51 protein-coding genes (1 of these 51 running past the window's edge) are annotated in these 56,855 nt (G+C 64.9%); 26 read left to right on the forward strand and 25 right to left on the reverse strand.

What is annotated here, in order from left to right; genetic code table 11:
• Positions 1-538: 538 nt before the first annotated feature.
• From ACRECS_RS00005 to ACRECS_RS00015, 3 genes are all read right to left on the reverse strand, one after another.
• Positions 539-3,394 (reverse strand): PAS domain-containing protein, encoded by a 2,856-nt coding sequence (locus tag ACRECS_RS00005; protein ID WP_431580896.1) that lies wholly within the window; start codon positions 3,392-3,394, stop codon positions 539-541.
• A gap of 7 nt (positions 3,395-3,401) precedes the next feature.
• Positions 3,402-4,880, reverse strand: a complete 1,479-nt coding sequence (locus ACRECS_RS00010; RefSeq protein WP_431580897.1) for an ATPase domain-containing protein — start codon at positions 4,878-4,880, stop codon at positions 3,402-3,404.
• A 95-nt stretch (positions 4,881-4,975) separates the two neighbouring features.
• A complete protein-coding gene (locus ACRECS_RS00015; protein ID WP_431581122.1) occupies positions 4,976-5,230 on the reverse strand; it encodes a hypothetical protein in 255 nt (84 codons plus the stop codon).
• Between ACRECS_RS00015 and ACRECS_RS00020 the strand changes: the two genes are divergently transcribed.
• From ACRECS_RS00020 to ACRECS_RS00030, 3 genes are read left to right on the forward strand one after another with little or no spacing between them, the layout of a single operon-like run.
• On the forward strand, positions 5,119-6,582 hold the full coding sequence (locus ACRECS_RS00020) for a carboxylesterase/lipase family protein (RefSeq protein WP_431580898.1): 1,464 nt from the start codon (positions 5,119-5,121) through the stop codon (positions 6,580-6,582). The two genes, ACRECS_RS00015 and ACRECS_RS00020, sit on opposite strands and share 112 nt — an antisense overlap.
• Positions 6,583-6,609: 27 nt before the next feature.
• Positions 6,610-7,692, forward strand: a complete 1,083-nt coding sequence (locus tag ACRECS_RS00025; RefSeq protein ID WP_431580899.1) for an alpha/beta hydrolase fold domain-containing protein — start codon at positions 6,610-6,612, stop codon at positions 7,690-7,692.
• A 58-nt stretch (positions 7,693-7,750) separates the two neighbouring features.
• Entirely contained in the window at positions 7,751-8,359 is a 609-nt protein-coding gene (locus ACRECS_RS00030; protein WP_431580900.1) for a TetR/AcrR family transcriptional regulator, read from the forward strand.
• Between the two features lie 59 nt (positions 8,360-8,418).
• Here ACRECS_RS00030 and ACRECS_RS00035 read toward each other — a convergent pair whose 3' ends face one another.
• On the reverse strand, positions 8,419-9,210 hold the full coding sequence (locus ACRECS_RS00035; protein ID WP_431580901.1) for an SDR family NAD(P)-dependent oxidoreductase: 792 nt from the start codon (positions 9,208-9,210) through the stop codon (positions 8,419-8,421).
• Positions 9,211-9,329: 119 nt separating this feature from the next.
• Between ACRECS_RS00035 and ACRECS_RS00040 the strand changes: the two genes are divergently transcribed.
• The gene (locus ACRECS_RS00040) at positions 9,330-10,280 is read left to right on the forward strand and encodes a GlxA family transcriptional regulator (RefSeq protein WP_431580902.1); all 951 of its coding nucleotides are present in this window, start codon (positions 9,330-9,332) and stop codon (positions 10,278-10,280) included.
• On the opposite strand, the gene ACRECS_RS00045 is transcribed toward ACRECS_RS00040, so the two are convergent.
• The 5 genes from ACRECS_RS00045 to ACRECS_RS00065 all read right to left on the reverse strand — a co-directional run bounded on the left by ACRECS_RS00045 (position 10,281) and on the right by ACRECS_RS00065 (position 15,162).
• Entirely contained in the window at positions 10,281-11,330 is a 1,050-nt protein-coding gene (locus ACRECS_RS00045; RefSeq protein WP_431580903.1) for an alpha/beta fold hydrolase, read from the reverse strand. It lies immediately after the preceding gene.
• A gap of 23 nt (positions 11,331-11,353) precedes the next feature.
• A complete protein-coding gene (locus ACRECS_RS00050; protein ID WP_431580904.1) occupies positions 11,354-12,370 on the reverse strand; it encodes an alpha/beta fold hydrolase in 1,017 nt (338 codons plus the stop codon).
• A gap of 28 nt (positions 12,371-12,398) precedes the next feature.
• Positions 12,399-14,129 carry a cytochrome c biogenesis protein DipZ gene (locus tag ACRECS_RS00055; RefSeq protein WP_431580905.1) on the reverse strand — a complete coding sequence of 577 codons (1,731 nt, stop codon included), beginning with the start codon at positions 14,127-14,129 and terminating at the stop codon, positions 12,399-12,401.
• 30 nt (positions 14,130-14,159) lie between these two features.
• Complete coding sequence (locus ACRECS_RS00060; RefSeq protein WP_431580906.1) at positions 14,160-14,666, reverse strand: DUF6130 family protein; 507 nt, start codon at positions 14,664-14,666, stop codon at positions 14,160-14,162.
• Positions 14,667-14,745: 79 nt separating this feature from the next.
• Entirely contained in the window at positions 14,746-15,162 is a 417-nt protein-coding gene (locus ACRECS_RS00065; protein ID WP_431580907.1) for an organic hydroperoxide resistance protein, read from the reverse strand.
• Between the two features lie 149 nt (positions 15,163-15,311).
• On the opposite strand from ACRECS_RS00065, the gene ACRECS_RS00070 reads away from it, so the two are divergent.
• Together ACRECS_RS00070 and ACRECS_RS00075 are read left to right on the forward strand one after the other, a co-directional pair.
• Complete coding sequence (locus tag ACRECS_RS00070; RefSeq protein WP_431580908.1) at positions 15,312-15,764, forward strand: MarR family winged helix-turn-helix transcriptional regulator; 453 nt, start codon at positions 15,312-15,314, stop codon at positions 15,762-15,764.
• Between the two features lie 75 nt (positions 15,765-15,839).
• Positions 15,840-16,367, forward strand: a complete 528-nt coding sequence (locus ACRECS_RS00075; RefSeq protein ID WP_431580909.1) for a methylated-DNA--[protein]-cysteine S-methyltransferase — start codon at positions 15,840-15,842, stop codon at positions 16,365-16,367.
• Positions 16,368-16,555: 188 nt separating this feature from the next.
• On the opposite strand, the gene ACRECS_RS00080 is transcribed toward ACRECS_RS00075, so the two are convergent.
• A complete protein-coding gene (locus ACRECS_RS00080) occupies positions 16,556-17,032 on the reverse strand; it encodes an Lrp/AsnC family transcriptional regulator (RefSeq protein ID WP_431580910.1) in 477 nt (158 codons plus the stop codon).
• Positions 17,033-17,186: 154 nt separating this feature from the next.
• Here ACRECS_RS00080 and kynA point away from each other — a divergent pair, with 154 nt between their 5' ends.
• The 7 genes from kynA to ACRECS_RS00115 are packed head-to-tail and all read left to right on the forward strand — an operon-like array spanning position 17,187 to position 24,962.
• Positions 17,187-17,978, forward strand: coding sequence for a tryptophan 2,3-dioxygenase (gene kynA / locus ACRECS_RS00085; RefSeq protein ID WP_431580911.1), 792 nt, complete (start codon positions 17,187-17,189; stop codon positions 17,976-17,978).
• A complete protein-coding gene (gene kynU / locus ACRECS_RS00090; RefSeq protein WP_431580912.1) occupies positions 17,975-19,210 on the forward strand; it encodes a kynureninase in 1,236 nt (411 codons plus the stop codon). The genes kynA and kynU overlap by 4 nt, the downstream gene beginning before the upstream one ends.
• Complete coding sequence (locus tag ACRECS_RS00095; RefSeq protein ID WP_431580913.1) at positions 19,207-20,691, forward strand: benzoate-CoA ligase family protein; 1,485 nt, start codon at positions 19,207-19,209, stop codon at positions 20,689-20,691. Before kynU ends, ACRECS_RS00095 begins: the two co-directional genes overlap by 4 nt.
• On the forward strand, positions 20,688-22,991 hold the full coding sequence (locus tag ACRECS_RS00100; protein ID WP_431580914.1) for a bifunctional salicylyl-CoA 5-hydroxylase/oxidoreductase: 2,304 nt from the start codon (positions 20,688-20,690) through the stop codon (positions 22,989-22,991). The genes ACRECS_RS00095 and ACRECS_RS00100 overlap by 4 nt, the downstream gene beginning before the upstream one ends.
• On the forward strand, positions 22,988-23,749 hold the full coding sequence (locus ACRECS_RS00105; RefSeq protein WP_431580915.1) for an SDR family NAD(P)-dependent oxidoreductase: 762 nt from the start codon (positions 22,988-22,990) through the stop codon (positions 23,747-23,749). Before ACRECS_RS00100 ends, ACRECS_RS00105 begins: the two co-directional genes overlap by 4 nt.
• On the forward strand, positions 23,746-24,555 hold the full coding sequence (locus ACRECS_RS00110; protein ID WP_431580916.1) for an enoyl-CoA hydratase family protein: 810 nt from the start codon (positions 23,746-23,748) through the stop codon (positions 24,553-24,555). The genes ACRECS_RS00105 and ACRECS_RS00110 overlap by 4 nt, the downstream gene beginning before the upstream one ends.
• A 2-nt stretch (positions 24,556-24,557) precedes the next feature.
• Positions 24,558-24,962 (forward strand): RidA family protein, encoded by a 405-nt coding sequence (locus ACRECS_RS00115; protein WP_431580917.1) that lies wholly within the window; start codon positions 24,558-24,560, stop codon positions 24,960-24,962.
• Here the strand turns inward: ACRECS_RS00115 and ACRECS_RS00120 are convergent, their stop codons facing one another.
• Complete coding sequence (locus tag ACRECS_RS00120; protein WP_431580918.1) at positions 24,963-25,631, reverse strand: Crp/Fnr family transcriptional regulator; 669 nt, start codon at positions 25,629-25,631, stop codon at positions 24,963-24,965.
• A 138-nt stretch (positions 25,632-25,769) separates the two neighbouring features.
• Between ACRECS_RS00120 and ACRECS_RS00125 the strand changes: the two genes are divergently transcribed.
• Positions 25,770-26,543: a class II aldolase/adducin family protein gene (locus ACRECS_RS00125; RefSeq protein ID WP_431580919.1), complete on the forward strand. Its 774-nt coding sequence runs from the start codon at positions 25,770-25,772 to the stop codon at positions 26,541-26,543.
• A 211-nt stretch (positions 26,544-26,754) separates the two neighbouring features.
• Here the strand turns inward: ACRECS_RS00125 and ACRECS_RS00130 are convergent, their stop codons facing one another.
• Positions 26,755-28,776 carry a hypothetical protein gene (locus ACRECS_RS00130; protein WP_431580920.1) on the reverse strand — a complete coding sequence of 674 codons (2,022 nt, stop codon included), beginning with the start codon at positions 28,774-28,776 and terminating at the stop codon, positions 26,755-26,757.
• A gap of 34 nt (positions 28,777-28,810) precedes the next feature.
• Positions 28,811-29,128 (reverse strand): hypothetical protein, encoded by a 318-nt coding sequence (locus ACRECS_RS00135; protein ID WP_431580921.1) that lies wholly within the window; start codon positions 29,126-29,128, stop codon positions 28,811-28,813.
• Positions 29,129-29,869: 741 nt separating this feature from the next.
• Between ACRECS_RS00135 and ACRECS_RS00140 the strand changes: the two genes are divergently transcribed.
• On the forward strand, positions 29,870-31,003 hold the full coding sequence (locus ACRECS_RS00140) for a hypothetical protein (RefSeq protein ID WP_431580922.1): 1,134 nt from the start codon (positions 29,870-29,872) through the stop codon (positions 31,001-31,003).
• 13 nt (positions 31,004-31,016) lie between these two features.
• Here the strand turns inward: ACRECS_RS00140 and ACRECS_RS00145 are convergent, their stop codons facing one another.
• Complete coding sequence (locus ACRECS_RS00145; protein WP_431580923.1) at positions 31,017-31,739, reverse strand: arylesterase; 723 nt, start codon at positions 31,737-31,739, stop codon at positions 31,017-31,019.
• A 41-nt stretch (positions 31,740-31,780) separates the two neighbouring features.
• Between ACRECS_RS00145 and ACRECS_RS00150 the strand changes: the two genes are divergently transcribed.
• Both ACRECS_RS00150 and ACRECS_RS00155 read left to right on the forward strand, forming a co-directional pair.
• Positions 31,781-32,479 (forward strand): ABC transporter ATP-binding protein, encoded by a 699-nt coding sequence (locus ACRECS_RS00150; RefSeq protein WP_431580924.1) that lies wholly within the window; start codon positions 31,781-31,783, stop codon positions 32,477-32,479.
• Complete coding sequence (locus ACRECS_RS00155) at positions 32,476-34,998, forward strand: ABC transporter permease (protein WP_431580925.1); 2,523 nt, start codon at positions 32,476-32,478, stop codon at positions 34,996-34,998. The genes ACRECS_RS00150 and ACRECS_RS00155 overlap by 4 nt, the downstream gene beginning before the upstream one ends.
• A 114-nt stretch (positions 34,999-35,112) precedes the next feature.
• Here ACRECS_RS00155 and ACRECS_RS00160 read toward each other — a convergent pair whose 3' ends face one another.
• The 7 genes from ACRECS_RS00160 to ACRECS_RS00190 are packed head-to-tail and all read right to left on the reverse strand — an operon-like array spanning position 35,113 to position 42,006.
• Positions 35,113-35,931: a nitroreductase family protein gene (locus ACRECS_RS00160; RefSeq protein WP_431580926.1), complete on the reverse strand. Its 819-nt coding sequence runs from the start codon at positions 35,929-35,931 to the stop codon at positions 35,113-35,115.
• Positions 35,928-37,298, reverse strand: a complete 1,371-nt coding sequence (locus ACRECS_RS00165) for an LLM class flavin-dependent oxidoreductase (protein ID WP_431580927.1) — start codon at positions 37,296-37,298, stop codon at positions 35,928-35,930. Before ACRECS_RS00165 ends, ACRECS_RS00160 begins: the two co-directional genes overlap by 4 nt.
• Positions 37,295-38,050 (reverse strand): ABC transporter ATP-binding protein, encoded by a 756-nt coding sequence (locus ACRECS_RS00170; RefSeq protein ID WP_431580928.1) that lies wholly within the window; start codon positions 38,048-38,050, stop codon positions 37,295-37,297. Before ACRECS_RS00170 ends, ACRECS_RS00165 begins: the two co-directional genes overlap by 4 nt.
• On the reverse strand, positions 38,047-38,916 hold the full coding sequence (locus ACRECS_RS00175; protein ID WP_431580929.1) for an ABC transporter permease: 870 nt from the start codon (positions 38,914-38,916) through the stop codon (positions 38,047-38,049). The genes ACRECS_RS00170 and ACRECS_RS00175 overlap by 4 nt, the downstream gene beginning before the upstream one ends.
• 11 nt (positions 38,917-38,927) lie before the next feature.
• Positions 38,928-40,031, reverse strand: coding sequence for an ABC transporter substrate-binding protein (locus ACRECS_RS00180; protein WP_431580930.1), 1,104 nt, complete (start codon positions 40,029-40,031; stop codon positions 38,928-38,930).
• Positions 40,031-41,005, reverse strand: a complete 975-nt coding sequence (locus ACRECS_RS00185; RefSeq protein ID WP_431580931.1) for a TauD/TfdA dioxygenase family protein — start codon at positions 41,003-41,005, stop codon at positions 40,031-40,033. The genes ACRECS_RS00180 and ACRECS_RS00185 overlap by 1 nt, the downstream gene beginning before the upstream one ends.
• 41 nt (positions 41,006-41,046) lie before the next feature.
• Positions 41,047-42,006, reverse strand: coding sequence for an aldo/keto reductase (locus tag ACRECS_RS00190; protein ID WP_431580932.1), 960 nt, complete (start codon positions 42,004-42,006; stop codon positions 41,047-41,049).
• Positions 42,007-42,416: 410 nt separating this feature from the next.
• On the opposite strand from ACRECS_RS00190, the gene ACRECS_RS00195 reads away from it, so the two are divergent.
• The gene (locus tag ACRECS_RS00195; RefSeq protein ID WP_431580933.1) at positions 42,417-44,732 is read left to right on the forward strand and encodes a TonB-dependent receptor; all 2,316 of its coding nucleotides are present in this window, start codon (positions 42,417-42,419) and stop codon (positions 44,730-44,732) included.
• Positions 44,733-44,753: 21 nt separating this feature from the next.
• Here the strand turns inward: ACRECS_RS00195 and ACRECS_RS00200 are convergent, their stop codons facing one another.
• On the reverse strand, positions 44,754-45,935 hold the full coding sequence (locus tag ACRECS_RS00200) for an alginate export family protein (RefSeq protein WP_431581117.1): 1,182 nt from the start codon (positions 45,933-45,935) through the stop codon (positions 44,754-44,756).
• A gap of 50 nt (positions 45,936-45,985) precedes the next feature.
• Positions 45,986-47,362, reverse strand: a complete 1,377-nt coding sequence (locus ACRECS_RS00205) for a cation:proton antiporter (RefSeq protein ID WP_431580934.1) — start codon at positions 47,360-47,362, stop codon at positions 45,986-45,988.
• Between the two features lie 202 nt (positions 47,363-47,564).
• Between ACRECS_RS00205 and ACRECS_RS00210 the strand changes: the two genes are divergently transcribed.
• The 3 genes from ACRECS_RS00210 to ACRECS_RS00220 are packed head-to-tail and all read left to right on the forward strand — an operon-like array spanning position 47,565 to position 49,849.
• Positions 47,565-47,801, forward strand: coding sequence for a type II toxin-antitoxin system prevent-host-death family antitoxin (locus tag ACRECS_RS00210; RefSeq protein WP_431580935.1), 237 nt, complete (start codon positions 47,565-47,567; stop codon positions 47,799-47,801).
• The gene (locus ACRECS_RS00215) at positions 47,801-48,295 is read left to right on the forward strand and encodes a PIN domain-containing protein (RefSeq protein ID WP_431580936.1); all 495 of its coding nucleotides are present in this window, start codon (positions 47,801-47,803) and stop codon (positions 48,293-48,295) included. The genes ACRECS_RS00210 and ACRECS_RS00215 overlap by 1 nt, the downstream gene beginning before the upstream one ends.
• An 18-nt stretch (positions 48,296-48,313) precedes the next feature.
• On the forward strand, positions 48,314-49,849 hold the full coding sequence (locus ACRECS_RS00220; protein ID WP_431580937.1) for a tryptophan halogenase family protein: 1,536 nt from the start codon (positions 48,314-48,316) through the stop codon (positions 49,847-49,849).
• A gap of 4 nt (positions 49,850-49,853) precedes the next feature.
• On the opposite strand, the gene ACRECS_RS00225 is transcribed toward ACRECS_RS00220, so the two are convergent.
• On the reverse strand, positions 49,854-50,564 hold the full coding sequence (locus ACRECS_RS00225; protein ID WP_431580938.1) for an SDR family oxidoreductase: 711 nt from the start codon (positions 50,562-50,564) through the stop codon (positions 49,854-49,856).
• 181 nt (positions 50,565-50,745) lie between these two features.
• Here ACRECS_RS00225 and ACRECS_RS00230 point away from each other — a divergent pair, with 181 nt between their 5' ends.
• The 5 genes from ACRECS_RS00230 to ACRECS_RS00250 all read left to right on the forward strand — a co-directional run bounded on the left by ACRECS_RS00230 (position 50,746) and on the right by ACRECS_RS00250 (position 56,020).
• Positions 50,746-51,144: a YybH family protein gene (locus ACRECS_RS00230; RefSeq protein ID WP_431580939.1), complete on the forward strand. Its 399-nt coding sequence runs from the start codon at positions 50,746-50,748 to the stop codon at positions 51,142-51,144.
• A 183-nt stretch (positions 51,145-51,327) separates the two neighbouring features.
• The gene (locus ACRECS_RS00235; RefSeq protein ID WP_431580940.1) at positions 51,328-51,930 is read left to right on the forward strand and encodes a thermonuclease family protein; all 603 of its coding nucleotides are present in this window, start codon (positions 51,328-51,330) and stop codon (positions 51,928-51,930) included.
• A gap of 247 nt (positions 51,931-52,177) precedes the next feature.
• Complete coding sequence (locus ACRECS_RS00240; RefSeq protein ID WP_431580941.1) at positions 52,178-54,046, forward strand: TonB-dependent receptor plug domain-containing protein; 1,869 nt, start codon at positions 52,178-52,180, stop codon at positions 54,044-54,046.
• Positions 53,992-55,371, forward strand: a complete 1,380-nt coding sequence (locus tag ACRECS_RS00245; RefSeq protein WP_431580942.1) for a TonB-dependent receptor domain-containing protein — start codon at positions 53,992-53,994, stop codon at positions 55,369-55,371. Before ACRECS_RS00240 ends, ACRECS_RS00245 begins: the two co-directional genes overlap by 55 nt.
• Positions 55,372-55,903: 532 nt before the next feature.
• Complete coding sequence (locus ACRECS_RS00250; RefSeq protein ID WP_431580943.1) at positions 55,904-56,020, forward strand: ABC transporter permease; 117 nt, start codon at positions 55,904-55,906, stop codon at positions 56,018-56,020.
• Positions 56,021-56,052: 32 nt separating this feature from the next.
• Here the strand turns inward: ACRECS_RS00250 and ACRECS_RS00255 are convergent, their stop codons facing one another.
• On the reverse strand, positions 56,053-56,855 hold the 3' portion of the coding sequence (locus tag ACRECS_RS00255) for a FecR family protein (protein ID WP_431580944.1). It continues 214 nt past the right edge of the window; 803 of the gene's 1,017 nt are visible here — the last part of the coding sequence; the start codon falls outside the window, past its right edge; it ends in the stop codon at positions 56,053-56,055.

Consider the following 56,855-nt stretch of genomic DNA (forward strand, 5'->3'; position numbering starts at 1 on the left):
CGATCGACATGATCCGCTGCGCGAAACTCGCCAGCGACCGCGGCATGGGCGGCCCGATCCATCCGGCATCGGCCTATTTCTGCAAGCATCCTCCGATCCAGATGACCGACGATCTGGCCCAGCTTGCAGTTGAAGACTTCATCGCCGCCGCTTGATTCTCGGCCGGATATTTCATTTTCGACCAGCTAACAATACTCTTGCCCAGCTTCCGGTCCGTATCCGCATCGGCGATTCAACCTGCCCGCCGGCCATGGCAGTATCGCGCGTGATGGGGCCCTGGTTCCATCGCGCTCTTTCTCATGGCAATCGATGCACCAACGGCAGCGGAAACCGGGACCTCACCCCTGTTCCTGCGACAATAACAGGGGTCGTCCACCCCTGTTATTGTCCGTTTCACCGCTGTTATTGATAACAGCGGTGAATGGCATCAAGCCCCTGATAAACGGTCATGAATTTGCGGCCAAAATCCAACTTAACAGGGGTGGATTTTTTTCTTCGCGAAAAACAGCGTGAGGGGCCGGATTTCCCAACCGGGCCGCTACCCGATCAGTTCGCGGATCCGTCCGCCCAAGGCATCCATCGCGAACGGCTTGGTCATGATGTGCATGCCGGGGTCGAGATGCCCGTTACCGACCACCGCATTCTCGGCATAGCCGGTGATAAACAGGATCTTGAGATCGGGCCGCTTGATCCGCGCGGCATCGGCAAGCTGGCGGCCGTTCATTCCCTTGGGCAGACCGACATCGGTGATCAGCAGATCGACCCGCGCCGGAGAATCGAGGATGGCAAGACCGGCGGGGCCGTCGCTCGCCTCGATCGCCTTCAGGCCCATCTCGTCCAGCACCTCGGTCACCAGCATGCGTACCGCCGCCTCGTCATCGACCACCAGCACCGTCTCCCCGCTGGTGACGGGACCCGCCGCTTCGGTCGACGTTTCGACAGCAGCGCCATCCGCCTCTTCATGGACGCGCGGGAAATACAGGCACATGGTCGTGCCCTGACCCAGTTCGGAATAGATCCGCACCTGCCCGCCTGATTGCCGCACGAACCCGTAAATCATGGAAAGGCCAAGACCGGTACCTTCACCCAGCGGCTTGGTCGTGAAGAAGGGGTCGAACGCGCGCGCAATCGTTTCCGCATCCATGCCCTCGCCGGTATCGGTGACGCACAGCGAGACATATTGACCGGCCGGAAGCTCGCGTTCCGCCGCGCTCTTGTGGTCGAGCCATTTGTTCGCCGTCTCGATCGTGATGCGTCCGCCCTGTGGCATCGCGTCGCGCGCGTTGATGCACAGGTTGAGCAGCGCGTTCTCGAGCTGGTTTGGGTCGATCAGCGTGGTCCAAAGCCCGCCGGCGCCGACCATTTCCAACTCAATGGTCGGACCGACCGAACGACGCAGCAGTTCGTCCATGCTCGCAACCAACCGATTGATGTCGGTCGGGCGTGGGTCGAGCGTCTGGCGCCGCGAAAAGGCAAGCAGCCGGTGAGTGAGCGCGGCGGCGCGCTTCGATGCCTGCTGCGCTGCTTCGACATAGCGTGCGACATCGGCTGACCGACCTTGTGCGATGCGAATCTGCATCAGCTCCAGGCTACCGGAAATTGCCGTGAGCAGATTGTTGAAATCATGCGCGATGCCGCCGGTCAGCTGGCCGACCGCCTCCATCTTCTGGGCCTGGCGCAATTGTTCCTGCGCTGCGTCGAGTTGGTCGCGTGCCTCCTTCTCCGCTGTGACGTCGCGCCCGCTGGCATAAACCCTGTCACCCTCCGGCGATGCAACCCATGAGAACCAGCGATAGCCGCCATCCTTGTGACGCACGCGATTCTCGTACTGGCGCAGCGTCCCGCCCTGCGCGCGAACCAGCGCGTCGCCGCTACCAGACCGGTCCTCATCATGGCTGAAGGTGATATGATCGCGCCCGACCACCTCATGCGGCTGCCAGCCGAGCACAGCGGTCCAGGCCGGATTGACCGCAACGAAGCGGCCATCGGCGCCGACCACGGCAAGCAAGTCCTGTGAATTCTGCCAGGTGCGGTCACGTTCGCGCGTGCGCTCCTCGACCTGGCGTTCCAGCGTCTGCGCCAACTGCGCAAGTTCGGTCTCAGCATGGCGGCGCTCGATCGCCGCCTGGGTGCGGTCGGCCACGTCGCGCACGAACGCCAGTTCGTCGGCCGGCCACTCGCGCGGCTGCGCATGATGGAGGAACAGCAGCGCGACGAATTCGCCGTCATCGACGATCGGCATGTTGACGAAGGCGCGGGCGGATATCCCCTCCAGCACCGGCGCGACCGGCGCGGTGCGCGGGTCGCCCCGCGTATCGGCGATCGCGACCGTCACACCGCGCTTCAGTTCCGCGATATAGGATTCATGCGCACGGAACGGCATGGTTCCCGCGATGCTCGCAATGCCCGGCATGTTCCAGTCGCGCTCGATGGCGATCGTCTCGCGCAGCGGGTCGATCACGCCATAGCCCGCACGGGTCACGCCCAGCGTTTCACCCAGCACGCGCGCGGCAAGAAACGACATGTCAGCCGCATCGGTCATCTGGCGCAGACCATCGCCCAGGTTCAGCAACGCGCTCTGCCGCGCCTCGCGCCGGCGGCGTTCGGTGATGTCGCGCGACACGCCCACGACACGCGCGATCACGCCTGCAGTATCGCGCTCGACCTGCCCGTTGATCTGCACCCAGTGCAGCGATCCGTCCGGCCACAGGCAGCGATATTCGACGTCATAGACTGCACCGGTGTCGAGTGAAGCCTGTACCGCCGCTTGCATGCGCGGACGGTCGTCGGGATGTATCGCGGCGAGCAGATCATCATAACTCAACGTGTCAGTCTTCGTCCGCCCGAAATGCGCCTTGCTCCGTGCATCGGTCCTGAGCGTGGCACCGGGCACGTCGATCGCCCAGGCACCGAGCCCGCCCGCCCCGAGCGCGAGCGTCAGGCTCTCGCGTCCGCCGCGGATCTCCTCGAGCCGACGCCGTGCCTCATATTGACGCAGCCGCGCACGGCGCGCGGACTGTGCCAGGCTGATCAATGTGGTCGGATGAAAGGGGCGCTCGAGAAAGGTGACGTTGCCGAGCGTTTCGAGGAAGCGCACCGCACCGGGATTGCGCTCCAGCCCGCCGCCGCGCTGAGTCAGCAGGATGAAGGGAAAGTCGGACCAATCCGCCTGGTCCTTGAGGAAGGCGACCAGCCCGTGCAGGTCCGCACCGCGGAGCGCCTCTTCGGTGACAATCGCGAAACCGGCGCCAGCGCGCAGCTTGGCGACCAGCGCGGGGACATCCGGCACTGCCTCCGCGCTGAGTCCGGCCTCGACCAGCATTGACCGGGCCACCGCGCCGTCGCGGCCCCGTGGCGCCAGGATGACCGCGCCTTCGGCAAGTGTCCGGTTCAAGAAACGATCACGCCTTTTTCTGTTCCAGCAATCCTTCGCCATCACCCATCAGTGAGGGTACGCCCCGCAGCACGCCCTGGAACTGCGTCAATGGCTCACCCAGGGTGATGCCATTGGCGCCGATCATGAACTCGCGGATCGTATCCTCATGGGATCCGGTCCGTTTCTTAACGACCGAAATCGCTCTTCGGACCCGTCCCAATGCCTCGAAATATCTGAGCAGGATAACGGTGTCGGCGAGATAGGTAACGTCGACCGGGGATTTCATGTCGCCGACCAGCCCGTGCTGCGCGACCGTCAGGAAGGTCATCACGCCCTGGCGATTCAGATATTGCAGCAATTCGTGCATGTGCAGGATCAGCGCCTGCTCCTCCGGCATCGCCGCCTGATAGCCGTTGAGGCTGTCGATCACCACGGTGCGTGCCTTGTATTTCTCCACGCAGGTGCGAGCGCGTTCGGAGAATTCGCCCGGGGTCAGCTCGGCCGCGTCGATCTGCTCGATCACCAGCCTGCCGCTATTGACCATCTCCTGCAGGTTGACGCCCAGCCCCTTGGCGCGCTCGAACAACAGGCCCAGTTCCTCGTCGAAGATGAACATGGCAGCATGTTCGCCGCGCCGCACCGCCGACTGTACGAAGCTGAGCGTGAGCAGCGACTTGCCAGTGCCGGCGGGACCGAGGATCAGCGTGCTCGCGCCGCGTTCGAACCCACCACCGATGAGCGTGTTGAGTTCGGCATTGTCGATGGCCACGGTCTCGCGTTCGAAGCCTGATTTATGCTCGGCCGAGACGAGCCGCGGAAACACACGCACCCCGCCGGTATCGATGACGAAGTCATGATGGCCGCCACGATAACGCCGCCCGCGATATTTCAGCACCCGCATCCGCCGCCGTTCTGCACCATAATTGGGCGACAATTCCTCCAGCCGGATCACCGCATGCGCCACGCTGTGCACGGTCTTGTCCAGCACGTCGGCAGTCAGATCGTCGAGCATCAACACGGTTGCATCGTGGCGCGAGAAATAATGCTTCAGCGCGAGGATCTGGCGGCGATAGCGCAGCGAGCTTTGCGCGAGCAGGCGAATCTCCGACAGGCTGTCGAGCACCACGCGCGACGGCTTGAGCCGCTCGAACGTCTCGAAAATGCGCTTGGTCGTCTCGCCCAGTTCGAGATCCGAGGAATAGAGCAGGCTCTGTTGTTGCTCTTCATCGAGCAGGCTTTCGGGCGGGACCAGTTCGAACACCTCGAAATTCTCGTCGAAGGTCCAGCCATGCGAGGCGGCGCCATTGCGCAACTCCTCGTCAGTCTCCGACAGGGTGATATACAGCACCGGTTCGCCGGCTGCGGCGCCGGCCATCAAGAACTGGCTGGCGATGGTCGTCTTGCCGGTGCCCGGGCTACCCTCAAGCAGGAAAAGTCGCCCGCGGGCCAGTCCGCCAGCGAGGATTTCATCAAGTCCGGAAACGCCAGTCGCACAATTGCTCATCAATCCTCGCCCTGCCGATTGTTACGCGGGCAAAGACTATCAGCGCGTCGAGTGGTTCCCATTGATGCACATCAAAGGGTGATCGAATCTCCCAATTACACTCGGACCCCGAACCAGCTCTCCAATCCCGCCACGCCGGCCGGAGTCACCGTCACCGCCCGGCTGCCCTCGACCCGGCGCAGCCAATGGCGGTCGAGCAGCGAGCGGTACAGCGCGCTTCCGACCGCCCCGGCGATGTGTGGGCGGCGCTCGCTCCAGTCGAGGCAGGGACGGCAGAATACCGGGCCCGGCGCTGCCACGTCGAGCGCCACCCCGACCGAGGCGAGGAACGCCAGCCCCTCCCCGGTCACCGCCGCCCCGTCGCGGGCCAGATCGATCCGCCGCCTGGCCGGGCGTGCGCGAAGCGAACAAGTTCGGCACTGATTGCGAGCAGACCCGCCGTGACTGGGACGCCGCGCGCACCAAGGAGCCGAAAGGCGAGGATTGCCTGTTCCTCAACGTCTGGGCACCGGCCAAAGCGAGACGCGCACCGGTGATGGTGTGGATCCATGGCGGCAGCTTCACCGCCGGCTCCGCCGCGCAAAGCCTCTATGACGGCCGCCATCTTGCCGAACGCGGCGTGGTGATCGTCACCTTCAACTACCGGCTCGGTCGTTTCGGCTTCTTCGCCCATCCCGCGCTTACCGCGGAGGCGGGCACCGGTCCGACCGGCAATTGGGGCCTGATGGACCAGATCGCGGCGCTCAACTGGGTCAAGCGCAACATCGCGGCATTCGGCGGCGATCCGTCGAATGTGACGATCTTCGGCGAATCCGCCGGCGGCGGATCAGTCAACCAATTGATGGTCACGTCGGTAGCGCGCGGCCTGTTCCACCGCGCGATCGTGCAATCGGGCGGCGGGCGCGATCATCCGCCGACGCTCGCCGAAGCCGAGGCGAAGGGCACGGCATTCGCCGCTGGTGCCGGCGCCACGGCTCAGGACGTTGCCGCGCTACGCGCCATTCCGGTTGACAAGGTGCGTGGCAATATGTCGCTGCTGAATACCGAAGCGGCGACCTATTCCGGGCCGATGGCCGACGGCAAGATCGTGACCGGCAATCTGGATGCGATCTTCCTCGCCGGGCGGCAGGCCACGGTGCCCTATCTGGTCGGCGCGAACAGTGACGAGGTCGCCTTCGCCCCCGCGGCCATGCGCGCGCCGATCACGGCGATGTTCAGCGCCCAGCTCGGCCCCGATCTGGCCGCGATCAAGGCCGCTTATGGTACGCCCGAGGCATTTGACCGCAGTGTGGTAGGTGACGCGATGTTCACTGAGCCGGCGCGCTACATGGCCGGGCTGACCGCGCGCAACCGCAGCTATCTCTATAATTTCGACTATGTGCCGGAGGGCAAGCGCGCGACCGTCAAGGGCGCGGCGCACGCCTCCGAACTGCCCTTCGTGTTCGGCACGCTCGATGAGCTCGGCGTGCCCGCGACCGACGCCGATCGCAAAATGGCCAAGGCGATGGGCGATTATTGGGTCGCCTTTGCGCGAGGCGGCGACCCCAATGCGCCGGGCTTGACGGCCTGGAGTCGCTTCGCGCCCGGCACGGGACCGATCATGGTGTTCGCTGCCGAAGGTGCGGTGTCACGCAGTTCGGCCTCCCCCGCGCTCGATGCACTGGCGAAGGTTGCCGACGCGAAACGCGACAAGGGCAAATAGCGCACGTCCGCCGGGAAAGGATCGATCATGAAGACTCTGTCGATGCCGGCGCTGGTCGCCGCCCTGTTGTTGCCGCTCGTGGCGCTAGCACAGATTCCAGCGCCAACCCCGACATCGGCCATCCCGACGCCGGCCGCCGACGATCCGCGCTATGCGCTACCCGCTGCCGTCTCGCCCGAGGCCAAGGCGATCCTGGCGCCACTGCTCGCTGCGCAGCGCGCCTCCTATCCGGCCCGGGCAGCGATCGCGACCGACTTTGCGGCGCAACATGCACGTTCGGTCAAGGATGCCAATACGAAGATGGCCGATGCAATCAAACGCACCGGCGTGACCATCACGCCCGACACGATCGGCGGCGTGCCGGTGCTGCGCATTGTGCCCCCCGGTGCGGCACAGGATGGGCGACTGCTCGTCTATGTCCATGGCGGCGGCTGGGTACAGGGATCGGCGGCCTCCACCGCGAGCGGCGCGGCGATGTTCGCGGTGGCAACCAGACTGCCGGTCATTTCGGTCGATTACACGCTTGCCCCGGCACAGGATTTCCGCGGCGTCACCGCGCAACTGATTGCCTTTTACCGCGCCCTGCTCGCCCAGGGGCACAAGCCACGCCAGATCGGCCTGTTCGGCGACAGCGCGGGCGGCAATATCGTCGCGGGCGGAACGCTGCGCCTGCGCGACGAGGGCTTGCCGATCCCCGGGGCGCTGGTCCTGCTCTCGCCCTGCACCGATCTCGGCACCGGCGGCGATACACGCACCACGCTCGCAGGCTTCGAACCAGCGCTCGACGTGGCCGCCACGCTCGACGGCATCTTCACCCTCTATGCCGGCAAGACGCCCGGCGCGCTGACCAATCCCTGGGCCTCACCCGTCTATGGCGATTTCACCAAGCCCTATCCGCCGACCCTGATCCAGGGCGGTACGCGCGAAGTGCTGCTGAGCGATTTCGTGCGGCAATATCAGGCGATCAGGGCGGGTGGCGGTACGGCAGTGCTCGACCTTTATGAAGGCATGCCGCACGTCTTCCAGACCTATCTGAAGGACACGCCCGAGGGGAAACAGGCGATCGCCACCTTCCGCGATTTCCTGCTGTCGCATCTCGCCAAGCGCTGAACCGGCGTTGCTTTCGCTCGCCGCATTGGCGAATGTAATGCCGGAGGGAGGATCAGTCATGAACATGCGCGTGCGCCAGAAAGAAGCGACCCGGGCCACGATCCTGGAGGCGGCGCTGCACGAATTTTCAACCCATGGATTTGAAGGCACCTCGACCCGCGCGATCGCCGAACGCGCCGATGTGCACCACGCGCTGATCAAATATCATTTCCAGAGCAAGGATGCGCTGTGGCGCGCAGCAGTAACCTTCCTGTTCGAGCGCCAGCTCGACCAGATCAAGGTTTCGCCGCGCCTGGAGGATTATGCGGACAAGAAGGACTATGCCCGCGCGATGCTGCGCCAGCGTGTCTATTATTGGGCGGAACATCCCGAACATGCGCGGCTGATGGTGCAGGAAAGCTGCCGCGACACCGAACGTTTCCGCTGGATGGTCGACACCTTCATCGTCCGGACCAGCCAGTCGTCGGGTGTCTTCGTGCAGTGGTTGCAGGATGAAGGGCTGGTCCCGCCCGCCTCGCTGCCTGCCCTGGTCTATATCCTGGTCGGTGCGGCGCAGCTTTTCTACACCCTCGCGCCCGAAGTGCAGCGCGCCTGGGGCATCGACCCGACCGACAAATCAGTGATCGAGGCGCATGTTGATGCGCTGGTCCGGCTGATCATCCGCTGACCGCCCCAGCGCAGAGCCGCCCCGGGGATTAATCCCCGGAGCGATCCTGTACTCAACCTTCAGGCGGCGTAGCGCGTGGCGGGCTGAGAATGCGACAGATTGGGCAGCAGCACCTGGCGCGCGGCCTCATAGGCATTCCAGTCGGCGGCATCGGGCAGTGCCGGGATCGTCACCAGCTCGCCCTGGTCGAGGCCGGCCAGCGAGGCATCGACCATGTCGGTCGCCCGCATCACGATCTCGCCGGGCAGATGCGCGATCGAAACCCCGGCCACATCCCAGAAATCGGTTGCGGTCGCGCCCGGTAGCACCGCCTGAACGCGGATGCCCTTGTCGGCCAGCTCATGGTGCAGCGACTGGCTAAGGCTGAGCACGAATGCCTTGGAACCGCCATAGACGCCGTTGAGCACTTCCGGCCCGATCGCAACGATCGAGGCGATATTGACGATCGTGCCACCGCCGCGTGCGACCAGCCCAGGCACAAGGGCATAGGTCAGCCGAGTCAGCGCGGTAACGTTGAGCGTAATCATCTGCTCCATCTTGTCCACATCGGCATCGAGCAGCGGCGCGGTCGCACCAACTCCGGCATTATTGACCAGCAAGGTGATGCTGGCATCGCTGCGGAGCAAATTCTCGACCCGGGCAAGATCGGCCCGGTCGCCAAGATCGGCGGCAACCACCTCGACCGAACGCCCCGTTTCGCTGGTGATGCGCGCGGCGAGCGTGTCGAGCTTGTCGCGGCTGCGCGCCACGACGATCAGGTCATAGCCGCGGCGGGCGAGGCGATCGGCATAGATCGCGCCGATCCCGGTCGAGGCGCCGGTGACCACGGCGGTACCCTTGTTGCTGGTCATATCGAAACTCCTTGAGTGGCCGGCGAGTGCGTCGGCCTTGTGGAGTGGAGATAGGATCACTAGCTCATGTCTCAAATGTCATCTATACCACCTTTTAGGACATAATCGGATTCATCGCCATGCAACGCATCGCCTTCGTCATTTTCCCCGGCTTTCAGATGATGAGCCTCGCAGCCCTGTCAGTATTCGAATTCGCCAACATCACCACCGGCGAGCCGCTCTATGATGTCAGCATCGTTTCCGAACGGGGCGGCCAAGTGCCGAGCTCAATCGGCCCCGGCATGGACAGCGCCGCGTTCGACGCCTCGCATTTCGACACGGTGCTCGTCTGCGGCGGCGTCGATGTACCCGATACGTCGCCGGGTCTGCTTGCCTATGTCCGCGCCGCCGCCAGCTCGGCGCCGGGCGCGGCGCGGCGGGTGGCGGCGATCTGCACCGGCGCCTTCATCCTGGCCGAGGCCGGATTGCTCGACGGGCGGCGCGCGACAACGCACTGGCTGCTCGCGCGCGAATTCGAGGCGGCCTACCCCAGGGTGAAGCTGGAGGAGGACCGGATCTTCATCATCGATGAGCATATCTGGACCTCGGCCGGAATGACCGCGGGGGTCGATCTGGCACTGGCGATGGTCGAAAAGGATCTTGGCGCCGATATCGCGCGGTCGGTGGCCAGGAAGCTGGTGGTCTATCACCGCCGGGCTGGCGGCCAGTCGCAATATTCCGCGCTACTTGAACTCGAACCCAAATCCGACCGTATCCAGAGCGCGCTCGATTATGCCCGGCGCAACCTCGCGGCGCCTTTGCCGGTCGAGGCGCTGGCCGAGGCGGCGCATCTCAGCCCGCGCCAGTTCAGCCGCGCGTTTCGCGCCGAAACCGGCCAGTCCCCGGCCAAGGCAGTGGAGAACCTGCGGCTCGAGGCGGCCCGGCTGATGATGGAGCAGGGCCGCCATCCGGTCGATATCGTCGCGCGCGAAACCGGCTTTGCCGATCGCGAGCGGATGCGGCGCGCATTCTTGCGCGCCTTTGGCCAGCCGCCGCTGGCCATCCGCCGCAACGCGCGCATCGAGGCGTGATCAGTAGGCCGCGACTTCCATCACAGCATCGGCAAAGGCCCGGGGCGCTTCCTGCGGCACATTATGCCCGACGCCCTTGATGATGCGATGAGTCCGTTTGCCGGTGAATTTCGCGGCATAACCGGTGCCATCTGTCGCCGGCGCGACGCCGTCCGAATCACCATCGAGCGTGATCGCGGGCACCCCGATCACCGGCCCGGCGGCTAGCCTCTGCTCGATGGCATCATGGCGCGGATCCCCCGCCGCGAGGCTAAGCCGCCAGCGGTAATTATGAATCACGATCGCGACATAATCCGGGTTGTCGAACGAGGCGGCGGTCCGGTCGAAGGTCGCATCGTCAAACATCCAGGTTGGCGAGTTGAAGCGCCAGATCAGCTTGGCGAAATCATGCCGGTTCGCCTCAAGCCCGGCGCGGCCGCGATCGGTCGCGAAATAATATTGGTACCACCAGCCCCATTCCGCCTTGGGCGGCAGCGGCAGCTTGTTGCGCTCGAGATTGTTGATCAGATAGCCATTGACCGAGACGATCGCCCGGCAGCGTTCGGGCCATAAAGCCGCGATGATATCGGCAGTGCGCGCACCCCAGTCATAACCGGCCAGGATCGCCTTTTCGATCTTCAGCGCATCCATCAGCGCGATAATGTCGAGCGCGACCACCGCCTGCTGGCCATTTCGGAATGTCCCGGCCGAGCGGAAGCGCGTCGTCCCATGCCCGCGCAGATGCGGGACGATAACACGGTACCCTTGTGCGGCAAGCAACGGCGCCACATCGACGAAGCTGTGGATGTCATAGGGCCAGCCATGCAGCAGGATCACGGCGGGGCCTTTGGCGGGACCGGTTTCGATATAGCCGATATTGAGCTCGCCGGCGTCGATCTGCTTCAACGGGCCAAACGCGGTGCCGGTCCCCGGCAGGATCGCGGCCTTTTCCCTGCCCGGCGCGGCGCCCGGCGCGGCATGGGCGACGCCGATCATCACGAACGGGGCGGCAATGGCGATCGCGGCGGTGCCGAAGAAGTGGCGGCGGGTCGGGTCGGTTATGTCGGACATGGTCTGGCTCTCCTGGGTCGAAATCAAAGTGCGGCGACGTCGCCGACCGCATCGGCAAAGGCGCGTGGTGCTTCCTGCGGCAGATTATGCCCGGCGCCCGGCACCTGGCGGTGCACCCGCCGGCCGGCGAATTTCGTCGCCGTGGCAGAACCGTCGCTCGCCGGGTAATTGCCGTCCGCCACGCCATCCAGCGTGATTGCGGGCACGGTGATGACTGGCTGCGCCGCGAGCCGGCGTTCGATCGCTTCATAGGCCGGATAGCCCGGCGCCAGGCCGAGCCGGTGGCGATAGGAATGGATCACGACATCGACATAATCGACAGTGTCGAACGCCTGCGCGGTGCGCTCGAAGGTCGCGTCATCGAACTGCCAGGCGGGCGAATTGCGCGTCCAGATCACGCGCGCAATACCGCGCCGGTCGGCGGCCAGCCCGGCGCGGCCACGCTCGGTCTGGAAATAATATTGATACCACAGGCCGGATTCGATCATCGCCGGGGCCGGCATGCCGGCCTTGGCGATATCCTGGATCAGATAGCTGTTGACCGAGACCAGCCCGGCACACCGATCGGGCCATAGCGCCGCCGCGACGCACGCTGCGCGCCCGCCCCAGTCGAACCCAGCGAAGATCGCCCGGGGGATCCGCAGCGCATCGAGCAGCGCGATCACATCGGCGCCGATTGCGCCCTGTTGCCCGGCACGCGGTGTCGCGGCGTCGAGGAAGCGCGTCGTGCCATGGCCGCGCAGATAGGGCGTGATCACGCGGTAGCCGCGCGCGGCAAGCAAGGGCGCAACCTCGACGAAACTGTGCACGTCATAGGGATAGCCATGGAGCAGCAGCACCACCGGCCCGGTCGCCGGGCCGGCTTCGTAATAGCCGATCTCCAGCACCCCGGCGCGGGCCTGGCGGAGCGGCCCGAGCCCGGCTGACGCGGGCGCGGCCAGCACATCGGCAATCGGTCCGACCCCGGCTGCCGCAAACCCGGCCGCACCGATCCCGGCGATGCGCAGGAAGGCTCGACGCTGCAGGTGAAGACCATTCATGGGAAATCTCCTCTCGCGAACGCCGGGATCAGCCGAAGGTGAAAGCATAGGCGCGAACGCCGGCATCGAAGAACTCGATCCGGAAGGTACGATCGGCCACCGCTCCCTGTTGCCGCACCAGCTGATAGAGCCGGTCCTCGCGCACCTGACCCCAGCCCCCCGCATCGACATCGGCGCCATGGTTCGCACCGGGCGCGGCACCGTCGATCGTTACGCGGAACCGCACCACCCGACCTTTGGGCGGAGCGAGGACGAGATGCAGGTCGCGAGCGTGGAACCGATGCACAATACTGCCGGACTTGGCACCAAGCGTCGCGAACTCGCCGCCGATCGTCCACACGCCGTCCAGGCTCCAATGGTTGAGCGCCAGCGACGATGCGGCACGGTAGCGGCTCGACAGATCCTCCTGCGCGCCGCCGGGCGAGGCGAAATTCTGCGCCTGGGCATAGCCGATATAGGTTTCGCCCGAGCCGAGATTGCGGCGGTCGGCCTCGGCCTGTGCGCCCGAGCCATTGGCGGTGACGATCAGCGCGGCGACGCGCGTGCCGTTCGCTTCGGACAGCAATTGCTGGATCAGCCGTTCGGACTGGTCATAATCGCCTTCGCCAAATGCCTGGTGCCGCACCCGGCCATCGGCGCCGACAAAATAGAGTGCCGGCCAGGCGCGATTGCCGAACGCGCGCCAGATCGCGAAGTCATTGTCGATCGCGACCGGGTAGCGCACACCAAGCTGCGCTGTGGCCTTCTGCACATTCGCCACATCCTTTTCGAAAGCGAATTCGGGCGTGTGCACGCCGATCACCACCAGGCCGCGGTCCTTGTACTTTTCCGACCAGGCGCGGACATGCGGCAGGACGCGCAGGCAGTTGATGCAGGAATAGGTCCAGAAATTGACCAGCACGACCTTGCCGCGCAGTGCCTCGGGCCGCAGCGGCGGCGTGTTGAGCCATTGCCGCGCGCCGAATACCGCGCCGACCGGTCCGGCCGGAACGGGGCTGGGCGCGGCATAGGCGACACCGCCCAGCACCGGCCCCTCCTCCAGCGCGGCGACCAGCCGGCTTTCGACGATCGCCGTGCCGGTCGAGGAAAAGCGCGTCAGCAACCCGGCATCGAGCCCAAGCGCAATCACCGCCACGCCGGCGATCACGGCACCGCCCAGGATCGGGCGCAACCGGCCACCCCAGCGCGCTGAGCCTTTGGCGATGGCGAGCAGGCGCCCGCCGAGCAGGATGCCGCCGGCCAGCGACGTCGCCGCGCCAAGGCCGTAAGCCAGCAGCAGCAATGACGTCTCCACACCGGGACCGCGCAGCGCGGCGCCGGTCAGGATCAGCCCGAGCACCGGCCCGGCGCACGGCGCCCAGACCAGCCCGGTGGCGACACCGATCAGCAGCGAGGAGACGGGGCTTGCCCCCGCGCGCTGTTCGCGCCGCCCTGCCCAGCCCGACAGCCGCGATCCGAGCGCGACGATCGGCAGAGTCAGACGCGTCGCCAGTGCCGGTACCAGCATGGTCAACCCAAACAGGGTCATCAGGGTCAGCGCGGCGATCCGGCCATAATGATTGGCGTTGACCGCCCAATTGCCGGCGATCGCGGCCAGGCTCGCCACCGCGGCGAAGGTAACGGCAAGGCCAAGCAGCATCGGCAGCCCGCCACGCCGGAACGGCTGATCGGCGCGCGCCAGGATGAAGGGCAGGATCGGGAAGATGCACGGCGTGGCAATGGTGAAGATACCGGCCAGATAGGCGATGACGAAAAGCATGGGGCTTAGCCTTGGGTCGGATGGAAAGGATCAGTGGTGCGCAGTCGCAGCACCGGTGGCGGGCACGGTGAATTCGACCACGGCGCGATCGAGCGGCTGATGATTGGCATTGGCGAGGATCAGCTCGACCTTGTGTCGTCCCGCCGGCAGGCCGACCAGGATCAGCGGGTCGCCGCTCGCATCGGCCCAGTGCCACGGTGCATTATCGACCGAGACATGGACATGACCGATGCGCGGCGTGACACTCAGCGCCGCGGGGCCGAATACCGGCACGATGCGCAGATTTTCCGCGCGATACTGAATGAACACCTTGCCCTCGGCCAATGGCCCGGCGAGCGGCGGATCGACGATGATCCGCGCCGGCGGCTGCGGCGCGGTGAGCGGCACGACGCCGGCGGGGCCAAGTATATCGCGGGCGCTTTGCGCCGGGGCGACGGTTGCGGAGAACAGGGCGATGGCGCCGCCGATCAATGTAGCGAACCGGAACGGGGAGGAAGCCGCGCCTGGTAAGGGCAAAAGGTCATTGGTCGAGATCATGCTGATTCCCCTTGAACGGGTCGGCGCGGGATGGGCTCCGGCCTGCCGCATCACGGGCAGGCCGGGTCCGGTCAGGGGATCAAACAAGGTTGATCACGACATCGATATTGCCGCGCGTTGCCTTGGAATAAGGGCAGGTCTCGTGCGCCGCATCGACGATCGACCGCGCAACATCGGCGTCGATCCCAGGCAAGCTGACATTGAGCCGTGCCTGCAGGGAATAGGCGCCCTCGTTGAGCACCAGATCGACTTCGGCATCGACCGCGCGATCGGCCGGCAGCGCGACCTTCAGCTGGCTCGCCACGACGCCCATCGCACCGAGGAAACAGGCCGACCAGCCGGCCGCGAACAGCTGCTCCGGATTGGTGCCGGTGCCGCTGGTGCCGGGAGGCGACAGCTTGATGTCGAGACGGCTGTCACTGCTCCGTGCAGCGCCGTCGCGGCCGCCAGTGGTGTGCGTCTTGCCGGTGTAGAGGATCTTTGCAGCCTGGGTCATGGGAGGGTTCCTTTGATCTATATCGCATCCGCTTTGATCGGATACGATGCATATAGGCCCAGCTTTGTTCACGTCAACCCACTTACGATTTAATCGGATACGATATATATAGGCCGAGACATTTTCTTCACACCATCAAGGACTTTCCCATGACCGTCGCTGCCCCGCCTGACCCGAAGCTGTCCGATTTCCTGTGCTTTGCGATCTATTCGGCCAACCTCGCTTATGGCCGCGCCTATAAGCAGATCCTCGAGGAACTCGGTGTCACCTACACCCAATATATCGCGATCGTCGCGCTATGGGAGGAGGATAACCAGACCGTCGGCCGGCTGGGCGAGAAGCTGTTCCTAGAATCGAACACGCTGACCCCGATCCTCAAAAAGCTCGAGGAGCTTGGCTATCTGCACCGCCGGCGCGATCCCGCCGACGAGCGTCAGGTGATTGTGAGCCTGACCGACGCCGGCCGCCAGCTGCGCGAAAAAGGCCTGGGGTTACACCTGATCAAGGAATCGGGCCTGACGCCCGAGGAATTCGCTACCATGCAGCGCGGCGTGGTCGCGCTGCGTGACAATCTGATCCGCGCGACCAAGGCGAAGGGATAGTTCGGGCGCAAGCGCCGGGACGCGTCCCGCGATCAATGCTGTCAGAAGGAGCGACACATAGTCGAGGAACTCCTGATGACACAGATGACGCAAAACGCCGCCGCCGAAACGCTCCGCTATGGCCTTGCCACGACCGGTCTCGGCATGATGCTGGTTGCGGCCAGCACGCGCGGAATCGCCGCGATCCTGATTGGCGATGATGCCACCGCGCTGACCCGCGAGCTGCGCCGCAGCCTGCCTGACACGGCATTGGTCGAGGACCACGGCGCGGTCGCCGAAGCGATCAGCACCATCACCGCCTGGCTCGTAGCGCCGCGCCAGCCGCTCGACTTGCCGCTCGACCTTCGCGGCAGCGATCAGGAATTGGCGGTGTGGCGCGCCTTGCGGGCCATCCCGACCGGCGAGACACGCAGCTATGGCGCGCTGGCAAAAACACTCGCCGTCCCCGCTACGGCGCAGGAAGTCGGCGCGGCCTGCGCCGCCAACCGCATCGCGGTCGCCGTCCCGTGCCACCGTGTGATCAAGGCGGATGGCGGCATTTCCGGCTATCGCTGGGGCGTGCAGCGCAAACGCCGCCTGCTTGCGCTGGAGGCGGCGGCTTAGCTCTCGGACAAATACTCACACCTCCCGCTCGCCCTGAGCTTGTCGAAGCCTGTCCTGAGCGCCTGCCTTGGCAGGCAGTCGAAGGGGGCCGTTCTTCTTAGCCGAGGTTGAAAGGAGAAGAGCGGTGCTTCGACAAGCTCAGCACGAACGGGAGAGATGGTGTCGCCGAACCACGGACGGCCCCAGCTCTAGCCTCTGGGCGACCGCGCCCTCGACAGTGCCGCTTGAGTGACGCGCCCGCCGCGTTTGACCGTCTTCAGGCAGATCATGGTCGAGGATCGCTGCACCCCGGGCAGCACGACAATGTCGAAGCGCAGCAGATGGTCGAGATCGTCGACATCGCGGCACGCCACGCGCAGCACATAGTCGGCCTCCCCCGCGATGGTGTGGCATTCGAGGATTGCGGGTGCCGCCAGCACCGCCGCCTCGAATGCTTCGCGGCATGCGGAATCGATCATCACCTGGACAAAGGCAGTAACGCCGAGATCGAGCCGGCCCGGTTCGATATCGGCGCGATAGCCAGTGATGATCCCCGCTTCCTCCAGCGCCTGCACGCGGTTCCAGCACGGCGTCTTCGACAGGCCGACGCTCTCCGCCAGCGTGGCATAGGATTGCCGGCCATCGGCCTCCAGCGCGCCCAGTATCGCATGATCGATCCGATCCATCGCCAACCCTCGAACTGCACCCACGACAGAATGATGTTCTGCCGATAGCGGTTTTAGATACCATTCGTTTTGCACGGATAGCCGCCGACAGGCAATCGGCGGAACAATGGTTGCCGCGATCCGCGCTAGCCTGCGCCCTCGAACAGGAGCCGGGATGAGCAAGACCATCACTTATCGCAGCTATCTGCGCCTGCCCGAACTGCTCGCCTGCCAGTCGCCTCTGTCGGAGGCGCATGACGAGCTGCTGTTCATCTCGATCCACCAGGCGTCGGAAATCTGGCTCAAGCTTGCGCTGCACGAACTGCGCGCCGCGCGCGAGCATGTCGTCGCCGACGATCTGCGCCCCGCTTTCAAGATGATGTCGCGCGTCGCACGCATCCAGGCGCAGATGATCCAGAGCTGGGAAGTTCTCGCGACCATGACCCCGGCCGATTATACCCGGATGCGCGACCGGCTCGGCACCAGCTCCGGCTTCCAGTCCGATCAGTATCGCGAAATGGAATTCATCCTTGGCAACAAGGATGCGGCGATGGTCGAACTCCATGTCGACGAGCCCGAGATTCACGCCGCCCTGCGCGCCGCACTGGAAGCGCCGAGCCTGTATGACGAGGCACTACGGCTGCTCGCGCGGCGCGGCTTCGCGATCCCTGCCGACCAGTTGAACCGCGACTTCACTCAGGCCTATGCCCCCTCGACTGAGGTCGAGCGCGCCTGGGCGCAGGTCTATGCCAGTCCCGAGGAATATTGGGATCTGTACGAACTCGCCGAAAAGCTCGTCGATATCGAATATCACGTCCAGCTTTGGCGCTTCGGCCATCTCAAGACGGTCGAGCGGGTAATCGGCTTCAAGACCGGCACCGGCGGCACGGCGGGCGTGCATTATCTTGCCAAGGTGCTGGAGAAGAGCTTCTTCCCCGAACTGCTCAGCGTGCGCACCCGGCTATGACCCTGACGCTGGAGGAGATGCAGCGGCGCGACGCCGCCGATCCGTTCGCCGCGCTGCGTGACGCGTTCGACCTGCCGCCGGGCGAAACCTATCTTGACGGCAATTCGCTCGGTGCGCTGCCGCATGCCACCGCGGCGCGCCTTGCCGCGACGGTGCGCGAGGAATGGGGCAAGGGCCTGATCCGCAGCTGGAACAAGGCGGACTGGATCGGCGCGCCGGCGCGGCTGGGCGGCAAGATCGCCCGGATCATCGGCGCCGCACCGCATGAAGTGCTGGTGGCGGATTCGACCTCGGTCAATCTCTACAAGCTGCTCGTCGCAGCAGTGCAGGCGCAATCCGGCCGGCGCGTGATCCTGTCCGAGCCGGGCAATTTCCCGACCGATCTTTACGTCGCGCAAGGGGTCGCCGCGACCCTGCCCGATTGCGAGCTGCGCACCGTGCCGCGCGACCGGATCATCGATGCGATCGACGAAAGCGTCGCGGTGGTCATGCTCACGCACGTCCATTACCAGAGCGGCGCGCGCTTCGACATGGACACGGTCACGCGCGCGGCACAGGCGAAGGGCGCGCTGATATTGTGGGATCTGAGCCACAGCGCCGGCGCGGTGCCGGTCGATCTCAACGCCGCCAATGCCGATCTCGCGGTCGGTTGCGGCTATAAATATCTCAATGGCGGCCCTGGCGCGCCGGCCTTTCTGTTCGTCGCCGAGCGTCACCAGGCAGTGCTGCGCTCGCCGCTTTCGGGCTGGATGGGCCATGCCGCACCGTTCGAGTTCAGCGACGAATACGCGCCCGGTGACGGCATTCGCCGCTTCCTGTGCGGCACGCCGCCGATCCTCGGCATCGCCGCGCTGGAGGAAGGCATCGACCTGTTTCTCTCGGTCGATCGCCCAGCCTTGTTCGCCAAGGGGCAGGCCCTGTGCTCGGCCTTTATCGACCTGGTCGAGGATCGCTGCGCCGGACTCGGGCTCGGCCTGCTCACCACGCGCGATGCGGCGGTGCGCGGCAGCCATGTCTCGCTCCGCCACGCGAATGCCTGGCCAGTGATGCAGGCGCTGATCGCGCGCGGTGTGATCGGCGATTTCCGCGCGCCCGATGCGCTGCGCTTCGGCTTCACCCCGCTCTACACCAGCTACTGCGATGTCTGGCACGCAGTCGACATGCTGCACGATATTCTTGCGTCTGGCAGCTGGGACCAGCCAGATTTCCATGTCCGCGCGGCGGTCACATGACCCGCAACGCCGCCGCCGCCCTGCTTGAGCGCAATCGCGACCGGCCGCACGCCGTCGCGCTGATCGACGATCGCGGCGCTTGCACTCATGCCGAGCTTGCCGAGCGCGTACGCCGCTTCGCCGGTGTGCTGCACGACCGCGGCGTTGCACCCGGCACGCGGATGATGCTCTGCGCGGAGGACAGCATCGACTTTGTCGCCGCCTGTCTCGGGGCGATCTGGGCCGGGGTGGTTCCGGTGATGGTCAATCCGCAGCTCACCGCCACAGATTATCGCTATCTGCTCGACGATAGCGGCGCCGGCGTGCTGCTCGTCTCCCCCACCGCCCTGCCGCGCTTCGACGGGCTGGCGGTGCCCGATACGATGGTGATCGGCGAGCTGCCCGATGCAACGCCGGTCGAGCGGCCCGTACCGGTCGAGCCCGGCGATGTCTGCCTGTGGCAATATTCCTCGGGCACGACCGGCCAGCCCAAGGGCACGATGCATTCGCACGCCGCGATGATCGCAGCCCCGGCCCTGTTCGTCGAAGAAGTGCTGGCGCTGTCCGAGCGGGATGTCACCTTCTCGGTCTCGAAGATGTTCTTCGGCTATGGCTTCGGCAATTCGGTGCTGTTTCCGCTGTGGCACGGCGCGACCGCGATCCTGATGGCGGAGCGGCCGACTGCGGCGGCAGTACTGGCGCGCCTCGCCGAATACCGCCCGACCATCCTCTACAGCGTGCCGACTTTCTACGCCGCGCTGCTCGGCCAGGATGAGATACCGCCGGCAGCGACCGAGCGGCTGCGGCTCTGCGTCTCGGCCGGCGAAGCGCTCCCCGCCGAACTGTGCCGCCGCTGGCAGGTGCGGGTCGGCGTACCGATCGTCGACGGCATGGGCTCGACCGAGATGCTGCACATCTTCCTCGCCAACCGCCCAGGCGAGATCGAGCCCGGCACCACCGGCCGTCCGGTCGCCGGCTACACGCTCGACCTGCGCGGCGAAGACGGCGGGCCGGTAGCGGCGGGTGAGACCGGCGAGCTGTTCGTGCGCGGCCCGACCCGCGCGCTTGGTTACTGGAACAAGCCCGACAAGGATGCGGCGGTGTTCGTCGATGGCTGGGTCAGGACCGGCGACCGGTTCCACCGCGATGCGGCGGGTCGCTTCGTCTATCATGGCCGCGGCGACGATCTGCTCAAGGTCGCCGGCATCTATGTCTCGCCGTTCGAGATCGAGGCGGCGCTTGCCGCACACGCTTCGGTCGGCGACGTTGCGGTGGTGGGCGCGCCCGACCCCGACGGACTGATCAAGCCGGTCGCGTTCGTCGTTCCCGCGCCCGGCGCGACGTGCGACTGCGAGACGCTCAAGGCGCATGCCAAGGCGCTGCTTGCCGGCTATAAATATCCGCGCCGCATCCTGCTGGTCGATGCCCTGCCCAAGACCGCGACCGGCAAGATCGAACGCTTCAGGCTGCGCCAATGGGCGCTCGACGGGAACCGCGCATGAAGATCGCCTGTCTCGGCGGCGGCCCGGCCGGGCTGTATTTCGCCATCTCGATGAAGCGGCGCGACCCGGCCTGCGAGATCGACCTGTTCGAACGCAACCGCGCCGGGGACACGTTCGGCTGGGGCGTGGTCTTTTCCGACCAGACGCTCGCCAATTTGACCGCCAATGATCCGGTCAGCGCCGCGCTGGTCAGCGACGCCTTTGCGCATTGGGACGATATCGCAGTCCATATCAAGGGTGAGACGATCCGATCCGGCGGGCATGGTTTCATCGGTATCGGCCGCAAGCATCTCCTCGCCATTCTGCAGGATCGCGCCCGCGACCTCGGCGTGCGGCTGCATTTCGAGCATGAGGCCGACAGCGATCTCCACGCCTGGGCCGGCTATGACCTCGTCATCGCCGCCGACGGCGTGAACAGCCGGATGCGCGACCGCTATGAGGAGCAGTTCGGCGTCGATATCGACACCCGCCCGAACAAGTTCATGTGGCTCGGCACGCGGCAGGACTTCCCGGCCTTCACCTTCGCCTTCGAGCGGACCGAGGCGGGCTGGATCTGGGCGCATGCCTATCGGTTCGACGATGCGACCTCGACTTTCATCGTCGAATGCGCACCCGACACCTGGGCCGCGCTGGGCTTCGACCGCATGACGCAGGACGAGACGATCGCGCGGCTCGAGGCAATCTTCGCGCAGCACCTTGGCGGCAATCCGCTGATGTCGAATGCAGCGCATCTGCGCGGCGCGGCCTTATGGCTCAATTTCCGCCGCATTTTGTGCGAGCGCTGGGCTTATCGCAACCTCATCCTGCTCGGCGATGCGGCGCACACCGCGCATTTCTCGATCGGCTCGGGCACCAAGCTTGCGCTGGAGGATGCGATCAAGCTTGCCGAGGTGCTCAGCCGTCCCGGCTTGTCGCGCGACGATGCACTGGCCGAATATCAGGCGGAGCGATCGGTCGAAGTGCTGAAGCTGCAGAACAGCGCGCGCAATTCGACCGAATGGTTCGAGACGCTGGGTCGCTATCTCGACTTCGCACCGATCCAGTTCGCCTATTCGCTGCTCACCCGCTCGCAGCGCGTCAGTCACGAGAATTTGCGCTTGCGCGACCGTAACTGGCTGGAGGGCGTCGAGCGCTGGTTCCATACCGAGGCAGGCAACCCGACGACGCGCGCAGTGCCGCCGATGTTCGCGCCGTTCCGCCTGCGCGGGATGAGTCTTGCCAACCGCGTGGTGGTGTCGCCGATGGCGACCTATTCGGCCGCGCCGGACGCGGCGCCGACCGACTTCCACCTCGTCCATTACGGCGCACGGGCACAGGGCGGCGCGGGGCTGGTCTTTACCGAGATGACCTGCGTCTCGCCGGAAGGGCGCATCACGCCCGGCTGCACCGGCATGTATGCGCCGGAGCATGTGACGGGCTGGCGGCGCATCACTGACTTCGTCCACGCCAACAGCGCGGCGCGGATCTGCCTGCAGCTTGGCCATTCCGGCGCGAAGGGTTCGACCCGGCGCGGCTGGGAGGGAATGGATCAGCCGCTCGAACAGGATAACTGGCCGCTGATCGCCGCAGCCGATATCGCCTGGACCCCGGGCAATGCGCAGCCGCGTGCGATGGCCCGCGAGGATATGGACCGGGTCCGCGACCAGTTCGTTGCGGCGACGCGCATGGCGGTCGAGGCGGGGTTCGACATGATCGAGCTGCACGCCGCGCATGGCTATCTGCTGTCGGGCTTCATCACCCCGCTGCACAACCGCCGCGGCGACGAGTATGGCGGCAGCCTCGCCAACCGGCTGCGCTATCCGCTTGAAGTGTTCGCGGCGATGCGCGACGTCTGGCCCGTAGAGCGGCCGATGTCGGTACGCATCTCGGCGACCGACTGGATGGCCGATGCCGGGATCACTCCGGACGACGCGGTCGAGATCGCGCGTGCCTTTGCACAGGCCGGTACCGACCTGATCGACGTGTCGGCCGGCCAGACCTGGGCCGAGGCGAACCCGGTCTATGGCCGCATGTTCCAGACGCCCTTTGCCGACAAGATCCGCAACGAGGCGAAGCTCGCGACGATGGCGGTCGGCAACATCTTCGAACCCGACCATGTCAACGCCATCCTGACCGCCGGCCGCGCCGATCTGGTCGCGCTTGCCCGGCCGCATCTCGCCGATCCCTATTGGACGCTCCACGCTGCCGCTGCTTTCGATTATCGCGACGTGGCCGTGCCCGCGCCCTATCTTCCGGGGCAGATGCAGCTGACCCGCAACCTGAAGCGCGCTGCCGAGCAGGCGGAAGGATATAAGGCATGACATCGCTTGCCGGGCTTCATGCGGTGGTGACCGGCGGCGGCACCGGGATCGGTGCAGCGATCGCGCAGCGGCTCGCCGCCGAGGGCGCAATGCTGACCCTGATCGGCCGGCGGATCGAACCGCTGCGTGCGGTCGCCGCCCCGCTCGGGGCAATGGTCGCACCGGCCGACGTGACCGATCCAGATGCGGTCGCCGCAGCGTTCGAGCGCGCTCGCGCAGCGCATGGCCCGGTCGCGATCCTGATCAACAATGCCGGCGCCGCGTCGAGCGCGCCGTTCGCGCGCACTTCGCTTGCCGACTGGCGCGCGATGATCGCGGTCAATCTCGACTCGCTGCATATCTGCACTCAGGCCGCGCTCACTGACCTGAAGGCCGCACCGATGGGCCGGATCGTGACCATCGCCAGCACCGCCGGGGTCAAGGGCTATGCCTATACCAGCGCCTATTGCGCGGCGAAGCACGGCGCGATCGGCTTCACCCGCGCGCTCGCGGCGGAGCTGGCGAGCAGCGCGATCACGGTCAACGCGGTGTGCCCCGGTTTCACCGACACCGACCTGGTCGCGGGCGCCGTCGCCGGCATCGTCGCCAAGACCGGGCGCAGCGCAGAGACGGCGCGCGCCGAGCTGGCGCGCTTCAATCCGCAGGGCCGGCTGATCGAGCCGCGCGAAGTCGCCAACAGCGTCGCCTGGCTATGCCATCCCGACAGCGGGTCGATCACCGGCCAGTCCATCATCGTCGCGGGAGGGGAAGCCGCATGACACCCGAGAGCTATGCACCCGAGCATTTCGCCTGGCAGTATGACCACGGCGTCGCGACGATCACCTTGTCGCGGCCGGAGCGCAAGAACCCGCTGACGTTCGACTCCTATGCCGAACTGCGCGACCTGTTCCGCGCGCTTGCCGATGCGCCCGAGGTGAAGGCGGTGATCGTCACCGGGGCGGGTGGCAATTTCTGTTCGGGCGGCGATGTGCATGAGATCATCGGGCCGCTGACGAAGATGGACATGCCAGGCCTGCTGCGCTTCACGCGGATGACCGGCGACCTGGTCAAGGCAATGCGCGCCTGCCCGCAGCCCGTGATCGCCGCGATCGACGGGGTCTGCGCCGGCGCCGGCGCGATCATGGCGATGGCGTCCGACATCCGGATCGCGACGCCGCGCGCAAAGACCGCCTTCCTGTTCACCCGCGTCGGGCTGGCCGGGTGCGACATGGGCGCCTGTGCGATCCTGCCGCGGCTGATCGGCCAGGGCCGCGCGTCGGAACTGCTCTTTACCGGTCGGACGATGAGCGCGGAAGAAGGCGAACGCTGGGGCTTTCACAACCGGCTGGTCGATCCCGATGCGCTGCTCGCCGATGCGACCACGCTGGCACGGAGCCTCGCCGACGGGCCCAATTTCGCGCACGGCATGACCAAGACTCAGCTCAATGCGGAATGGGCGGTGAGCCTCGATGTGGCGATCGAGATGGAAGCGCAGGCCCAGGCGATCTGCATGCAGACCGCCGACTTCACCCGCGCCTATGACGCCTTCGCCGCCAGGAGCGTGCCGGTGTTCGAGGGTAATTGAGCATGACGCTTCACCACACCCTGCTGCCCGAAGGCTGGCCGCGCCCCAAGGGCTATGCCAACGGCATCCTGGCCGAAGGGCGCATGATCTTCACCGGCGGCGTGATCGGCTGGGACGAGCAGGAAAGGATCGTTGCCGATGATCTGCCCGGCCAGTTCCGCCAGGTGCTCAGCAACATCCGTGCGATCCTCGCCGTTGCCGGTGCGGGCCCCGAGCATATCGTCCGCCTGACCTGGTACATCACTGACCGCGACGCCTATCTCGCCGCGCAGGCGGAGATCGGCGCGATCTGGCGCGAGCAGATGGGGCGCAACTACCCGGCGATGGCAGTGGTTACGGTGACCGCACTGATGGAAGCCGCAGCGAAGATCGAGATCGAGGCGACCGCAGTCCTCCCGCCACGCTGATCAATCGTCGCCGATCGCCGCCAGCCCCTTGCGGTCGCGCAGCGTGATGCGGGCATAGGCGAGATCGATCAGCCCGGCGCGGGACAGCCGCTGCAGCTCCTTGTTGAGCGTCTGGCGCGACACGCCGATCGTGCCGGCGAGATCGGACTGGCGTATGTTGAGCACATCGCTGCCCGACACCTCCGCCCCCTGCAGCAAGGTCCGCGCGAGCCGGGTGGTGACCGATTGCGACAGGCCCTGTGCGATAAAGGCAAGCGCTGTGCGCTGATGCGCGCAGACCAGCAGGCCGATGTCGCGGTACAAGCCGGGCTCGTCCGCCGCCAGCCGGTTGAACACCGGCTGCGAGAGATGCAGCAGCCGCGTCGAACCATAGGCGATCGCATCGTGCGGGCGCGGCCGGCCATCCATGGTGGAGAGCTCGCCGAACCAGGTGCCGGGACGGAGGATCAGCGCGAGCAGGTCGACGCCGCTCGCCAGATGTCCGATCAGCCGTACCTGCCCCTCCAGCACCGCCCAAAGGCCATTGGGCGGATCGTCCGCGGCATAGACCAGCTCCCCGGTCGCCACAGTCCGCACCCGTGCCTGCTCCACGATCAGCCGCCGGCGCGCGGCCGGCAGCGCGCCGAACCAGTCATCGCTCTCCAGCAGGGGAAATTCAGCGATCGTCATGCCCGCCAGCATTGCTCATCGATCGAGATTGTCAAGCAGGCGACACTCTATTCCGGCGACTCATGCTAGCCTCGGTTCCGACGCGGCGATCCGGCAAGCCCGGCGTGCCGAACGAGCGCAACGATTAGGAGAGAGACAATGGCGACCGCACAGATGATCACCCCCCGCGACCAGATCAGCGATGCGGAATGGGCATTGCGGGTCGATCTCGCCGCTGCCTACCGGCTGGTCGCGATGTTCGGCTGGGACGACCTGATCTTCACGCATTTGTCGGCGCGCGTGCCGGGACCCGAGCATCATTTCCTGATCAATCCCTATTCGCACATGTTCGAGGAAATGACCGCGTCGGCGCTGGTCAAGATCGACCTGGACGGCAACAAGGTCGGCGATTCGCTCGCGCCGGTGAACCAGGCCGGCTTCGTCATCCATTCCGCGATCCATGCCGCGCGCGAAGACGCGACCGCGGTGCTCCATCTTCACACCCCGCACGGCCAGGCGGTATCGGCAATGGCGTTCGGCCTGTTGCCGCACACCCAGACCGCGATGATCGCGCAGCACGACGTCGCCTATCACGACTTCGAAGGCATCGCGACTGACCTGGAGGAGCGCGAGCGGCTGGTCGCCGATCTCGGCACCAAGAATGCGATGATCCTGCGCAACCACGGTACGCTGACAGTTGGCGAGTCGATCCCGCAGGCGTTCATCCGGATGTATTTCCTGGAGCGCGCGTGCGAAGCGCAGATCCTGATGCTGAGCGCGGGCCGCGACAATCTCAACAATCCGGAACAGGGCGTGGCGGAGAAGGTCAAGGATCAGTCCACCGGGCCGGGCATGCGCATGCTGTCTGACCTGCTCGCCTGGCCGGCACTGCTGCGCAAGCTCGACCGGGTCAATCCGGGTTATCGCGACTGAGGCTGTTCCGAGCTCGACCTTCCGGACCTATGCGAGGTTGGTCGTAACATAAGCCCCACCGTCACCCCGGACTTGCTCCGGGGTCCACTGGGCAGCATGAGCCGCACATGCCATTTCGCGCTGCACGGTGGACCCCGGAACAAGTCCGGGGTGACGCAGCCTTTGTGGCTACGGCCGAAAAACGGCAGCGGCCGAGCTCTCCGCCCGGCCCTCACCGTTCCTTGATGGTGATGAAGCGCAGCGCCAGTGACGGGTTCTGTGCGACCAGATCAGCGAGCGGCACAGCCAGCGGGCGGTCGAAGGGATAGCCCATCGGCTTGGCGTCGGGATATTCGTCGGTCACCGCACAGAAACTCATCGAGCCGCATTGGCCCTGTTTGATCAACGCATCGTCCTTGGTCACCACCGCGAGCAGCGCGAAGCGCATCCCGGATTTGGTGCCGCGCGGATAAAGCAGATGATAGGGCCAGCCGCATTCGCACGCCGCGGCGTCGGGATGGTCATCGCCCTGCTGGTCGAAATGCAGGTCGCGCACGACATCGGGATTGGCGTGGAGCGCAGTAACCGGGCGGCGCACCAGGGTCGAATCGGTATCGGCGCGAGCCAGGACCTTTTCCTCGCCCGGTGCGATCGGTGCGGCGAACTTGTCGAGTTCGATCCACAGCCGGCGATTGTTGAGCGAGCCGTCCGCTACCCCATCGACCGCAAAGGCCGGGCACAGGAACAGGCGCACCGTCACCAGCTGCTCAGCCGCCGCGGTCGAGCGCAGCCGGACCGCAAAATGGTACGATGGATGCCACAGATAGGGATAGGTGAAGCGCGGCTGTTCCTCGACCTGCTGATCGGTGTTGAGCTGGAAAATGCCGTGGCGCAGCTCGGTCTCGATCGTATCGTGCATCGTGACCTGGAGCGGCTGGCCGTTGATCTGGCCGATCGTGCCCTGCGCCGCATTCTGGTTGAAGCGCTGGCCGCCGAACAACCCCTCGGCGAGCTGGTCGACCGTCGCGCCAAGCCCGGCGGCGGCGTTGCGGAACAATGCGCTGTCGAGGATGATCAGCCCGGCATCGTCGCCACCGCCGAATGCCACATCCGGCGCGGCGGCGAAGTCGTTGGCGGGCAATTTTTCCTGATAGGCGAAGTTGATGTCGTCGACATGGCGGTGCCAGCGCCAGAAGAAGGGATCGCGGATCGCCGCGGCGGGGTTGTACATCACGCCGCCTTCATAAGTCGCCTGGTCGGACAGGGCGGCGGTGAAGACATGGCCGAAGCCGTGATGATTGCCGTAAAAGCTGTTGTAGCCCGCGCCGCTGATGCTCTTGCCGCTGCTTTCATCGGCATGGCCAAGCGCATCGCTGCCCGGTGCGCCGTCCAGCACCAGCGACGCTCCGCCCGGCACCGCCAGTTTCAGCGTGGCGGCGGCATCCCTGAGTCGATCGCGGCGCTGTGCATGATCGGCCGGCGCGTAATTGTTGATCAGGGCAAGCTGCGCCCATTTGCCGTTGGCAGGGCGCGACAGATAGGTCACGCCGCCGATCGCCAGCCCGCCCGGATCATAGCCGACGCCAATACTGGCATCATAATCGTCGAACGGTTCGACCGGGTCGAGGCCGGCGCCGAGCCGTTCCGCGTCGTAGCGCGCCAGCATCTGTTGATGCATGTAGAAGAACAGCTCGCCGTGGCGCGGGCGGATCGAAAAGCCGGGGCTGTCGAAGCGGACATAGACGAGATGCCAATGTTCGTGATGTTCGTTGGCGAGCGGGTCTTCGCGGAACCAGTTGATCTTGTCCTCGTCCGCCGACCCGGTCGTGCCGCCGAGCGCCGGCAGCGTCCCCGTCCCTCCCGCCAGCGGGCTGGTGAGATTGACCGTCATGCGGGACATCAGGTTGGGAATGCGGACGTTGCGCGCGGCGTGGTCATGGGTGAGGAACAGCTTGGCGGCGTGATCGACCAGTCCTTCCGGATAGTTTCCCCGCAGATCGGTCGCCAGCGCGAAGGCGGCCGCCACCGCGTCATTGTCGCTGCCGTCGCGCGCGAGCGCCTCGGCCGCCGCGCGCGCCATGCGGTCGGCGACCGCGATCGCCGCCTCCATATCCTCGGCAACGAAAACGGAGAAGGCGCGGCCGGCCGGCGGCGGCGCATCCCCCGGAAGTGCCGCGAAAACCGAATCTTGCGCGCTGCGCACGACCGGTGACGTGAAGAAGGCGTCGACGCCCTTCTGGATCGGTTCGCTCATCATTTCCCCCTTTGACTGATCGGCGCGGCGCTCTTCAGGACAGCACGCGCTCCACCGGTACGCTCGCCTGGCCGACGATATCGACCGTGACATACTCCCCCGCCGAGACCGGCTGCGAATATGTGGCAGGCGTCCATTTGGTCGCATCGCCGCCGACATCGCCGGTGGTTTGGGTCGACAGGTCGAGAAGCAAGATCTTCGGGTTGATGCCCTGCGGTACGGCCGGTTTCAGTATCGGCGTCTCGTTGATCTGAGACACCTCGATCTCACCCAGAACGGTGAGCAGGTAAGCCGATCCGACCAGATCGCTGCTCTCGATCGCCTTCCAGTTCCTGCTGTTCAATACGGACATGACTATCTCCCCGGTCGCCGCTCGTTATCGATAACGCATCACAGGCGACCGGCCGTCACGGGCGGGCCCCTGGCAAGAAGCGGCGGCGACTCCGGCATACGTCCGTTTCCGGATCTGAGGATGCGTCCCGCGCAGTGCCGAGTAAAGCAATGTTGGCCAACAAGATCGGATCCGGATGCAATTGCCGGGAAAGCGCGGCAGAATAGTCGATGCGCCGTGCTGTTTTATGCTGTTATTCGTCCGAATTTTTCCGCTGCTGTTAAGTTGGATTTCGGGTGGAAAATTCCCTTTGTGGTTCAATGACTTGATACCCCGCTATGCTGTTGTTGAATAACAGCATCGGAACAGCACTTAACAGCGTGGAAAACAGCGCTGTTCCGGGCGGAACAGCAGCGGGACTTTTCGGCGTTGGGGATGATCGTCCGAGGCCGGTTGCGCCCGGCTTTTCAAACCAATTTTCACCGATTCCGACCTGCTGTCGCATAACAGGTGGCGAAACAGGTCCCGTTCCCGGCGAACAGGTCGCCGGTGGTTCGGATGTTTTCACAGTAGAAAGAGCGGCGAGCACGACCGGTCAGGGTCGCGCTTGCGAGTGGTGGTGGCATGATTGGGCGTTGGGTTGAATCAGTGAATTCATGCAAGATTGGAAACCTGACGCTTGATGCCCGCGCGCAAAAAATGCTGTCATACATTTTATTTTAGCGAGAGCGCAGCAATCTCCCTGAGAGAGGGAAATCTCCTATGTTCTGGCGCTACCTGGTTGCTGCCCTGGCATTTACCACCGCATCGGCGGCGAAGGCCGATTATTGGACTCCTCAAGCCGATATCGTCTGCAGCCGGCACGACAATGTGGCGGTTATCCGTTTCGGCGGGGCATGGAGCGGCGGTGGCTCGACGACATTCCGCACTCTCCCACACCGGATCGACGGCGGACTATCGCAATCCAGGGCGAGCAACCGCACCAACTGCAGGCTCCCGAACGGATGGCGCTTGCGGTTGCGGGACGGGCAGAAGCAAGCTTTTGCATATGGAGCCGGGGGAGCGGATCCTCCGGCCTTTTTCAGTTTGTGGATCGAGCGCCGGCATATCTTTTCGGCGAAGGAGTGGAAGCCTCACTATGATGCGGAGAATCAGCTGCAAATTACCGCGCTTGTCGTTCGGCCGAACCGCCTGACCTGGTGTCGCGCACAGGACGAGGGCCCGCAACTATGCACCGACGAACCGTTCCGGCTGGATAAAAAATATCGGGTCGATACCACCGAATATCCGGCAAACGGCCGAAAGAGGAAGGTGGGGACGTTATTGGCAACCTCGGGTGAGGCGCCGAACGGTTTTTGCCGCCAGTATCTCAAAGCGATGCGCGCCAAGATGCTCGACGATGTCGCTTTCAGCTACGCACTTTCCGGACATGAGAGCGCGCCGTTCGCGTGGGACCTCACCGCTCGCGCTCAATCATTCCCAAAGTCCGATATCCGACAGGCTGACATAGACATCGCGCCGGGAGTGCGACGGCGACTACTTCTGTGGCACGGCGAGAATCATTTTTTCGACGGCGATGTCGTCTTGGTGTTGCCGCAGGGTACAAGCACCGCAAAGCTCCTGCCGCAGATTGATTTTCCCGGCACCAATCCGGACGTCCTTGCCCTTGGCGAAGCACGTGGATGGACTCGACTCATAGGCGGAAGCCGGAATATTTATCCTCGAGTCAGCCCCCGGTATGTGCATTTCGTTCCGGAGCGCATCAAAGGTCGGCTCTATTTTCTCGCGAGCCCGACCAGCCTCGACGAGCGGCCAACAGCCATTCTGCTTGGTCTCCGCCCGAAAGGCGGCTCCCGAGTGATGTGTCGCATTCAGCGAGTCGAGCCGCACTTCTAGCGAGAGTGAATACCTACAGTTCGCCTTCCTTCAGCCGTTCCGCCACGACCGGCGCCAGCCGGTCGGCGATACGGGCGACGCCGGTGATGTTGGGGTGGATGCTGTCGGCCTGCATCAGGCTGCGGTTGCCGATCACCCCATCGAGGATGAAGGGGTAGAGCGTCGCGCCATAGTCCTTCGCCAGATCGGGAAAGATGCGGTCGAACGCCGCGACATAATCGGCGCCGAGATTGGGCGGTGCGCGCATCCCGGTCAGGATGACCGGGATTTTCCGATCACGCAGTTCACCCAGCATCGCGGCGAGATTGGCGCGGGTTTCGGCCGGGGTGATCTGGCGCAGCACGTCATTGCCGCCAAGACCGAGCAGGACCAGATCGGGTTTGCGCTTCAGATTATCGAGCGCGAAGGACAGCCGCTGGCGGCCTGCCGCCGTCGTGTCGCCGGAGACGCCGGCATTGACGATCAGCGCATTCAGGCCCTGCGCGCGAAGCCGTGCCTGGATCGCGTCGGGCAGGCTCTGGCCGCGCGCCAGACCGTAACCGGCATAAAGGCTGTCGCCGAACGCCAGCACGCTGCGTTCGGGGCCAGCGACTGGCGTAATGATCGCCGGCGCGGGTGCGTCCGGCGTCGCGGCGGCCGTGGTGTTGGTCACCGCAATCGGCTGCGGACCGCAGCTTGTGAGCAGCAGTGCTTGGAGAAGCAGCAGTCCCGCCCCATATCCGCGTCTTCCTGTCATACTTCCCGCCTTCATCAACTTCCCAGCCAGGTTTCCCTGACATGCCCAACACGTCTCCCGACGATATGGTGATCGCCGCGCGCGGAGTCACGCTGACACTGGGTGCTGCCGCCGCGCCGACCGTGATCCTGCGCGGCATTGACCTGGACGTGGCGCGCGGCACCAGCCTTGCGCTGCTTGGGCCGTCGGGGTCGGGCAAATCGTCGCTGATGGCGATCCTGTCGGGGCTCGAACGCGCCAGCTCGGGCAGCGTCGCTGTGGCGGGGCTGGAATTCGGCACGCTCGACGAGGATGCATTGGCGCGGGCGCGGCGCGGGCGGATCGGCATCGTGCTGCAAGCCTTTCACTTGCTGCCGACGATGACAGCGCGCGAAAATGTCGCGGTGCCGATGGAGCTGGCCGGAATGACCGATGCCTTTGCGCGCGCCGATGCCGAGCTGGAAGCGGTCGGGCTCGGCCACCGGCTCGACCATTATCCGGCGCAATTGTCGGGCGGCGAGCAGCAGCGCGTGGCGATCGCCCGCGCGCTCGGACCACGCCCCGATCTGGTGTTCGCCGACGAGCCGACCGGCAATCTCGACACCGCCACCGGTGCGGCGGTGATGGATCTGCTGTTCGAACGCCAGGCCGCGGCGGGCGTGACACTGGTGGTGATCACGCATGACGCGACGCTGGCCGCGCGCTGCGACCGGATCGTCGAGCTGGCCGATGGGCGGATCGTCGCGGACCGTGTGCGATGAGTGACTCCGGGAATGACTGGCGGACGGCGTGGCGGCTGGCGCGGCGCGAGATCGACCTGAAGTTTCGCGGGTTGCGGTTGTTGCTTGCCTGCCTGTTCCTTGGCGTTGGCGCGCTCGCGGCGATCGGCAGCCTCACTCAGGCGATCGACCGCGAGCTGGCGACGCGCGGCGGCGTGATCCTGGGCGGCGATGTCGAGTTCGCCATTTCGCAGCGCGGCGCCGACCCGGCTGAGCGCGCGGCGATGGCGGCGATCGGCACGGTGTCGGAAACCGCGCGGATGCAGGCGACCGCAGTCGGCGGGAGCGAGGCCACGCCGCTGATCGTGCCGGTCGAGCTGAAATCGGTTGATGCGGCCTATCCGCTTTACGGGCAATTGACGCTGCAGGGCGGGCGCGTGGTTCGCGCGCCCGGAGCGGACACAGTGTGGATCGCGCCCGCCCTGGCCGACCGGCTCGGCGCGAAGGCCGGCGACAGTTTCAAGCTGGGATCGGCGCGTTTTACGATCGGCGGAATCATCGCCGATGAGCCTGACCGGCTGGGCGAGGGATTCACGCTGGGCCCGGTGGCGATCGTCTCGCAAGCGGGCATGGCGCGCGCGGGACTGATCCAGCCGGGCAGCATGTATGAGAGCAAGTACCGCGTAAAGATGCGCGACGGTGGACAGGCCCCGGCCGCATTGGCGGCGTTCAAGGCGCGGTTCCCGGTCGCCGGCTGGGAAGCCAAGACGCGTGATCGCGCCGCACCGGGCGCCGCACGCTTTGTCGAGCGGATGGGACAGTTCCTGATGCTGGTGGCGCTGTCCGCGCTGGTGATTGCCGGGATCGGCGTCGGCAACGGTGTCTCCTCTTACCTCGCCGCACGGCGCGGGGGCATCGCCGCGCTGAAAGTGCTCGGCGCGACATCGGGCATGATCGCACGCATCTATGTGCTGCAGATCGGCGTGGTCGCGGCGGTCGGGATCCTTGCCGGACTGGTGGTCGGGGTCGGCGCCGTACCATTGATCGTAACGCTGGCCGGTGATGTCCTGCCGGTCGCGCCACGCTTCTCGGTCGAGTGGCTGCCGCTTCTGCTGGCCGCGGCCTATGGCATGCTGATCGCGCTGGCCTTTACCGCACCGCCACTGGTCGCGGCGGGCAGCGTACCGGCGGCGGGGCTGTTGCGCGGCGTGTTCGATGAGCGCACCGCACCGCTGCGCCGGACCCTGCCCTGGATGGGGGGCGCGGGCGCGGCGATCGTCGCGCTGGCCCTGTGGTCGGCGGAGCAGCCCTGGCTGACCGCCGGATTCCTCGCCGCGATGGCCGGGGTGTTGCTGGTGCTGGCCGGGTTCGGTTGGGTGGTACGCCGGGGCGCGGCGGCAGTGCCCCGCGCGCGGCGGCCCTTGCTGCGGCTGGCGATTGCCGCGCTGCACCGTCCGGGCGCACGGACCGGCGCGCTGGTCGTGGCACTTGGGCTGGGACTGACGCTGTTCGTGCTGCTGGCGGCGATCCGCACCAGCATCGACGCCAATATCGCGCAGACCGTGCCGAAGCGCGCACCGGCGCTGTTCGCGCTGGATGTGCCGCGCGACCGCGAGGCCGAGTTCCGCCGCATCGTCACCACGGTCGAACCGCACGCGGGGATCGCCACTGTACCAGCGCTGCGCGGGACGATCACCGGCTATGGCACCACGCGCGTCGCCGATCTCAAGACCATTCCCGACGGCGCCTGGGCGCTGCGCGGCGAGCGCGGGCTGACCTATGCCGCGACCTTGCCTGAGGGCAGCGCGCTGACCGCCGGGCGCTGGTGGCCAGCGCATTATGCCGGGCCGCCTTTAGTCTCGATCGACGAGCGGCTGGCGCAGGCGCTCAGCCTGAAGATCGGCGATCCGATCAGCTACAGTCTGCTCGGGGTCGAGCGCAGTGCGCGGATCGCGTCGTTCCGGCGGATCAACTGGGACACGCTCGGTTTCAACTATGTGATGGTGTTCTCGCCCAATGCGATCGCCGATGCGCCGCACAATCTCGCCGCGACGATCGACTTGCCGGCCGGGCGGGAGAGCGCAGTGATGCGCGCATTACTCGCCCCCTTCCCCTCGGTATCGGTGATCGAGGTCGGCGCCGTGCTGACTCAGGTGCGCGACCTGGTGACTCAAATGGCCGCCGCGATCACCGCTGCGACGTCCGTCGCGGTGCTCGCCGGGATTGCGGTGCTGGTCGGCGCGATCGCCGCCGCGCGCGAGGTCAGGACCTATGACAGCGTCATCCTGCGTACGCTCGGCGCGACACGGATGCAGGTGCTGGCGAGCCAGGCGATCGAATACGCCTTTCTCGGCGCGGCGCTGGCGGTGCTGGCATTACTGCTTGGACTCGGCGGCGCCTGGTATGTCGTGGTCGAATTGTTCGAGTTCGCCTGGCTGCCCGATTATGGCGCGGTTGCGGTGACGCTGGTTGCCGGGGTGGCGAGCGTAATGGCGCTCGGGCTGGCCGGGGCGTGGCCGATCCTTGGGGTACGGCCAGCGCGGGCGTTGCGGGAGCTTTAGGGCAGCATTCCACCGTCACCCCGGACTTGTTCCGGGGTCCACTGCGTCGCAAAAATTGCATGTGCGGCTCGTGCGGCACGGTGGACCCCGGAACAAGTCCGGGGTGACGTAGCCCTAGCGAAGCTGAAACCCGAGCTCGCCCAGCACGTCGCGCAGCACATGCCGGCCGGCCATCGACCGGGGTCCGCGCGTGCGTTCGCTGGCCTGGTCGCTCCAGTCGCGTTCGCTCAGGCCCTGTTCGCGCTGGAAGCTACGCAGCCGCGCGTCATAATGCCGTGCGGCCTCGACCTGCGCATCGGTCCAGGCATATTGCTCATGAAACAGCACCGATTTCTGAGGCAGGCGCGGCTTGACCGATGCCGGGCGCGCCGGATCGGGTCTGCCGACGACCAGCCCGAATAGCGGGAAGACGCGCGGCGGCAGGTCGAGCTCGGTCGCGACCTCGGCCGGCTTGTTGCGGATCCCGCCGATATAGACCGAGCCCAGGCCAAGCGATTCAAGCGCAACCACTGCATTCTGCGCGGCGATCGACGCATCGACTGCACCGAGAATGAAGCTTTCGGTATAGTCGAGTGCTTCCGGCCGCGTGCCCAAAGCCTCACCGATCCGGGTCAGCCGGTCGAAATCGATCAGCCAGACCAGCAGCAACGGCGCCTCGACGATATGCTTCTGATTGCCGGCGAGCGCGGCGAGCCGTGCCTTGCGCGCGGGCTCCTGCACCGCGACCACGCTCCATACCTGGAGGTTGGACGAGGAGGCGGCCGATTGAGCGGCGGCGACCAATGTCTCGATCGTGCCCGGATCAAGCGCATCGGGCAGATAGGCGCGGACCGAGCGGTGATCGAACAGGGTGTGCAGGATCGCGTTGTCCGTCACCTGCACCGGCGCATCGTCATGACGATAGCGCGCGCGAAGGGCATGCGCCGTGCTCATGCCTGTTCCAGCCTGGGCGTTGCGGCACGATCGGTCAGGCCATTCGCCGGCCGCCTCAGTCCGAGATTCTCGCGCAGGGTGAGGCCTTCATAGTCCTCGCGGAACAGGCCGCGACGCTGCAGGATCGGCACGACCTGATCGACGAAATCGGTCAGCCCGGTCGGGAGGATCGGCGGCATGATGTTGAACCCGTCGGCCGCCTCACCCTCGAACCAGGACTGGATCACATCGGCGATCTGTTCGGGCGTGCCGACACTGGTGAGATGTCCGCGCGCGGTCGAGACCTGGCGGTAGAGCTGGCGCAAGGTCGGCCGCTCGCGCTCGACCAGGTCGGAGACGAGCTTGAGCCGGCTCTTGTTGCCATTGGTGTCGCTGGGCAAGGGCGGTGCGATGTCGTCGAGCGAATAACCCGACAGGTCGAAGCCCTGATAGTGCCGCCGCAGGATGCCCCACGCGACCGCCGGATGGACCAGCGACTGGAGTTCCTCGTAATTGGCCTCGGCTTCCGCTTCGGTCCCGCCAAGCACCGGAAAGATTCCCGGCATGACCAGCAGATCCTCCGCGCGGCGGCCATAACGCGGCAGGCGCGCCTTCAGGTCGCGGTAGAAATCCTGTGCATCGGCGAGGATCAGATTGGCGGTGAAGACCACTTCCGCGGTGCGTGCGGCAAGTTCGCGGCCCGGCTCCGACGCGCCGGCCTGCACGATCACCGGATAGCCTTGCGGCGGGCGGGCGATGTTGAGCGGGCCGCGCACCTGGAAATGCGTGCCCTGATGGCCGAGGACATGGAATTTATCGGTGTCGAGGAACACACCCGCCGCGCGGTCGCGCACGAAGGCGTCGTCCTCGTAACTGTCCCACAGTCCCTTCACGACATCGATATATTCCTCGGCGCGTTCATAGCGGCGCGAATGTTCGAGATGCGCGGACTGGCTGAAATTCGCCGACACATCGGCGCCAGTGGTGACGACGTTCCACGCCGCGCGCCCGCCCGAAATCCAGTCGAGCGAGGCGAATTTGCGCGCCGTGGTGTACGGGTCCTCATAGGTTGTGGTCGAGGTCGCGACGAAGCCGACCCGCTCGGTCACCTGCGACAATGCCGACCATAAGGTGATCGGCTCGAAATGCGCCGCCTTGGCGTTCTGGCGAAAGGCCGATTCATCGGTGAAATCGGCATAGCCGCCGGGACTGTCGGCGACGAACACCAGGTCGAACTTGCCGCGCTCGGCAGTCTGGGCGAGCAATTTATAATGGTCGAGATTATGGCCGGCATCGGCCTGGGTCGCTGGATGCAGCCAGGCCGAGACATGATGGCCGGTCGCCTGAAGAAAGGCACCCAGGCGCAGTTTGCGGTTGGTGTGGCTCATGCGGTGATCCTTGCTCTGTCGGAGGGGGAAGCGGCGTAGGGGGACGCGCCGGACTCGGTCTCGACACCGAGCAAGCCGAGCAGCTCGTGCTGGAGCGCGGCGAAGCGCTCGCGGCGGGCGGGGCCGGCAGGCGGCAACGCCACCCGGATGTCGGCGACGATGCGGCCCTGGTCGAGCACCACCACCCGGTCGGCGAGCTCGATCGCCTCATCCACATCATGAGTGACGAGCAGCACGGCGGGGTTGTGCGCCGCGGACAGGCGGCGCAGCAGGACATGCATGCGAATGCGGGTGAGCGCGTCGAGCGCACCGAACGGCTCGTCGGCGAGCAGCAGTTCGGGGCGGCGCACCAGCGAGCGGGCGAGCGCGACGCGCTGCTGCTCCCCGCCCGACAATTCATAAGGCCAGGAGCGTTCGCGCCCGTCGAGTTCAACCTCGGCCAGTGCCTCGAGCCCGCGCTGCCGCGCATTGGCGCCGTCGAGCCCGAGCACGACATTGTCGAGCACGCGCTTCCATGGCAACAGCCGCGCGTCCTGGAAGATCACCGACAGCCGATCGGGCACGACCAGCTCGCCCGACCCTTCGGCTTCATGATCGAGACCGGCGAGCGCGCGCAACAAGGTGCTCTTGCCCGAACCGCTGCGGCCAAGCAGCGCGACGAATTCGCCCGCGCCGATATCCAGGTCGATGCCGTCGAGCACGCCCTTTTTGGTGAAGCGGCGGACCAAGCCGCGGATGCGGACGACGCTCATGCGCCAAGCGTCCGGCGCCACACCAGAGCGCGGCGCTGGATCACCCGCACCACCGCATCGGAGCCGAGCCCAAGCAGCGCATAGACCACCAGCCCCACCAGCATCACATCGGTCTGGGCATAGTTGCGGGCCAGCGTGATCATATAACCGATGCCGCTGGTCGCATTGAGCTGCTCGACCACCACCAGCGCGAGCCAGGCCGCGGTCACGCCGAAACGCAGGCCGAGCAGCATGCCGGGCAGTGCGCCGGGCAGCACGACATGGCGGATAAAGGCGACGCGGCCGAGCCCCAATGTCTCGGCCAGCTCGACCTGCTTAAGGTCGATCGCGCGGAGCGCGCTGTGAGTGTGGATATAGATTGGCGCAAATACCGTGACGGCGATGACCGTGACCTTCATCGCTTCGCCGACGCCGAACCACAGGATCATGAACGGGATCAGCGCAAGTACCGGGATGCCGCGTTTGAGCTGTACCAGCCCGTCGATCACATAACCGCCGAGCAGGCTCAGCCCCGAGATCAATGCGAGGAGCACGCCGGCAAGCGTGCCGAACGCCAGCCCCTGCCCCGCGCGCCACGCCGATACGGCGAGATTTTCCTGCAGCCGCCCATCGCGGACCAGCTCGATCCCGGCGGTGACCGCAGTCCAGGGCGCGGGCAGAGTCCGCGTGTCGAGAAAGCCGGTGAGCGAGAAGACCGACCAATAGATCAGCAGCAGCACCGGCCCGAGCACCCAGCCCCAAGCCAGCGGCGTGTCGAGCCCGAGCCGGCGGTTGCGGCGCTGGACGGGCGCTTCGATCACACCCCGGGGAAATATCACTTCCGTGATGGCCGGAAGCGTTGCGATATTGGGGAAGGGCGCGTTCATGACAGCTCCTTTCAATGGTCGGCGGCCAGGCCGGCGGCGAAACCGTTGGCGGCGATTTCCTCGAAGCGGCGATCGAACAAGGTGGCGGCGTCGATGCGCGGCTTGTCCATTTCCGGAGCGAGCAGGTCGATTGCAGCCTGTTGATAGGCGATCGGCTGATCCCAGCCGCGCGCCACCTCGATATCGCCGGCCGCGGCGAGGATCAGCTTCGCATCGGCGAGCGGCAGGCCCTGATGCGCGACATAATAGCCGCGCGCGAGTTCATCGCGGTGAGTCTGCTGCCAGGCCTGGGCGCGGCCCCACCAATGCACGAACTGCCGGAGTGCCGCCGCCTTGGCCGGATCATGTACGACCTCCGCAGGAACATAGGCGAGCACCGCATCGTCGCGAAATTGGGGATGGGGGATGATCTTCGCGCCATCCTTCGCGAACTTGCGCAAATAGCGTTCGGCGACGATGCCGCTGCCGATCGGCGCGACATCGACGAGATTGCTGGCGAGCGCGCTGGTATAGACATCGCCGCCGATGCTTGACGGCAGCTCGACCAGCGTCACGTCACCTTTGGTCAGGCCGAGCGCTTTCAGCGTCTGCAGCACGACCTGGCTCTGCACCTGGCTCGGGCTGAACGCGATGCGCTTACCGCGCAGATCGGCGAGCGTCCGGATCCCCGCCTTGGGCGCAATGGCGAGCACGAAGGCGGGGTGCTTGAGCGGATCGAGCCGCTGGCGAAAGGCGATGATCCGCACCGGCAAGCCAACCCAGGTAGCGTGGATCGGCGGCACATTCGCGCCGAGCCCGACATCGAGCGCTCTTGCATGGAACGCCTCGGTCACATCGGGCCCGCCGGTGATCTGCGCCCATTTCACCGTGAAAGGCAGCTTCTTGTCCCAGCCGAGATGCTCGAACACCCACTCAGTGACCGGATCGCCGACCACCAGCACGGTCCCTTTGGGCACGGCGTCGGGCAGCGGCGCCGTCTCCGCCAGGTCGCCACTGCTGTCGCGCGGCGGCTGGCGGTTGGGGGCGAAGGCGAAGAGCAGGCCGATACTGACCACGACGAACGCGGCCAGGCCGAGAAAGCCCCAGGGCCGGTTCGTCGTCGTCGCGCGCGGCATCAGCCGAGCACGTTGAACAGCTCGCCTTCCAGCGGCTGCGAGACAAAGCCATCGGCACCGCGCGGTAGCTCACCGGCAACGGTGATGCGCCGCACCGCGCGCGGCAGGTCGAAGTTCGAATAATCTATCGGCCCGGCATGAGCGACCGCCTGATTGTCCCACACGACCAGCGATTTGGGCCGCCAGTGGAATCGGACCTGATATTCCGGCCGGGTCGCTTCGTAGAATAGCAGGTCGAGCAGCGCCTTGCTCTCCGGCTCCTTCAATCCGACGATATGGCTGATCGTGCCGGGGTTGAGGAACAACAGTTTCTCGCCGGTTTCGGGATGGATGCGCACCAGCGGATGGAGCGACACGAACGGGCCGGTCGAGCGGCCGTCGCGGCGCGGCTTGCTGCCGGCGGAATCATAGCCGCTGGTGCGGTGGACCGCCTGCAGCCCATCGATCAGCGAGCGGATCGGGGCGGAGAGCCCTTCATAGGCAGCAATCAGATTGGCGAATAATGTGTCGCCGCCATAGGGTGGAATCTCCACGCCGTGCAGGATCGAATAGCGGTTGGGATTGGCGACGAAGGTGATGTCGATATGCCAGCCCTTGTAATCGCGCGGCGGCTCGCGGCCCGGCGGGGCGGTGTCGTTGCGGGTGCGGCGCTGGCGATATTCCTCGACGCTGCGCTCCCAGATCTCGGGATGATCCTCCAGCCCCTCGGCGATCGGGTGCGCCGGGGTGAGCGGCCCGAAGGCGCGGCCGAACGCCTTGAGCTGATCATTGTCGATCTGCTGGTCGCGGAAGAACACCACGCGCCAGTCGTGCAGCGCCTTTTGGATGTCGGCGGCGGTTTCGGGGTCGATCGGCTGGCGCAGGTCGACGCCGGAAATTTCCGCGCCGATCACCGGGGTGACCGGATCGACGGTGATGCGGCTGTAGCTGAAGCGATCAGCGGGATCGGGGCGGATGGCGGTGGCGATGTTCATGGCGGTTCCTTTCCAGAGACGACAGGTCGAAAAGCGGTAGGTCAGGCGGGAACGGGTTCAGGTGGCACCAGCCTGAGGCTCTCGGCCGGGTAGCGCGCGCCGGTGGTGGCGCCGCGCGGGAAGGCGGCCTCGAGCGCGGCGAGCGCATCGGCGTCGAGCACCAGATCGTTGGCCGCCCAATTCGCTTCGAGATGCGCGATGTGGCGCGTGCCCGGGATCGGCACGACATCGCGCGACAGCACCCAGGCGAGGCTCACCTGCGCGGCACTGGCACCGATCTGCGCCGCAACGCGGTCGATCACATCGCGGCGGCGGCTGTTGGCAGCGACCGCCTCGGGCTGAAAGCGCGGATGCAGGCGGCGGCGATCGTCGGGATCAGTCACCTCGGCGCCGGCAAGGAAGCCCCGGCCGAGCGGGCTATAGGCGACGAAGCCAATGCCCAGTTCGCGCACGGTCGGCAGGATCTCGACCTCCACGTCACGCGTCCAGAGCGAATATTCGCTCTGCAGCGCGGTCAGCGGATAGGTGGCGTGGCCGCGGCGAATGCCGTCCGCGCTTGCCTCGGACACGCCGACACCGCCGATCTTGCCTTCATCGACCAGCCGGCCGAGCTCACCGATCGATTCTTCGATTGCGATGTCGGGATCGACGCGGTGGAGATAATAAAGATCGATGCGCTCGACACCGAGCCGCTTGAGGCTCGCCTCGACGGCGTCGCGCGGCCGCACCGGTTCGACCGCTGCGCCGCCGCCATTGGGGCGATGGACGAATTTGCTGGCGAGGATGAGCTCATCGCGCCGCGCCGCGATCGCCTGGCCAAGCAGTTCCTCATTATGGCCATTGCCGTAACCGGTCGCCGTATCGAAAAAAGTGACGCCGAGATCGATCGCGCGGTGGATCGTGCGAATCGACGCGGCGTCGTCGGCCTGCCCATAGCTGTGCGATAACCCCATCGCGCCAAAACCCTGTCGGCTGACGCTGATCTTTCCGATTTCCGGCATGCCCTACTCCATCGCTGCGGCGACCCGCCGCCGTTCCGAACCCTCAGGGTGCGCGCGTCGGGCTGATCGGCGAACGTAGAAAATCTTTTCCGGCCGACAGAATCCATACTGATCTTATGGGAATTAAAGATCAAGCCAAACCATATCGTCGTTCGGACCGACACTTATCGCGCATGGCCCGGAAATTGCATTTAATATCTGTATCATCGGTGGAGCAGACGAACGGAAATATACCGCCATAATGGATGTGACCGGAGAAAATCTATCACTCTGCCAAGAGGAAAACCGGCTTAATTCCGATTGACTAGATAGGAATTAGAACGGCACCAGTCCGGCGCTGACCGGGCCGCCGCCACGAGCGGATGTCAGCCACCCCATCGGAGCGGATCATTCGAAGTCGAGGTATCATCATGCACATCTCTCATCGCCGCGCGCTGCTCCTGTCCTGTGCTGCCGGCATGGCGATGTTCGCCGCGCCGGCCCTTGCCAGCAATACAGATCCGGTGCCGGCAGTAGCCGAAACCGACGCCGCAGAAGGCGCAGAAGGCGGCGAGATCATCGTCACCGCACGCCGCCAGTCGGAACGCGCGCAAGACGTACCGATCGCACTCTCGGTACTGACCGGCGCATCGCTGGAGCGCACCGGCGGCTATACGCTGACCGATGTGCAGTTCCAGACGCCGAGCCTGACCGCCTATAATTCCAACCCGCGCAACAGCTCGATCGGCATTCGCGGCATCGGCGTCTCCTCCGCCTCAGACGGCCTCGATACCTCGGTCGGCGTGTATATCGACAATGTCTATCTCGGCCGCCCGGGCATGGCACTGTCCGACCTGATCGATGTCGACCGGGTCGAGGTGCTGCGCGGGCCGCAGGGCACCCTGTTCGGGCGCAACAATTCGGCCGGTGTGCTCAACATCACCACGCGCAAGCCCGAATTCAGCTTTGGGAGCACCGCCGAATTGTCGGCGGGTAATTATGGCTATAATCAGGAACGCGTCAGCGTGACCGGGCCGCTGATCGACGGGTTGCTTGCCTTTCGCGTGACCGGATTCAACACGCACCGGAACGGCGTGCTGGACAATATCAAGACCGGGCTCGACGCCAATAGCGTGGGACGGGCCGGCGGGCGTATCCAGTTACTGGCAACCCCGGCGAGCAACCTGACGCTGCGCCTGATCGCCGATTATTCGATGGAGGACGACAGCTGCTGCGTCAGCGCAACCAAGCTGGTGCTGCCCGCCAGCCTCAGCGCGACCACCGGCCGCACGCTGCAGGCGCTTGCCGCACTGGGCTACACGCCTGCGCGCAGCCTCGATTTCACGCGCAACAATTCGCCGCAGAACATGAAGACTGACCAAAAGGGCGTGTCGTTCCAGGCCGACTGGGATCTCGGTTTTGCCAGCCTCACCTCGATCTCGGCCTGGCGCTACTGGCATTTCAGCCCGTTGCAGGACAGCGACGGCACGCCGCTCGACGTGATCCAGGTCAATGTCGCGCAGACCAAGGACGACCAATATTCGCAAGAAGTCCGGCTGGCGTCACGACCCGGCCGTTTCACCTGGCAGGTCGGCGCCTATCTGTTCCACCAGCGGCTGAAGGATCATTTCATCCTCAACCAGTTCGGCACCGATGCGAGCAATTTCTATACGACCTATGCGCGTCTCGCCAATCCCGCCGCGCCTGCAGTCACGATCGCGCCGGGGTCGCAGTATCTCGACGATGTCGACACCACGGTCGACAGCGTCGCCGCATTCGCACAGGCCAATTTCGCGGTGACCGACCGCCTCACACTGACCGGCGGCATCCGCTACACGCACGACAAGCGATCCGGCACATCGGACACGTCGACTGTCGGTACGCCCTATGTCCCGACCTCGATCCCGTTCCACTATGATGTGTCGGTCACTGACGATAATGTCTCCTACCTCGCCAGCATCTCGTACAAGCTGGCCACCGACGTCCTCGCCTATGCTTCCTATTCCACCGGCTACAAGGGATCGGGCCTCAACCTGAACGCCGCGGTCTCGGCGGGCACGCCGCTGGTGCTGGCGCCAGAAAAGGTCAGGAACTGGGAGCTCGGGTTGAAGAGCCAGTTGTTCGACCGGCGACTGACGCTCAACCTCAGCGCCTTTTCGACTGACCTGTCGGGGCTGCAGGCCAATATCGTCCCGACCAACGGCAATCGTTCCTATCTCGCCAATGTCGGCGATGTGCGCTCGCGCGGGGTGGAGGTCGACGCATCGCTGCTCGCCACCGACAATCTGACGCTCAGCGCCAACGGGTCGTACAACCGCGCAATCTATAAAAGCTATGCCAATGCGCCTTGCCCGGTCGGCATTACCGGTGTGTGCGACTTGACCGGTAAGCCATTGTTCCAGGCACCCAAATGGGTCGGCAATGCGACGATCGATTATCATGTAGAGCTGGCCAACGGCCTGCGCCCCTATGCCCTGGCGCAGATCAGCTATCGCTCCAGCACGTTTGGTACCGCCGATGCCGGCCCGTACAGCCGGATCGACGGCTATGCGCTGGCCAATTTCCGCATCGGCACCGCATTCGCCAAGGGCCGTTACGACCTGTCGGCCTGGATCAGCAATGCGTTCGACAAGAAATATTTCCAGAACCTGTCGACCACGGCGATCGTCGGTACGTCGCCCTTCGCCTATGCCGGGCAATTGGGCACGCCGCGCACCATCGGCGCGACATTGCGGGCCAGTTTCTAGGCCCGCCGCTCTGCCGCACACCTACAGAGTCCAGTCGAGCTCCAGCCAGAATTTGTCGGTGTCAGTCGCGACGCTGTCAGCGCGGTAGCGGGCATAGCGCGCCGACAGCGTGGCGTGGTCGCGCTTCACACTGGCGAGCAGATCCCATTCGTCGCCATAGTGTTGGCCGAGCCGGTCGCTGTCGAAGCGATGATAAGCCGCCGACAGTGCGATCATATCGAGCGGGCCGGTTTCGCGCCAGCTGTAACCGGCGGCGGCGTACAGGTCGCGAATGCCGTTCGGCGGGGTTGTGGTGAACTTGTCGGCCCAGCCCTGGAACTTGAACAGGCTGGACAAAGGCGTCTGTACGCTGGTCAGCGCGACGCCGCGATCGGCGCCGAGTATTTCATAGCCGCCAGTGACGATCAGGCTGTTCACTGTCACACTCGCTTCGCCGAACCAGTAATCGGCGGCATAATTGTTGGGGTTGCGGTGATAATCGCTTTGCCGCGCCCAGCTGGCGACATAGCCGAGCCTGACCGACGGGCTGAGCGGCACGCTACCCGCAAGACGCAGGCCATAGGTCTGGCTCGACAGGCGAAAGCCCTGCACCACCACCTCGTCCTGATCGACCAGATAGGCAAAACCGGTCAGCGTGCCGATCTTTCCGGCATAGCCGAGCAGCGCGAAGACATTGTTACCGCTGACCGCCGGCTGACGCGCGCCGGTGCCGTCGATGCCGTTCACGGTGCGGTCCGACCAGGCATAGCTGATATCGGCAAACGGCCCCTTCAGCCCGCCCCATTGCAGTCGCGCCGCATCATAGGTCTGCTGGTTCTGGCGAAAGTTGGACGACCCGACAAAGCGCTGGTCGCCCAGTTCGATCAGCTGGCGGCCGGCCGTGGCCGTAATGCCATGCGCTGCGTAGCGCAGTTGCGCTCGGTTGAGTTCGATATTCTGCGGATCGACCACCAGCGGATAGGCAACCTTGCCATTGGTCCCGCTATTATACTGCTCGGTGATCGCAAGCGTCGCCTCGCTTTCGACCAGCACCGACCATGGTCCCCTGCTCGCCTGCACCCCATTGCGGATGCGCAGGGTGAGCGCATCCGCGGCATCCGCCAGACCGTCCTGGTCGACCCGCTCATAGCGTAGCCGCGCATCGACTAAAGGCTTGAGTTCGACCTGCTGCGCGTGAGCCGTCTGGCTCCACGCAGCCAGCATCGCGAGCCCGATCGCCCGCGCCACCTTTCTGTTCACCCGACGCCTCCGGCTCAGGCGGGGTCGGCGGCAAGCCGAGCATCGATCGCGCCCAGTTCACCCGAAGCGCGGGCCTTTTTACCATAGACGAGCTCGAACAGCGGCCCGGCCATCATCGTCGTCACGATCGCCATCAGCACCAGCATCGAGAACAGCGCCGGTCCGATAATGCCTTTCTGCAGACCGATATTGATGATGATCAGCTCCATCAGCCCGCGCGAGTTCATTAGGGCACCGATACCGAGCGAGGTGCGGTTGTCCTCGCCGGACAGGCGCGCCGCGAGATAGCAGGCGCCACCCTTGGCCAGGATCGACGCGGCAAGAATGCCAAGCGCAACGAGCAGCAGGGTCGGCGAATTGACCATGTCCATACGCGTGTTGAGGCCGGAGAAAGTGAAAAACATTGGCAGCAGCAGGACCACGGCCAGCGGCTCCACCTTGCGCTTGAGCTCGGTCACGAACAGGCCTCGCGGCATCACGGTGCCGAGGATGAAACCGCCGAAGATGGCATGGATGCCGATCGCGTCCATCAAGAAGGCAGACAGGCAGAACAGCGCGAGCGTGATCGCCAGCACGGTCAGGCTCATCTCACCCTCGCGCTCGACCTTGCGGCCAAGTGGTGCGAGCAGCCTTTTGCCGAACAGGATGATGAAGGTCACATAGAGCAGGCCGCCACCGATCGCGAGCAGTGCGACGCCCGGACCGCCGCCGAACGTGGCGAGCACGATCGCCAGCACGCACCAGGAACAGGCATCGTCGAACGCCCCGGCGGTCAGCGACAGCGTGCCGAGCGAAGAATCAGCCAGCCCACGTTCGTTGATGATCCGCGCCAGCATCGGAAAGGCCGTCAGTGCAATGCACGCGCCCATGAAGAGCGTCGCGTTGAGCTGCGAAATGCCTGTCGCGAACAGCCCGGGCACGCCAAGCAGCCAGGGGGTGATGATTACGGCGATGATGAACGGCGCGATGATGCCGGCCAGCGACACGCCGAACGCGCTCTTCGCTTTGGAACGGAAATGGTCGACCTTCAGCGTCGTGCCGACCAGGAACATGTAAAGTCCGACGCCGAGCTGCGCACCGGCATAGAGGACGCTCTTGGTCTCCTTGGGAAACAGCGTGCCCTGCAGCCCGGGAAAGAGCAGGCCGAGCAGCGACGGGCCAAGCACCACGCCCGCGATCATCTCGCCGACCACCTGGGGCTGGCCAAGCAGCTTCTGCCCGAGCCAGCCGACCACGCGGCAGGTGAGCAGGATGACGGCGAGCTGGAGGAAAAAATGCACGCTGAAATCGCCCGGCGCGAAGCTCTTCGCCGCCGCCTGGACGGCGGGTCCGTGCGGCGACAGCACGTCGCCCAACGTCGTTAGCGTGCTGTCGATCAGCCCCTGAGCCATCTGTCATCCCCCGTACGACCGCATCTTTTGCGGCTCGTACAGAAGGAGAAACCAGGTGGGTGTTGCTGCGCAATGCAAAATCGCGCAAAATGGGAACGTTCTCACGATTTTCCGACCGATCCGGCATAATCTGTTGCGGGCTCGTCACAGCGTAGGTACGTACCTACATCAATTCGGCCATTCGAACCCGAGAGCGAGACTTGTGAAACGCTTCACCAGCCGCGAGTTCAATCAGGATGTGAGCAGCGCCAAGCGCGCCGCGCGACTCGAACCGGTGTTCGTGACCGATCGCGGCCGGCCAACCCATGTGCTGATCAGCATCGACGCATTCCGTACCTTGTCGGGCCAGACCGAGGGGATGGCCGACATGCTCGCTGCATCCGGCCTGCCCGATCCCGATTTCGCCGCGGCCCGGTTCGGCGGCGGAGATCGCGGCTGATGTACCTGCTCGACACCGATCTGGCGTTCGAGCTGCACAAGATTCGCAGTGGCGGGACCGATCCCGGCTTCTCCGCCTGGGTTGCCGGTGTCGCACAGACCAGCCTGTTCCTGTCGATACTGACTCCGATCGAGATCGAGACCGCCGCAGCGACGCTGACCCGGCGGGACAAGGCGGGAGCCGCCGCATTGCGCGACTGGGCGGAGCGCCAGCTGCTCGGCGCGTTCAAGGGGCGCGTGCTGCCGCTCGACGCCGTGGTGGCGTCGCGGCGCGCGCAGCTTGGCTACACCGATATGCGCGACGGCCTGTTCGCCGCGACGGCGCTGGTGCATGGGCTGACACTGGTGACGCGGCGCCCGGCGGCATTCAAGACCGGCCGGATCAAGCTGTTCAACCCCTGGGGCTATACCCCCGACGACAGTGACGATCATGACTGGCGCCAGGCCGCGCGCGGCGGCCCGGTCTGGCTCAAGAGCCTGTTCGTTCGTGGCTGAGCATGGAATAGCCCGGGCATGAACGAGAAACGGCGCATCCTGATCGTCGGCGGCGGCACGGCCGGCTGGCTGACCGCGGCCTATCTCGCCAAGGCATTCGGCCTGGCCAATCAGCAAAAGCTCGAGATCGTCCTGCTCGAATCGCCGCAGATCGGGATTATCGGAGTCGGCGAAGGCTCCTTCCCGACCATTCGCACCACCCTGCACTATCTCGGCATCGATGAAGCGGCGTTCGTGCGCGGCACCTCGGCGACCTTCAAGCAGGGCATCCGCTTCGTCGACTGGCTGCACGCGCCCGACGGCGACCGGCGCCACCTTTTCTTCCATCCCTTCGAGGCTCCGTTCGAGAAAGACGGTGTCAGCCTGGTGCCCTATTGGCTGCTGCAGGATCCGGCGTCGCGGCCGCCCTTTGCCGAAGCGATCACGATCCAGAATCGCGTTGCCGACGCGAAACGCGGCCCCAAGCGCCGCGACGAGGGTGATTTCACCGGACCGCTGAATTACGCCTATCATTTCGACGCCGTGGCGCTTGCCCGCGTCCTGGCCGAGCGGGCACGCAGCCTTGGCGTGACGCATCTGCAGGGCACGCTGCAGGACGTGATATTCGACGATCGCGGGGCGATCGACCACATCCTGACCGACGATCACGGCGCGCTGGCGGCGGACATGTTCATCGACTGCAGCGGCTTTCGCGCCGAACTGATCGGGCGAATGGACACGCAGCCCCTTGTCTCGGTGCGCGACATTTTGTTCACCGACCGGGCGATCGCCTGCAAGGTTCCCTATGACCGGCCCGACGCACCGATCGAAAGCTTCACCATCGCCACCGCGCATGAAGCGGGCTGGACCTGGGACATCGGGCTGGAGGGCGCACGCGGGGTCGGGTGTGTCTATTCGAGCGACCATCTCGACGACGATCGCGCAGCGGCGATCCTGTACGATTATCTCGGCGTCGAACCCGGAACCGTGGCGACCCGCCGCATTGCCTTCGAGACGGGCTATCGGCGCCAGCAATGGGTCAAGAACTGCGTTGCGGTTGGACTGTCGGCCGGATTCCTCGAACCGCTCGAATCCACTGGCGTGGTGCTGATCGAGGCCGCGATCGGGATGATCGCCGACCTGTTCCCGCACAGCGGCCCGGCCGAGGCCCCGGCGCGGCGTTTCAACGAGCTGATGACCGCGCGCTATGAGAATATCGTCATCTTCCTAAAGCTGCATTACTGCCTCAGCCGCCGGCCGGAGCCGTTCTGGCGCGCCAATGCCGATCCAGCGACCATCCCAGAACGGCTGCGCGACCTGCTCAAGCAATGGCGCCACCGCCCGCCCGGCCGGTTCGACTTCATCCTCGACCTCGAATCCTTCGCCTATTTCAATTATCAGTATATTCTCTACGGCATGGAGTTCGATACCGACCTGGCAGGCGGGCGGAGCGACTTCCCAGATGTCGAGGCGGCGGCGCGCACCTTCGCCCGGATCCGCAGCTTCGGCGAGCGCGCCACCCAGGAACTGCCGCCGCATCGCGAGCTGATCCGGCAGATCAACGACGCCGGCTGAGCACTCACGTCAGGTGAAGGCCACCATCCACATCGAGGATGACGCCGGTAACGAAGCGGTTGCCGATCAGGAACGCCACCGCATCGGCGACTTCGGCCGCCTCTCCGGCGCGTCCGAGTGGCGCCTGCCTGCTCGCCGATTGGAACAGTTCGTCGGGCTTGTCGTGCCACCACGGCGTATCAATCACCCCGGGCGAGACCGCGTTGATACGGCGCGGCGCTAGTTCGCGCGCCAGGGTGCGCACCATATGCTCCAGCGCGCCGTTGATCGCGGCAAGGCCCGATGTCCCCGGATTGGCGAGGCGTGACGAGGCGGCCGTGATGAAAGTGATCGAGCCGGTGTCGAGCAGATGATCCAGCACCGCCTGTGCCGCGGTCCAGTGTACCCAGAACTTGGCCTCGAAACCGCGCCGCAATGCCGCGACTTCCAACGACGCGAAAGGCCCGGCGCCAGCGCCGCCCGATGCGGCGATCACCAGATGATCGACCGTTCCGAGCCGCGTGAACAGCGCGCGAAGCGCGTCGCCATCGGCGGCATCGATCGCTTCACCCCGTGTGGCGCCACCAATCTGCGTGATTGCCGCGTCCAGCCGGTCCTGATCGCGGCCGACGATCGTTACCACCGCACCCTTGGCCGCCATCAGCGTCGCGGTGGCCAGGCCGATCCCCGATGTACCGCCAATCACGACAATCTGGAGTTGCCGCGTTCCTGTCATGAATAACCTCCCGGTGAAATCGTGAAGTGAAATGGTATCGAACCGATAATGCCGTCGAGATAGGTATACCGAGCGACATCGTTAGAGGACCGCCGCGGTTCGGTCCTGAAACCTCTCTTCGGCTTGATCGTTCACCGCGCTCCACGGGCTTATCGCCGATCGCTGAGGTTGGAGACTGACAATGAGTGCGGATTTCGTATCCTTCTTCGACCGTCGCACAAAGGCGGCCGAGGCGTATGTGAATGGCGACGCCGCGCCGTTGCAGGCCCTGCTCACGCCCAACGAAACCGCCAGCTTCCACAGTCCGGGCGGCGATAGCGTTACCGGCCCGAAGCCGGTTGCCGACCGCTATATCGAGGACGCGCAGCGCTTTGCGCCGGGCAGCAAATCGCAACTGGAAATTCTGCAAAAGGCAGCGGGCGACATCGCCTTCTGGACGGGTTTCCAGAACGCCAGCGTCTGCCTGGCCGGCAAGGATGAGCCGGTCGACATGCGCATCCGGGTGACGGAAGTGTTTCGTCGCGAGGGCGGCGAATGGAAGATGATCCACCGCCACGCGGATATGGCCGCGAAAGCATGAAGTGACCGATATGCGCTCATCATCGGCGGGCTGGTCGTGGCTGATTCAAAGGGCGGGAGCGTGCACATTGCGGTTGGCGCGGGACTGCGACACAATCCTGGCCATGAACGAACCGATGGAAATGTTTCGAAATGCTGCGCCCGCGCCTTTGGATTTCCGCTTCCGGCCCAGGTCGTGATCCGCATGCGCTATATCGTCGTCGCATTGCTCGCTGCTCTGGGAACCGGCGCAGCTTTGGTCTATGATATCGCACGGCCGCACGTGCACCCCATCAAGGTCGCCGACCAACGCAAAATGGCTGAACGCCAAAGCCAGCTCCTGGCAGCGCGCGCCCTGACCGTGGCGCCGCCGGCCATCGCCCGTCCGACCGGACTGTTCGGCACCGCGGATGTCGTTGATGGGGACACGCTGATCATCGGCGGTGTCACGGCCGATCTGTGGACCATCGATGCCCCGGAGCTCGAACAATATTGCGAACGCGGCAGCACGCGCTGGCCGTGCGGCCAGGACTCTCGCCGTCTTCTGCAGAGCCTTGTCAAAGGGCGGCGAGTTGCCTGTCGTCCGGAAGGGCCGCCCGAACCGGACGGGCGCTTTGTCGGCCTGTGCTTCGTCCGGGACACGCCATGTGGGCAGGACAACGCCTGCGAGTCCGATCTCACATCGCTCAATCTCGCGATGGTCGAGCACGGCGCGGCGATGGATATCGAGGGCCAGTATATGGACGCTCAGGCCGATGCCCGGGAACAAAAGATCGGCATCTGGCGCGGCCGGCTCGAGCCGCCCTAGCAATGGCGCAAGCCCCATGACGCGCCGCATTGAGCGGAGCAAGACGGAGGACGGGATGAAGCGTTGATCGCCCGGATCCACCTCCGCACACGGACCCGGTGGACAAAGCGGACAATAGTTTCTTCACCGTGATCCCCCCTCGACCGAAAATCCTGCGTCATCACAAATGGCGGGCCGGAAAACGGCATCGGCAAAAAAAGGGGAGGGTCAATGAATTCATCCCCGCCAAACAGGGAGGGGGTTTTTGATGACGTTTCGGGCCGCGCGTATCAACCGATTTCTGCTGGGTGGCATCGCCACGGCCTGCCTGCTGACAGCGCCTGCCATGGCTCAGGCACAGTCCGCGCCGAGTTTTCGCATCGCTCCCCAGCCGCTGGACAGCGCATTGCGCGATTTCGGCCTGCAAAGCGGCGTCACGATCCTGGCGGATGCAACGATCACCAACGGAAAGAAGAGCGGCGGCTATACCGGAAAGTCGGACGCCGAGACCGTGCTGCGCTCGCTGCTCCAGGGGACGGGCCTGCGCTACACGCGCAACGGCAATGTCTTCGTGATTACCCAGGCGGGAAACGACGGACAATCGACCGCAGCCGACGATAGCGCGGCGGACGATGGCGGCGATATCATCGTGACTGCGCAGAAGCGCGAGGAGAGCATCCAGGACGTGCCGATCGCTGTCTCGGCCTTTTCGAACAAATCGCTCGACGAGCTCAAGATCGAGGGCGGATCGGAGCTGATGCGCGCAGTGCCCAACGTCACCTTTTCGAAGACGAACTTCGCCAGCTATAATTTCTCAATCCGCGGCGTGGGGACCAAGGCACTCTCGGTATCGACCGACCCGGCGGTGGCGATCAGTTTCAACAACACGCCATTGCTACGCAACCGCCTGTTCGAGCAGGAATATTTCGACGTCGAACGAGTCGAGGTGCTGCGCGGCCCGCAAGGCACGCTGTACGGCCGCAACGCGACCGGCGGTGTGGTCAACATGATCACCGCCAAGCCGAAATTCGACACGTTCGAAGGATCGCTAAAGGCCGAAGTGGGCAATTACGACACCCGCCGCATCAGCGGAATGATCAACATACCGCTGGGAGATACCATTGCGATCCGCGCGGCGGGCGCGCTGACCAAGCGGGACGGCTTCGATTACAACAGCGTGACCGACAAGCGGGTGAACGGCCGCGACCTGTGGTCGACACGAGTCACCGCAGCGTGGGAACCGAGCAGCGATTTCAAGGCCAATTTCGTCTGGGAGCATTTTAACGAGGACGACGATCGTTCGCGCACCGGCAAGCAGCTCTGCCACACCGATCCGGGGCCAAGCATGGTCGGCGGGCGCGACATCAGCCTGGATCTGCTGACCCGCGGCGTGCTCAGTCAGAGCTGCAAGCCGGGTTCACTCTATGACGACGATGCGTTTGGCGTCCCCAAGGGCTTCAGCCTGCCCTATATCAATGCCGCCACTGCCTTGCTCCAACTCGGCTTTCGCGCGCCCAATCTCTCAACCGCTGTCTCGATGATCGACCCGACGCGTGATCCCTATGCCGGGCTCACCCAATCGCGCAATCTACGCGAGATCGCCACCGCCTATGATCCGACATTTCGCGCCAGGAACGACGTGTACCAGCTCAATCTGGAGATCGATGTCCAGTCCGACCTCAAATTCATTTCGCAAAGCGCGTATACTAAGGATTTCTACTATTCGACTCAGGATTATAACCGGTTCAATTCCGGACCGGTGTTCAACAGCTCATCGGGGCTCACCGACTTCTTTGAAAACCCGCAGCCGACGGACGGAATCGTACCGGGAGGCGTCTACACCGATCCGCAACTCGGTCCGTCGCGCAACATCTTGGCCGTCGACATGGTCAAGTCGCGCAGCTCACAATGGTCGCAGGAATTTCGCCTGCAATCGTCGTTCGCCGGTCCGGTCAATTTCAGCATTGGCGCCAATTATCTGAATTTCAAGATTGACGAAGATTACTACGTCTTCAGCAATCTCTTCTCTGCGTTGTCGCAAAGACTTTTCGGGAACGGAAATTTTGGTGGCGTGCTCTTCGATTGTGCCAATCCTTCCAATCAGGGGGCTGTGTTTATGTCGATCCCAATCCGCTGAACCGGATCAACGGTCAGGGGCATAATTATTTTCGGAGCCGCAATCTTTCCAAGACCCGCTCGCTCGCCGCCTTCGGCGAGCTCTACTGGCAGGCGACGGACGATCTGAAACTCACCGCCGGGCTACGCTATACCGACGATCGGAAGACATCGACGCCGGTCAGGAGCCAGTTACTGCTCTCCCCCGGTCTCGCCGGCGGCGGCTTTGTCTCGGCCGGTTATCCGGAATCGCCCGACATCGTTCAGCATTGGGGCCGGGTCACCGGTCGGCTCGTTCTGGACTGGAAGCCACGGCTCGATTTCACCGACGAAACCCTGATCTACACATCCTATTCTCGGGGCTATAAAGGTGGGGGCGCCAACCCGCCGAGCATCGGTGCCAACCCCGATTATCTCGCTTTCGCCCCCTTGCCGGCGACCTTCAAGCCGGAGAGCGTCAATGCGTTCGAGGTCGGGATGAAGAATAGTCTGGCGGGCGGCAAGCTGACCCTCAACGCCAATGCGTTCTTCTATAATTACGACAATTATCAGGTGTCGCAGATCGTCGACCGGATCGCGCTGAATGAGAATTACGACGCCAATATCTGGGGCGCCGAGTTCGAAGCGAGCTGGCGCCCGGTGCCCGAATTCCGCATCAACGCCAATCTCGGCTATCTCGGCACCCGGATCGCAAAGGGAATGCGATCGATCGATGTCATGAACCGAACTCAGGACAATGCGGACTGGGTCGTGGTCAAACCATGGGTCCAGCTGGCGTCGAATTGCGTAGCGCGGAAGGCCGACGTCGCAAAGATCGTCACGAGTGGGGCTTTTTCGGACCAGGGCGCCTTGACCTTTCTGTCGGCGTTGTGCGGTGGATCCAGTTTCGGCAACTACAAGGCGGGCGGCTTCCTGCCGCTGCTCACCGGCGTGATATATGACCCGCTGACCGACGGTCCCAATGCCGGCAAGGGTTTCTATGCCGATCTCGGCGGGAATGAATTGCCGAATTCACCGCATTGGACATTCAATATCGGCGCGCAGTACACCATCCCGCTCGACACCTGGGCACTGACATTGCGGGGCGATTATTATCGCCAGTCGAGCAGCTGGGCACGCGCCTATAACACCGCGATCGACCGGCTGAAGGCGTGGGACAACACCAATCTGTCGCTGACATTGGAACGACCGGAATCGGATCTGGCGATCCAGTTCTACGTCAAGAATGTGTTCAACGACGCGCCAATCACCGACGCGTTCATCAACAGCGATGATAGTGGCCTCACAACGAATGTCTTCACGCTCGACCCGCGGATCATCGGCTTCAATGTGACGAAGAAATTCTGATGAGAAGCCGTGGACCGTCGATCCTGTGAGGCGGAGAACAGACTGAATGTCTTGATCGTTTCCAGCCGTTTCCTCTCCGCGGCTGGTATTTAACCGGCCGCCGGCATCATGCCGGCGGCCGGTTTTTTTGCGCCAGACCATCCCGCCCGCCACAATCATCATCGGATACCAAGCGACGAGCGCCTTAAGAGACCGCCTAATCTTCCCGCCACTCCGACCTTCCGGCCAAGCTTGTCACAGCTTTCACAAGCAATATTCGCAACAGCTTTTGCGAGTTGAAGTTAAAACATCCATTTCGGTTGTTTTATGCAGGACATACACAGCGAAATACGCCTCTCTTTCGGGAAAAATACTGATGGTATAATTGCTTAAGCTATAACCTAACTCCAGATCGGATTCTTTTCTGCAGATCCAATCCCCCCTGTTCGCGATCGCTGCCGTCAAAGCCCGTGGGAAGAAGCACTTCCCTAACATCGCGGCACTGCCGCATATAATTGAGGATGAACCATGAACAGGATCATGCTAACCTGCATTGCAACACTCGCCGCTCGGCCCGGGCATTGCCGCCATGGTCGGCCTGATTTTCGGATTCTATCCCGCCTTCGCGGCAGCGCGGCTTGATCCGATCGAGGCGCTGCGCGCCGAATAGTCGCGGACAGCGCGCCGGCGACAGCCACAACCTCATTTCGGCGAGAGTTCGATCTCCTTGTCGGTGTTCGCCGTTATCCGCGCCAGGCCGTTCATCTCCAGGCCTTTGGCGAGGCTGTCGACATCGCCCATCTTGAAGACACCGACGATCCTGGTGTCCGGCACGGCACCGCCGCTGAACACGATCTTCTTGTCCGAATAGCGGTTCATTTCCGTGATCACGGTTGAGAGCGGGTCGCGCAGGAAGGTCAACCGCCCCTTGAGCCAGCTCGTCTCCTTGGCAATGTCGACGCGATCGATCGACCAGTCCTCATCGGCACGCGCCACAAGCTGGGCACCGGCCGTCATGTCCGCGCGGTGGCTGGATCCGCGTGATGCCCTGACCTCATCGACCCGAACCTTGCCCTCGACCAAGGTAACCACGACATTGTCCTGGTCGATCCGCACAGCGAATTCAGTCCCGACCGCGCGTACATTCTTGCCATTGGCGGAGACGATGAAGGGACGGCTTCGGTCCGGCGCGACGCGGAAAAAAGCACGGCCGCGCAGGAGCGCGATAGCGCGCTTGCTGCGCATGTCATCGACCCGCATCTCGCTATCGGCGTCAAGCGTGACATGCGATCCGTCGGGCAAGGTCACCAGCGTCCGTTCACCCACCCCCGTTTCGAACATCTGCGCATATTGCTGCTCGGCTTGTCCACCGGTGCCGATCCCCAAAAGACCGGAATCGATTGCGGCCCAGCCGGCGGTCACCGCTAACAGGAGGGTGGCGGCGATCACCGCCAGCCGGGGCCACCATGACGGCCGATCGTAGAAATCACCATCCTGTTCCAGCG

It is taken from the genome of Sphingomonas sp. (assembly GCF_050725575.1).
Taxonomy (GTDB): Bacteria; Pseudomonadota; Alphaproteobacteria; order Sphingomonadales; family Sphingomonadaceae; genus Sphingomonas.

Bases quoted from the DNA above. Each gene is read 5' to 3' on its own strand.
- ACRECS_RS00010 (WP_431580897.1), bottom strand. From the start codon at position 4,880: ATGAGCAATTGTGCGACTGGCGTTTCCGGACTTGATGAAATCCTCGCT.
- ACRECS_RS00025 (WP_431580899.1), top strand. From the start codon at position 6,610: ATGAAGACTCTGTCGATGCCGGCGCTGGTCGCCGCCCTGTTGTTGCCG.
- ACRECS_RS00030 (WP_431580900.1), top strand. From the start codon at position 7,751: ATGAACATGCGCGTGCGCCAGAAAGAAGCGACCCGGGCCACGATCCTG.
- ACRECS_RS00035 (WP_431580901.1), bottom strand. From the start codon at position 9,210: ATGACCAGCAACAAGGGTACCGCCGTGGTCACCGGCGCCTCGACCGGG.
- ACRECS_RS00040 (WP_431580902.1), top strand. From the start codon at position 9,330: ATGCAACGCATCGCCTTCGTCATTTTCCCCGGCTTTCAGATGATGAGC.
- ACRECS_RS00045 (WP_431580903.1), bottom strand. From the start codon at position 11,330: ATGTCCGACATAACCGACCCGACCCGCCGCCACTTCTTCGGCACCGCC.
- ACRECS_RS00050 (WP_431580904.1), bottom strand. From the start codon at position 12,370: ATGAATGGTCTTCACCTGCAGCGTCGAGCCTTCCTGCGCATCGCCGGG.
- ACRECS_RS00055 (WP_431580905.1), bottom strand. From the start codon at position 14,129: ATGCTTTTCGTCATCGCCTATCTGGCCGGTATCTTCACCATTGCCACG.
- ACRECS_RS00060 (WP_431580906.1), bottom strand. From the start codon at position 14,666: ATGATCTCGACCAATGACCTTTTGCCCTTACCAGGCGCGGCTTCCTCC.
- ACRECS_RS00065 (WP_431580907.1), bottom strand. From the start codon at position 15,162: ATGACCCAGGCTGCAAAGATCCTCTACACCGGCAAGACGCACACCACT.
- ACRECS_RS00070 (WP_431580908.1), top strand. From the start codon at position 15,312: ATGACCGTCGCTGCCCCGCCTGACCCGAAGCTGTCCGATTTCCTGTGC.
- ACRECS_RS00075 (WP_431580909.1), top strand. From the start codon at position 15,840: ATGACACAGATGACGCAAAACGCCGCCGCCGAAACGCTCCGCTATGGC.
- ACRECS_RS00080 (WP_431580910.1), bottom strand. From the start codon at position 17,032: ATGGATCGGATCGATCATGCGATACTGGGCGCGCTGGAGGCCGATGGC.
- kynA (WP_431580911.1), top strand. From the start codon at position 17,187: ATGAGCAAGACCATCACTTATCGCAGCTATCTGCGCCTGCCCGAACTG.
- kynU (WP_431580912.1), top strand. From the start codon at position 17,975: ATGACCCTGACGCTGGAGGAGATGCAGCGGCGCGACGCCGCCGATCCG.
- ACRECS_RS00095 (WP_431580913.1), top strand. From the start codon at position 19,207: ATGACCCGCAACGCCGCCGCCGCCCTGCTTGAGCGCAATCGCGACCGG.
- ACRECS_RS00100 (WP_431580914.1), top strand. From the start codon at position 20,688: ATGAAGATCGCCTGTCTCGGCGGCGGCCCGGCCGGGCTGTATTTCGCC.
- ACRECS_RS00105 (WP_431580915.1), top strand. From the start codon at position 22,988: ATGACATCGCTTGCCGGGCTTCATGCGGTGGTGACCGGCGGCGGCACC.
- ACRECS_RS00110 (WP_431580916.1), top strand. From the start codon at position 23,746: ATGACACCCGAGAGCTATGCACCCGAGCATTTCGCCTGGCAGTATGAC.
- ACRECS_RS00115 (WP_431580917.1), top strand. From the start codon at position 24,558: ATGACGCTTCACCACACCCTGCTGCCCGAAGGCTGGCCGCGCCCCAAG.
- ACRECS_RS00120 (WP_431580918.1), bottom strand. From the start codon at position 25,631: ATGACGATCGCTGAATTTCCCCTGCTGGAGAGCGATGACTGGTTCGGC.
- ACRECS_RS00125 (WP_431580919.1), top strand. From the start codon at position 25,770: ATGGCGACCGCACAGATGATCACCCCCCGCGACCAGATCAGCGATGCG.
- ACRECS_RS00130 (WP_431580920.1), bottom strand. From the start codon at position 28,776: ATGAGCGAACCGATCCAGAAGGGCGTCGACGCCTTCTTCACGTCACCG.
- ACRECS_RS00135 (WP_431580921.1), bottom strand. From the start codon at position 29,128: ATGTCCGTATTGAACAGCAGGAACTGGAAGGCGATCGAGAGCAGCGAT.
- ACRECS_RS00140 (WP_431580922.1), top strand. From the start codon at position 29,870: ATGTTCTGGCGCTACCTGGTTGCTGCCCTGGCATTTACCACCGCATCG.
- ACRECS_RS00145 (WP_431580923.1), bottom strand. From the start codon at position 31,739: ATGACAGGAAGACGCGGATATGGGGCGGGACTGCTGCTTCTCCAAGCA.
- ACRECS_RS00150 (WP_431580924.1), top strand. From the start codon at position 31,781: ATGCCCAACACGTCTCCCGACGATATGGTGATCGCCGCGCGCGGAGTC.
- ACRECS_RS00155 (WP_431580925.1), top strand. From the start codon at position 32,476: ATGAGTGACTCCGGGAATGACTGGCGGACGGCGTGGCGGCTGGCGCGG.
- ACRECS_RS00160 (WP_431580926.1), bottom strand. From the start codon at position 35,931: ATGAGCACGGCGCATGCCCTTCGCGCGCGCTATCGTCATGACGATGCG.
- ACRECS_RS00165 (WP_431580927.1), bottom strand. From the start codon at position 37,298: ATGAGCCACACCAACCGCAAACTGCGCCTGGGTGCCTTTCTTCAGGCG.
- ACRECS_RS00170 (WP_431580928.1), bottom strand. From the start codon at position 38,050: ATGAGCGTCGTCCGCATCCGCGGCTTGGTCCGCCGCTTCACCAAAAAG.
- ACRECS_RS00175 (WP_431580929.1), bottom strand. From the start codon at position 38,916: ATGAACGCGCCCTTCCCCAATATCGCAACGCTTCCGGCCATCACGGAA.
- ACRECS_RS00180 (WP_431580930.1), bottom strand. From the start codon at position 40,031: ATGCCGCGCGCGACGACGACGAACCGGCCCTGGGGCTTTCTCGGCCTG.
- ACRECS_RS00185 (WP_431580931.1), bottom strand. From the start codon at position 41,005: ATGAACATCGCCACCGCCATCCGCCCCGATCCCGCTGATCGCTTCAGC.
- ACRECS_RS00190 (WP_431580932.1), bottom strand. From the start codon at position 42,006: ATGCCGGAAATCGGAAAGATCAGCGTCAGCCGACAGGGTTTTGGCGCG.
- ACRECS_RS00195 (WP_431580933.1), top strand. From the start codon at position 42,417: ATGCACATCTCTCATCGCCGCGCGCTGCTCCTGTCCTGTGCTGCCGGC.
- ACRECS_RS00200 (WP_431581117.1), bottom strand. From the start codon at position 45,935: ATGCTGGCTGCGTGGAGCCAGACGGCTCACGCGCAGCAGGTCGAACTC.
- ACRECS_RS00205 (WP_431580934.1), bottom strand. From the start codon at position 47,362: ATGGCTCAGGGGCTGATCGACAGCACGCTAACGACGTTGGGCGACGTG.
- ACRECS_RS00215 (WP_431580936.1), top strand. From the start codon at position 47,801: ATGTACCTGCTCGACACCGATCTGGCGTTCGAGCTGCACAAGATTCGC.
- ACRECS_RS00220 (WP_431580937.1), top strand. From the start codon at position 48,314: ATGAACGAGAAACGGCGCATCCTGATCGTCGGCGGCGGCACGGCCGGC.
- ACRECS_RS00225 (WP_431580938.1), bottom strand. From the start codon at position 50,564: ATGACAGGAACGCGGCAACTCCAGATTGTCGTGATTGGCGGTACATCG.
- ACRECS_RS00230 (WP_431580939.1), top strand. From the start codon at position 50,746: ATGAGTGCGGATTTCGTATCCTTCTTCGACCGTCGCACAAAGGCGGCC.
- ACRECS_RS00235 (WP_431580940.1), top strand. From the start codon at position 51,328: ATGCGCTATATCGTCGTCGCATTGCTCGCTGCTCTGGGAACCGGCGCA.
- ACRECS_RS00240 (WP_431580941.1), top strand. From the start codon at position 52,178: ATGACGTTTCGGGCCGCGCGTATCAACCGATTTCTGCTGGGTGGCATC.